Source organism: Geobacter sp. PheSNFMC (genome assembly GCF_059620965.1).
In genome coordinates, this window is the sequence record NZ_JCAMRN010000042.1 from 1 (window position 1) to 53,223 (window position 53,223).

Annotated in this window: 66 protein-coding genes and 1 pseudogene (1 of these 67 only partly in view); 23 read left to right on the forward strand and 44 right to left on the reverse strand. The window is 60.7% G+C overall.

Going from position 1 to position 53,223, the window contains the following annotated elements; translation table 11 throughout:
* From AC6CDK_RS10620 to scpC, 3 genes are all read right to left on the reverse strand, one after another.
* The coding region (locus AC6CDK_RS10620; protein WP_496639827.1) for a solute symporter family protein at positions 1 to 621 on the reverse strand (621 nt) is incomplete at its 3' end.
* Between the two features lie 10 nt (positions 622 to 631).
* Positions 632 to 937 (reverse strand): DUF485 domain-containing protein, encoded by a 306-nt coding sequence (locus tag AC6CDK_RS10625; RefSeq protein ID WP_039646384.1) that lies wholly within the window; start codon positions 935 to 937, stop codon positions 632 to 634.
* A 44-nt stretch (positions 938 to 981) separates the two neighbouring features.
* Positions 982 to 2,541 (reverse strand): succinyl-CoA:acetate CoA-transferase ScpC, encoded by a 1,560-nt coding sequence (gene scpC / locus AC6CDK_RS10630; protein ID WP_039646386.1) that lies wholly within the window; start codon positions 2,539 to 2,541, stop codon positions 982 to 984.
* A 430-nt stretch (positions 2,542 to 2,971) separates the two neighbouring features.
* Here scpC and AC6CDK_RS10635 point away from each other — a divergent pair, with 430 nt between their 5' ends.
* Positions 2,972 to 3,394 (forward strand): MerR family transcriptional regulator, encoded by a 423-nt coding sequence (locus AC6CDK_RS10635; RefSeq protein WP_039646388.1) that lies wholly within the window; start codon positions 2,972 to 2,974, stop codon positions 3,392 to 3,394.
* Positions 3,395 to 3,612: 218 nt separating this feature from the next.
* Here AC6CDK_RS10635 and AC6CDK_RS10640 read toward each other — a convergent pair.
* Both AC6CDK_RS10640 and AC6CDK_RS10645 read right to left on the reverse strand, forming a co-directional pair.
* Positions 3,613 to 3,860, reverse strand: a pseudogene (locus tag AC6CDK_RS10640) (transposase); the annotation flags it as partial.
* Between the two features lie 341 nt (positions 3,861 to 4,201).
* Positions 4,202 to 4,543 carry a DUF2845 domain-containing protein gene (locus AC6CDK_RS10645; RefSeq protein WP_039646390.1) on the reverse strand — a complete coding sequence of 114 codons (342 nt, stop codon included), beginning with the start codon at positions 4,541 to 4,543 and terminating at the stop codon, positions 4,202 to 4,204.
* Between the two features lie 173 nt (positions 4,544 to 4,716).
* Here AC6CDK_RS10645 and AC6CDK_RS10650 point away from each other — a divergent pair, with 173 nt between their 5' ends.
* Positions 4,717 to 5,355 (forward strand): LysE/ArgO family amino acid transporter, encoded by a 639-nt coding sequence (locus tag AC6CDK_RS10650; RefSeq protein WP_039646392.1) that lies wholly within the window; start codon positions 4,717 to 4,719, stop codon positions 5,353 to 5,355.
* Positions 5,356 to 5,481: 126 nt separating this feature from the next.
* On the opposite strand, the gene AC6CDK_RS10655 is transcribed toward AC6CDK_RS10650, so the two are convergent.
* Complete coding sequence (locus AC6CDK_RS10655) at positions 5,482 to 5,775, reverse strand: hypothetical protein (protein ID WP_039646394.1); 294 nt, start codon at positions 5,773 to 5,775, stop codon at positions 5,482 to 5,484.
* Positions 5,776 to 6,088: 313 nt separating this feature from the next.
* On the opposite strand from AC6CDK_RS10655, the gene AC6CDK_RS10660 reads away from it, so the two are divergent.
* Genes AC6CDK_RS10660 through AC6CDK_RS10670 form a run of 3 tightly spaced genes read left to right on the forward strand, consistent with a single transcriptional unit; the run spans position 6,089 to position 10,914 of the window.
* Positions 6,089 to 7,207 carry an efflux RND transporter periplasmic adaptor subunit gene (locus tag AC6CDK_RS10660; RefSeq protein ID WP_039646396.1) on the forward strand — a complete coding sequence of 373 codons (1,119 nt, stop codon included), beginning with the start codon at positions 6,089 to 6,091 and terminating at the stop codon, positions 7,205 to 7,207.
* A gap of 6 nt (positions 7,208 to 7,213) precedes the next feature.
* A complete protein-coding gene (locus AC6CDK_RS10665) occupies positions 7,214 to 10,324 on the forward strand; it encodes an efflux RND transporter permease subunit (RefSeq protein WP_039646398.1) in 3,111 nt (1,036 codons plus the stop codon).
* Positions 10,325 to 10,338: 14 nt separating this feature from the next.
* Complete coding sequence (locus tag AC6CDK_RS10670) at positions 10,339 to 10,914, forward strand: HDIG domain-containing metalloprotein (protein WP_014551975.1); 576 nt, start codon at positions 10,339 to 10,341, stop codon at positions 10,912 to 10,914.
* A gap of 56 nt (positions 10,915 to 10,970) precedes the next feature.
* On the opposite strand, the gene AC6CDK_RS10675 is transcribed toward AC6CDK_RS10670, so the two are convergent.
* Genes AC6CDK_RS10675 through AC6CDK_RS10685 form a run of 3 tightly spaced genes read right to left on the reverse strand, consistent with a single transcriptional unit; the run spans position 10,971 to position 12,653 of the window.
* On the reverse strand, positions 10,971 to 11,243 hold the full coding sequence (locus AC6CDK_RS10675; protein WP_014551976.1) for a GSU3529 family protein: 273 nt from the start codon (positions 11,241 to 11,243) through the stop codon (positions 10,971 to 10,973).
* Between the two features lie 11 nt (positions 11,244 to 11,254).
* On the reverse strand, positions 11,255 to 11,503 hold the full coding sequence (locus AC6CDK_RS10680) for a GSU3529 family protein (RefSeq protein ID WP_039646402.1): 249 nt from the start codon (positions 11,501 to 11,503) through the stop codon (positions 11,255 to 11,257).
* A gap of 13 nt (positions 11,504 to 11,516) precedes the next feature.
* Positions 11,517 to 12,653, reverse strand: coding sequence for a cysteine desulfurase family protein (locus AC6CDK_RS10685; protein WP_192905528.1), 1,137 nt, complete (start codon positions 12,651 to 12,653; stop codon positions 11,517 to 11,519).
* Between the two features lie 305 nt (positions 12,654 to 12,958).
* Between AC6CDK_RS10685 and AC6CDK_RS10690 the strand changes: the two genes are divergently transcribed.
* From AC6CDK_RS10690 to AC6CDK_RS10705, 4 genes are all read left to right on the forward strand, one after another.
* Positions 12,959 to 13,876, forward strand: coding sequence for a LysR family transcriptional regulator (locus AC6CDK_RS10690; protein WP_039646406.1), 918 nt, complete (start codon positions 12,959 to 12,961; stop codon positions 13,874 to 13,876).
* A 357-nt stretch (positions 13,877 to 14,233) separates the two neighbouring features.
* Positions 14,234 to 14,602 carry an OsmC family protein gene (locus tag AC6CDK_RS10695; protein WP_420806166.1) on the forward strand — a complete coding sequence of 123 codons (369 nt, stop codon included), beginning with the start codon at positions 14,234 to 14,236 and terminating at the stop codon, positions 14,600 to 14,602.
* A 295-nt stretch (positions 14,603 to 14,897) separates the two neighbouring features.
* Positions 14,898 to 15,218: a heavy metal-binding domain-containing protein gene (locus tag AC6CDK_RS10700; RefSeq protein ID WP_039646410.1), complete on the forward strand. Its 321-nt coding sequence runs from the start codon at positions 14,898 to 14,900 to the stop codon at positions 15,216 to 15,218.
* A gap of 16 nt (positions 15,219 to 15,234) precedes the next feature.
* Entirely contained in the window at positions 15,235 to 15,987 is a 753-nt protein-coding gene (locus AC6CDK_RS10705) for a class I SAM-dependent methyltransferase (protein ID WP_066357884.1), read from the forward strand.
* Between the two features lie 7 nt (positions 15,988 to 15,994).
* Here the strand turns inward: AC6CDK_RS10705 and AC6CDK_RS10710 are convergent, their stop codons facing one another.
* Positions 15,995 to 16,183 carry a hypothetical protein gene (locus AC6CDK_RS10710; RefSeq protein WP_039646413.1) on the reverse strand — a complete coding sequence of 63 codons (189 nt, stop codon included), beginning with the start codon at positions 16,181 to 16,183 and terminating at the stop codon, positions 15,995 to 15,997.
* A gap of 189 nt (positions 16,184 to 16,372) precedes the next feature.
* Between AC6CDK_RS10710 and mscL the strand changes: the two genes are divergently transcribed.
* Positions 16,373 to 16,804, forward strand: coding sequence for a large conductance mechanosensitive channel protein MscL (gene mscL, locus AC6CDK_RS10715; RefSeq protein WP_039646415.1), 432 nt, complete (start codon positions 16,373 to 16,375; stop codon positions 16,802 to 16,804).
* Positions 16,805 to 16,917: 113 nt separating this feature from the next.
* On the opposite strand, the gene AC6CDK_RS10720 is transcribed toward mscL, so the two are convergent.
* From AC6CDK_RS10720 to AC6CDK_RS10730, 3 genes are all read right to left on the reverse strand, one after another.
* Entirely contained in the window at positions 16,918 to 18,897 is a 1,980-nt protein-coding gene (locus AC6CDK_RS10720) for a heterodisulfide reductase-related iron-sulfur binding cluster (RefSeq protein ID WP_039646417.1), read from the reverse strand.
* Positions 18,898 to 18,970: 73 nt separating this feature from the next.
* Positions 18,971 to 20,314: an electron transfer flavoprotein subunit alpha gene (locus AC6CDK_RS10725; protein WP_192905529.1), complete on the reverse strand. Its 1,344-nt coding sequence runs from the start codon at positions 20,312 to 20,314 to the stop codon at positions 18,971 to 18,973.
* 44 nt (positions 20,315 to 20,358) lie between these two features.
* Positions 20,359 to 21,177 carry an electron transfer flavoprotein subunit beta/FixA family protein gene (locus tag AC6CDK_RS10730; protein WP_039646421.1) on the reverse strand — a complete coding sequence of 273 codons (819 nt, stop codon included), beginning with the start codon at positions 21,175 to 21,177 and terminating at the stop codon, positions 20,359 to 20,361.
* A gap of 408 nt (positions 21,178 to 21,585) precedes the next feature.
* On the opposite strand from AC6CDK_RS10730, the gene AC6CDK_RS10735 reads away from it, so the two are divergent.
* Positions 21,586 to 23,052: a cytochrome c family protein gene (locus tag AC6CDK_RS10735; protein WP_039646423.1), complete on the forward strand. Its 1,467-nt coding sequence runs from the start codon at positions 21,586 to 21,588 to the stop codon at positions 23,050 to 23,052.
* Here AC6CDK_RS10735 and AC6CDK_RS10740 read toward each other — a convergent pair.
* Both AC6CDK_RS10740 and AC6CDK_RS10745 read right to left on the reverse strand, forming a co-directional pair.
* Positions 22,974 to 23,213, reverse strand: coding sequence for a hypothetical protein (locus AC6CDK_RS10740; protein WP_145915416.1), 240 nt, complete (start codon positions 23,211 to 23,213; stop codon positions 22,974 to 22,976). The two genes, AC6CDK_RS10735 and AC6CDK_RS10740, sit on opposite strands and share 79 nt — an antisense overlap.
* A gap of 240 nt (positions 23,214 to 23,453) precedes the next feature.
* On the reverse strand, positions 23,454 to 24,014 hold the full coding sequence (locus AC6CDK_RS10745; RefSeq protein ID WP_039648357.1) for a YcbK family protein: 561 nt from the start codon (positions 24,012 to 24,014) through the stop codon (positions 23,454 to 23,456).
* Between the two features lie 231 nt (positions 24,015 to 24,245).
* Here AC6CDK_RS10745 and AC6CDK_RS10750 point away from each other — a divergent pair, with 231 nt between their 5' ends.
* The 6 genes from AC6CDK_RS10750 to AC6CDK_RS10775 all read left to right on the forward strand — a co-directional run bounded on the left by AC6CDK_RS10750 (position 24,246) and on the right by AC6CDK_RS10775 (position 31,225).
* Positions 24,246 to 24,815, forward strand: a complete 570-nt coding sequence (locus AC6CDK_RS10750) for a cytochrome c3 family protein (protein WP_039646425.1) — start codon at positions 24,246 to 24,248, stop codon at positions 24,813 to 24,815.
* Between the two features lie 234 nt (positions 24,816 to 25,049).
* On the forward strand, positions 25,050 to 25,508 hold the full coding sequence (locus AC6CDK_RS10755) for a Fur family transcriptional regulator (RefSeq protein WP_039646427.1): 459 nt from the start codon (positions 25,050 to 25,052) through the stop codon (positions 25,506 to 25,508).
* Between the two features lie 164 nt (positions 25,509 to 25,672).
* The gene (locus tag AC6CDK_RS10760; RefSeq protein ID WP_066357887.1) at positions 25,673 to 27,130 is read left to right on the forward strand and encodes a catalase; all 1,458 of its coding nucleotides are present in this window, start codon (positions 25,673 to 25,675) and stop codon (positions 27,128 to 27,130) included.
* A 152-nt stretch (positions 27,131 to 27,282) separates the two neighbouring features.
* On the forward strand, positions 27,283 to 28,320 hold the full coding sequence (locus AC6CDK_RS10765; protein ID WP_192905530.1) for a cytochrome-c peroxidase: 1,038 nt from the start codon (positions 27,283 to 27,285) through the stop codon (positions 28,318 to 28,320).
* A gap of 219 nt (positions 28,321 to 28,539) precedes the next feature.
* The gene (gene rbr / locus AC6CDK_RS10770) at positions 28,540 to 29,112 is read left to right on the forward strand and encodes a rubrerythrin (protein WP_066357894.1); all 573 of its coding nucleotides are present in this window, start codon (positions 28,540 to 28,542) and stop codon (positions 29,110 to 29,112) included.
* A gap of 247 nt (positions 29,113 to 29,359) precedes the next feature.
* Positions 29,360 to 31,225, forward strand: coding sequence for a PAS domain-containing sensor histidine kinase (locus AC6CDK_RS10775; protein WP_066357899.1), 1,866 nt, complete (start codon positions 29,360 to 29,362; stop codon positions 31,223 to 31,225).
* A 559-nt stretch (positions 31,226 to 31,784) separates the two neighbouring features.
* Here AC6CDK_RS10775 and AC6CDK_RS10780 read toward each other — a convergent pair.
* On the reverse strand, positions 31,785 to 32,351 hold the full coding sequence (locus AC6CDK_RS10780) for an ANTAR domain-containing response regulator (protein WP_192905531.1): 567 nt from the start codon (positions 32,349 to 32,351) through the stop codon (positions 31,785 to 31,787).
* A 171-nt stretch (positions 32,352 to 32,522) separates the two neighbouring features.
* Between AC6CDK_RS10780 and AC6CDK_RS10785 the strand changes: the two genes are divergently transcribed.
* The 5 genes from AC6CDK_RS10785 to AC6CDK_RS10805 are packed head-to-tail and all read left to right on the forward strand — an operon-like array spanning position 32,523 to position 37,698.
* Positions 32,523 to 33,512 (forward strand): beta-barrel domain-containing protein, encoded by a 990-nt coding sequence (locus tag AC6CDK_RS10785; protein WP_192905532.1) that lies wholly within the window; start codon positions 32,523 to 32,525, stop codon positions 33,510 to 33,512.
* Positions 33,513 to 33,537: 25 nt separating this feature from the next.
* Positions 33,538 to 34,470 carry an ABC transporter ATP-binding protein gene (locus AC6CDK_RS10790; protein WP_192905538.1) on the forward strand — a complete coding sequence of 311 codons (933 nt, stop codon included), beginning with the start codon at positions 33,538 to 33,540 and terminating at the stop codon, positions 34,468 to 34,470.
* Positions 34,467 to 35,435 carry an ABC transporter ATP-binding protein gene (locus AC6CDK_RS10795; RefSeq protein ID WP_192905533.1) on the forward strand — a complete coding sequence of 323 codons (969 nt, stop codon included), beginning with the start codon at positions 34,467 to 34,469 and terminating at the stop codon, positions 35,433 to 35,435. Before AC6CDK_RS10790 ends, AC6CDK_RS10795 begins: the two co-directional genes overlap by 4 nt.
* The gene (locus AC6CDK_RS10800; RefSeq protein WP_039646447.1) at positions 35,432 to 36,565 is read left to right on the forward strand and encodes an ABC transporter permease; all 1,134 of its coding nucleotides are present in this window, start codon (positions 35,432 to 35,434) and stop codon (positions 36,563 to 36,565) included. The genes AC6CDK_RS10795 and AC6CDK_RS10800 overlap by 4 nt, the downstream gene beginning before the upstream one ends.
* Before the next feature lie 2 nt (positions 36,566 to 36,567).
* Positions 36,568 to 37,698, forward strand: coding sequence for an ABC transporter permease (locus AC6CDK_RS10805; protein ID WP_192905534.1), 1,131 nt, complete (start codon positions 36,568 to 36,570; stop codon positions 37,696 to 37,698).
* 76 nt (positions 37,699 to 37,774) lie between these two features.
* Here the strand turns inward: AC6CDK_RS10805 and encB are convergent, their stop codons facing one another.
* The 3 genes from encB to AC6CDK_RS10820 form a co-directional block, all read right to left on the reverse strand.
* A complete protein-coding gene (encB, locus tag AC6CDK_RS10810; RefSeq protein ID WP_039646451.1) occupies positions 37,775 to 38,116 on the reverse strand; it encodes an encapsulin nanocompartment ferritin-likeEncB family encapsulin nanocompartment ferritin-like cargo protein cargo protein in 342 nt (113 codons plus the stop codon).
* Positions 38,117 to 38,231: 115 nt separating this feature from the next.
* Positions 38,232 to 39,092 carry a GGDEF domain-containing protein gene (locus tag AC6CDK_RS10815; RefSeq protein WP_066357916.1) on the reverse strand — a complete coding sequence of 287 codons (861 nt, stop codon included), beginning with the start codon at positions 39,090 to 39,092 and terminating at the stop codon, positions 38,232 to 38,234.
* 128 nt (positions 39,093 to 39,220) lie between these two features.
* Positions 39,221 to 40,639 (reverse strand): deoxyribodipyrimidine photo-lyase, encoded by a 1,419-nt coding sequence (locus AC6CDK_RS10820; protein WP_318842690.1) that lies wholly within the window; start codon positions 40,637 to 40,639, stop codon positions 39,221 to 39,223.
* A gap of 176 nt (positions 40,640 to 40,815) precedes the next feature.
* Between AC6CDK_RS10820 and AC6CDK_RS10825 the strand changes: the two genes are divergently transcribed.
* A complete protein-coding gene (locus tag AC6CDK_RS10825; RefSeq protein ID WP_226048367.1) occupies positions 40,816 to 40,995 on the forward strand; it encodes a hypothetical protein in 180 nt (59 codons plus the stop codon).
* A 78-nt stretch (positions 40,996 to 41,073) separates the two neighbouring features.
* On the opposite strand, the gene rplQ is transcribed toward AC6CDK_RS10825, so the two are convergent.
* The 25 genes in view from rplQ to rpsS are tightly spaced (at most 37 nt apart) and all read right to left on the reverse strand, a layout consistent with a single transcriptional unit that may run on beyond the window.
* Complete coding sequence (gene rplQ / locus AC6CDK_RS10830; protein ID WP_192905536.1) at positions 41,074 to 41,601, reverse strand: 50S ribosomal protein L17; 528 nt, start codon at positions 41,599 to 41,601, stop codon at positions 41,074 to 41,076.
* A gap of 34 nt (positions 41,602 to 41,635) precedes the next feature.
* Entirely contained in the window at positions 41,636 to 42,658 is a 1,023-nt protein-coding gene (locus AC6CDK_RS10835) for a DNA-directed RNA polymerase subunit alpha (RefSeq protein ID WP_039646456.1), read from the reverse strand.
* A 32-nt stretch (positions 42,659 to 42,690) separates the two neighbouring features.
* The gene (rpsD, locus tag AC6CDK_RS10840) at positions 42,691 to 43,317 is read right to left on the reverse strand and encodes a 30S ribosomal protein S4 (protein ID WP_039646458.1); all 627 of its coding nucleotides are present in this window, start codon (positions 43,315 to 43,317) and stop codon (positions 42,691 to 42,693) included.
* Between the two features lie 37 nt (positions 43,318 to 43,354).
* Positions 43,355 to 43,750, reverse strand: coding sequence for a 30S ribosomal protein S11 (gene rpsK, locus AC6CDK_RS10845; protein ID WP_010943461.1), 396 nt, complete (start codon positions 43,748 to 43,750; stop codon positions 43,355 to 43,357).
* Positions 43,751 to 43,771: 21 nt separating this feature from the next.
* A complete protein-coding gene (rpsM, locus tag AC6CDK_RS10850; protein ID WP_039646461.1) occupies positions 43,772 to 44,140 on the reverse strand; it encodes a 30S ribosomal protein S13 in 369 nt (122 codons plus the stop codon).
* Positions 44,141 to 44,163: 23 nt separating this feature from the next.
* The gene (gene rpmJ / locus AC6CDK_RS10855; protein ID WP_010943463.1) at positions 44,164 to 44,277 is read right to left on the reverse strand and encodes a 50S ribosomal protein L36; all 114 of its coding nucleotides are present in this window, start codon (positions 44,275 to 44,277) and stop codon (positions 44,164 to 44,166) included.
* 30 nt (positions 44,278 to 44,307) lie between these two features.
* A complete protein-coding gene (gene map, locus AC6CDK_RS10860) occupies positions 44,308 to 45,054 on the reverse strand; it encodes a type I methionyl aminopeptidase (RefSeq protein ID WP_039646462.1) in 747 nt (248 codons plus the stop codon).
* Positions 45,051 to 45,704 carry an adenylate kinase gene (locus tag AC6CDK_RS10865; protein ID WP_039646464.1) on the reverse strand — a complete coding sequence of 218 codons (654 nt, stop codon included), beginning with the start codon at positions 45,702 to 45,704 and terminating at the stop codon, positions 45,051 to 45,053. The genes map and AC6CDK_RS10865 overlap by 4 nt, the downstream gene beginning before the upstream one ends.
* Positions 45,705 to 45,725: 21 nt before the next feature.
* Complete coding sequence (gene secY, locus AC6CDK_RS10870) at positions 45,726 to 47,033, reverse strand: preprotein translocase subunit SecY (protein WP_039646465.1); 1,308 nt, start codon at positions 47,031 to 47,033, stop codon at positions 45,726 to 45,728.
* Complete coding sequence (gene rplO / locus AC6CDK_RS10875; RefSeq protein WP_066357919.1) at positions 47,030 to 47,476, reverse strand: 50S ribosomal protein L15; 447 nt, start codon at positions 47,474 to 47,476, stop codon at positions 47,030 to 47,032. The genes secY and rplO overlap by 4 nt, the downstream gene beginning before the upstream one ends.
* A 19-nt stretch (positions 47,477 to 47,495) precedes the next feature.
* Complete coding sequence (gene rpmD, locus AC6CDK_RS10880; RefSeq protein WP_039646470.1) at positions 47,496 to 47,675, reverse strand: 50S ribosomal protein L30; 180 nt, start codon at positions 47,673 to 47,675, stop codon at positions 47,496 to 47,498.
* A 21-nt stretch (positions 47,676 to 47,696) separates the two neighbouring features.
* Positions 47,697 to 48,185 (reverse strand): 30S ribosomal protein S5, encoded by a 489-nt coding sequence (gene rpsE / locus AC6CDK_RS10885; RefSeq protein ID WP_039646472.1) that lies wholly within the window; start codon positions 48,183 to 48,185, stop codon positions 47,697 to 47,699.
* A gap of 24 nt (positions 48,186 to 48,209) precedes the next feature.
* Positions 48,210 to 48,578 carry a 50S ribosomal protein L18 gene (rplR, locus tag AC6CDK_RS10890; RefSeq protein ID WP_039646473.1) on the reverse strand — a complete coding sequence of 123 codons (369 nt, stop codon included), beginning with the start codon at positions 48,576 to 48,578 and terminating at the stop codon, positions 48,210 to 48,212.
* An 18-nt stretch (positions 48,579 to 48,596) separates the two neighbouring features.
* The gene (rplF, locus tag AC6CDK_RS10895) at positions 48,597 to 49,136 is read right to left on the reverse strand and encodes a 50S ribosomal protein L6 (RefSeq protein ID WP_039646475.1); all 540 of its coding nucleotides are present in this window, start codon (positions 49,134 to 49,136) and stop codon (positions 48,597 to 48,599) included.
* 28 nt (positions 49,137 to 49,164) lie between these two features.
* On the reverse strand, positions 49,165 to 49,563 hold the full coding sequence (gene rpsH / locus AC6CDK_RS10900; RefSeq protein ID WP_039646477.1) for a 30S ribosomal protein S8: 399 nt from the start codon (positions 49,561 to 49,563) through the stop codon (positions 49,165 to 49,167).
* Positions 49,564 to 49,599: 36 nt separating this feature from the next.
* Entirely contained in the window at positions 49,600 to 49,785 is a 186-nt protein-coding gene (locus tag AC6CDK_RS10905; protein ID WP_010943473.1) for a type Z 30S ribosomal protein S14, read from the reverse strand.
* Between the two features lie 19 nt (positions 49,786 to 49,804).
* Positions 49,805 to 50,344: a 50S ribosomal protein L5 gene (gene rplE / locus AC6CDK_RS10910; RefSeq protein ID WP_039646479.1), complete on the reverse strand. Its 540-nt coding sequence runs from the start codon at positions 50,342 to 50,344 to the stop codon at positions 49,805 to 49,807.
* 14 nt (positions 50,345 to 50,358) lie between these two features.
* A complete protein-coding gene (gene rplX / locus AC6CDK_RS10915; protein WP_039646481.1) occupies positions 50,359 to 50,685 on the reverse strand; it encodes a 50S ribosomal protein L24 in 327 nt (108 codons plus the stop codon).
* 23 nt (positions 50,686 to 50,708) lie between these two features.
* Positions 50,709 to 51,077 carry a 50S ribosomal protein L14 gene (gene rplN, locus AC6CDK_RS10920; RefSeq protein ID WP_039646483.1) on the reverse strand — a complete coding sequence of 123 codons (369 nt, stop codon included), beginning with the start codon at positions 51,075 to 51,077 and terminating at the stop codon, positions 50,709 to 50,711.
* 13 nt (positions 51,078 to 51,090) lie between these two features.
* A complete protein-coding gene (rpsQ, locus tag AC6CDK_RS10925; RefSeq protein ID WP_010943477.1) occupies positions 51,091 to 51,348 on the reverse strand; it encodes a 30S ribosomal protein S17 in 258 nt (85 codons plus the stop codon).
* A gap of 12 nt (positions 51,349 to 51,360) precedes the next feature.
* A complete protein-coding gene (rpmC, locus tag AC6CDK_RS10930) occupies positions 51,361 to 51,549 on the reverse strand; it encodes a 50S ribosomal protein L29 (protein ID WP_039646485.1) in 189 nt (62 codons plus the stop codon).
* A complete protein-coding gene (gene rplP, locus AC6CDK_RS10935; RefSeq protein ID WP_039646487.1) occupies positions 51,539 to 51,961 on the reverse strand; it encodes a 50S ribosomal protein L16 in 423 nt (140 codons plus the stop codon). The genes rpmC and rplP overlap by 11 nt, the downstream gene beginning before the upstream one ends.
* An 18-nt stretch (positions 51,962 to 51,979) precedes the next feature.
* Complete coding sequence (rpsC, locus tag AC6CDK_RS10940; protein ID WP_039646489.1) at positions 51,980 to 52,615, reverse strand: 30S ribosomal protein S3; 636 nt, start codon at positions 52,613 to 52,615, stop codon at positions 51,980 to 51,982.
* A 20-nt stretch (positions 52,616 to 52,635) separates the two neighbouring features.
* Positions 52,636 to 52,968 (reverse strand): 50S ribosomal protein L22, encoded by a 333-nt coding sequence (gene rplV / locus AC6CDK_RS10945; protein WP_039646491.1) that lies wholly within the window; start codon positions 52,966 to 52,968, stop codon positions 52,636 to 52,638.
* Positions 52,969 to 52,990: 22 nt separating this feature from the next.
* Positions 52,991 to 53,223, reverse strand: the 3' portion of a protein-coding gene (gene rpsS / locus AC6CDK_RS10950) for a 30S ribosomal protein S19 (protein ID WP_010943482.1). It continues 49 nt past the right edge of the window; only the last 233 of its 282 coding nucleotides appear in the window; the start codon falls outside the window, past its right edge; the stop codon is at positions 52,991 to 52,993.

A 53,223-nucleotide genomic window follows, 5' to 3' on the forward strand; every position in this document is an offset into this window, starting at 1 on the left:
GACCATCTGGGCGATGAGATAGAACAGGGAAACGGTCACCGTGGAGATGGCGGCCACGCCACGCACCGTCTTCGGGGCGGCGCGGAAGGAGAGGATATCCCCCAGAGTGTACTTGCCGGCATTACGGCAGGGCTCCGCCACCACCAACAGGATGGCGATGAACGAGAACATGGGTCCCACCGCATACATGAAGCCGTCAATCCCGTAGAGGGAGATGAGGCCCGACATGCCCAGGAACGAGGCGGCGGACATGTAATCGCCGGCGATGGCCCAGCCGTTCTGGAGACCGGTGATGCCACCGCCGGCAGCGTAGAAGTCGGCAGCCGACGTGGTGCGCTTGGCCGCCCAGATAACGACACCGAGCGTAATGGCAATTATCGCCATAAACATGGTGATAGTAATTGCCCGGTTGGGCTTGACCTTTGCCGGGGCCTGGGTTGGTGCCGGGGCCTGGGTTGGAGCCGGTGCCGGCGCTTTCTGAGCATCCTTGGCAACCGCAACGGAACTGACCGGGGCAGTGGCGACCGGCGCCAGGACTGATGTCTTGGCCGGCTCGGCCGCAACGGAGGCCGTGGCCAGCGACAGGAAAACAAGCAGCGTTGCAATCATATAGTTATGCATGATTTTCCTCCTATCTGATTTCCCTGACGAGTTCGTCAGTCAGTCGGTCAAATTCGTTATTGGCGGTCTTCGTGTAGATGATTGCCACGACAAAGGCCATGACAAACTGGGAAAGAATGAAGAGGTAACCGAAGTTTATGACACCGACAATCTTGACCTTGAACAGCTCAGGGAAATAGCCCGACAGTATGGGCAGCAGGAAATAGAATACCGTTGACGCGAACCACCAACTGAAGAGGAATATCCTCTTCTTCCGTTTCAGTTCGAGATACTTGGTGTTCTGCGCTATCTTGCTCCAATCGTAAGTTTCTGCCATGCCAGTTCCTCCTCTCGTTGAATTACGTACCCGGATCAGTGCCTCTAGTTCCAGTCGGATATTTTCATGGTCCCGTTTTCGGCCAAGTGCTCCTGCATCTTGAACGCCTTGAAGAGGAGATGCGGTTCGTGTCCGATGCCGCGCTCGAAGCCGAGCCTTTCGGCCCGCTCGTAGTAATCGGTGAGGATCGGCCGGTAATCCGGATGCACGCACTTGGCGATGATCTCGCGCGCACGTTCGCGCGGACAGAGACCGCGAAGGTCGGCCAGCCCCTGCTCGGTGACCAGGATATCGAGATCGTGCTCGGTATGATCGACGTGAGTGGCAAAAGGGACGACGCAACTGATCCCGGTCGGATCGCTCTTGCTCGGGCGCGTCGAAGGAGTGTGCATGATCGAAAGATAGGCGTTGCGGAGGAAATCGCCGGAGCCGCCGATGCCGTTGATCATGCGGCTGCCGTTGATCAGGGTCGAGTTGGCGTGACCGTAGATGTCAAACTCCGCCGGTGTGTTCATGGCAATGACGCCAAGGCGACGGATGGGCTCCGGATTGTTACTGATCTGCATTGGCCGCAGCACGACCCGACTGGTGTACTTCTCCCAGTCGGCATAGAGACGCTGAAAGCCGCCTTCCGAGAGGGAGAGGGAGGTCGAGGAGGCGAAGTTAAGCTTGCCGGAATCGAAGAAGTCAAGCATGGTATCCTGGATCACTTCGGTCCAGACATTGACGCCACTGAACGGCCCCTTGACCATACCGCCGACCACGGCATTGGCAATGTTGCCGACCCCGGACTGCAACGGCAGGAGGTTTTTCGGCAGCCGCCCGGCCTTAACTTCGGCCTGGAAGAAGTCGAGGATGTAGGTGGCGATTTCCTCGGAAACCTCGTCGGGGGGGGAGAGGGCCCGGCCGCGATCGGGCATGGTCGACTCGACAACGGCGACAATCTTGTCCGGATCGCAGGGGACATAGAGAGAGCCGATGCGATCGTCGACCCGGCTGATCAGGTACGGCTTCTTGAAGGGAGGCTTCTCCGTCATAACGATGTCGTGAATCCCCTCGAAGGACGGGATCGCCGTATTGATCTCGACGATCAACCTGTCCGAGTGCTGGATCACCTCCGTCGCTGCTCCGATGGAGCCGGCGAGGATGATCGATCCGTCCTCGGTGATCCCCGAGGCTTCGATCAGGCCCAGGTCGAATCCACCGCCGCGCTGTTTGGTATAGAAACCGTAGGCCAGATCCTGGGCATAGAGGGAGAGATGCTTGTCCCCCATCCGCACCGTGCCGTCATTGACCTGTCTCTGCACCACCTTGCCAGTCTGGTAGGGCCAGCGTTTGTCGGTCATCTGGAGCGCGGCCCAGCGGTCCTCCACCTCGGCGCCGATGGAGGCACCTATGAAGAGATTGAAGCGCATCTTTCCCTGAAGATTGTTCTTTTCCACGTAGTCCGCCAGGGCAAGCGGCACTACCTTTGGATAGCCCACCGGCGTGAATCCCGACCACCCCAAGTCCATGCCGTCCCTGAAGAACTGCACTGTGTCCTCCGGTTGCATTACCTTGGGCAACAAACTCTTCTTCCTGATTCGTTCTGCCAGACCGGCCATATAAACCCCCGTTCTATTCTATTGTTGCCTTCGGGCGAAAACGCTCGACAAAAGACCTTGATTGCACCGCACGCGCGGATTGCCATTACGTAAAGGTTAGTAACTCCACACGAACAATCAGCCACCACAATCGCCAAGCACTCACCCGTTATTTACCAACAAGCCAACACCAATCCAACGTCATGATTACAGCACATTAACCGGCTTGGACATGTTACAGAAATTACCCCGCAGCCACCCCGCGCTCACAATCAAACAGCTTTTTGAATATTCTCTACATTTCATTTACGTACATGTCAAGCATTTTTAAAACTGTTTTTTGCAAATATGTTTTTTACGGCATAGCGTTCAATTTTAACGAGTTATCATCGTTGACAATCCGACAGAGCAGGGATAAGGTCTTTTTCAAACTTGACGTAAAGGAAAGCCTATGGATAGCCCAAAAAACGGCAATGAAGAGGTCGTGACCATCGGCGAGGTTGCCATCACCCTTGGCCTGACGACGAGGACCCTCCGCTACTGGGAGGAAGTGGGGATCATCGAATCGGTCCAGCGGTCTGACGGAGCGGTCCGGGGCTACACGCCCTACACGATCCGTCGGATCAAATTCATCATGAAGCTGAAAGAACTGGGGTTGACCATCAAGGAGATGCAGGATCTTTATACAGTTTACGGCGAAGCGAAGCAGACCGAACGGATGATCCCCCGCCTGGTGGAAATGCTTGACGAGCACATCAATCTGATCGACGCGAAAATAGCCAACCTCTCATCCTTGCGCAAGGACATCGTTGACTACCGAAAACGTATTGCCCAGAAGCTTGCGGATAGCGTTGAAGGAAAAAGAATGGCATGACCAGGAGACGGCAACCACTTGCCCTGTCCTGCCGTTGAGAGACGTTCGGCCCCTGCACGCCGAACACCACCAGGCTCGGAGGAGGATTTCTGGAAAATTCCGGATGTATTACGGCCAGAACCTCATCGTGACGAAGGCACAAAAGGTGAGACTCAGGCTGAAAAAGCACTCAACCGTTTTATCGCCTGAAGCCATTTCGGCCCTTAGGGCCGGCGACACGATACATTGGTCGCTTCGCCACCCCACGGGCTCTTGAGCACTATGCCGTCCGGATAGACACAGGGGAACTCCCCTTTGATGGGGCGGTTTCGCCACTGCTCGACCTTGGCGTAGACCTTCTTAGTTGAGGTTGCTGATTGACCTTGGTTCCCCACAGGATTTCGGTAATGCCTTTGATGCGCCGCGCTGAAACGCCAGCCAGGCACATCTCGATCAGAGCCTCTTCCACCGAGGCTTCACGGCAGCGGCAGCACGATGGTACCCCTGAGGGGACATGTTAATTTGTTGACGAGTCCCTTTTTGTTCACTCGCCACCGAGCAGATCAACTATTCCCCCATAGTTTCCCCAAACATACATATCGAGACCATGTCTCAAGGGATTCTAAAGCCATCAAGACAGGAAAAACCTGATGGGCTGGCGCTCAGAAGACCGCTTCCGGGGAGAGTACGCTGTGGCAGCTCAGCGCCTCATCGATTTCCGCCTTGCCCTGGCTTCCTGGCGGCCCCGCTCGCGCTCAATGACGCAGATTTCATTACCCCAAGCATACCGTTGAACATGTCACGACATTGGGCCTCGCCCTCCACGGCTCAGTATCCGTAATCCAAACTCTCGATCCGCACCACCCGGCCGTTTTCCAGGATCACTTGATACTGGAACTGGTTGGGGCCGAAGTTGAAGATCCAGTCATCAATAGAAACGGTGGTCAGCCTCCGCCCGCCGCTGCTCTGCCACTCACGCGCGACTCTTCTGTCTTCGCGGTTCGTGGCGGTGGCGGGCTGGCCGCACTTGGCCAGCACTTCCCCTGCCGTGGTCCCGATGGAGACGATGCCCTTGGCGCACATCATGGTGCCTGTATCGGTGGTGCTCCCAACGGCGGGCGCTGCCGCGACGAGCAGTGCGGCGATAACGGTGCGAAGCGGTGCGTTCATGGTTCCCTCCCCGGGCGGCCCCGGCCATCCCGTGCCATGAATTCTGTGTAACCGCCCGGAGGGCATAAGTCAAACGGCAGCATGAAGAAAAATGCCCCACCGTCACGGAGGTGCGTCTTGCGTCCGGGTCTGCGGTCGGCTATAACAGGGGGCGAGAGAGGGGACGCCACACCATGCCGAGCCAGCTTGCCATTACGCCGCTTCTGAGCGGCTTCGGCCTCGGGGCCGGACTGATCATCGCCATCGGAAGCCAGAATGCCTTTGTGCTGCGCCAGGGGCTCAAGCGGGAGCACGTCTTTACGGTGTGCACGGTCTGCTTCCTCTGCGACGCGGTGCTGATCGGGCTGGGGGCGGGTGGTTTCGGCACGCTGGTGGGGTCGTCGCCGCGACTGATGGGGCTCGCCCTGTGGGGCGGGGCGGCCTTTCTCTTTGCCTACGGGCTCCGCTCGTTCCACGCGGCCCTGCGGCCGGGAAGGCTTGAGGCGGCCGGCGACGGCGGCAGTTTGGACGGGCCGGTCAAGGTGGTCCTGACCACCCTGGCCCTGAGCCTCCTCAATCCCCACGTCTACCTGGATACGGTGCTGTTGCTGGGGAGCCTGGCGGGGCAGTTCGCGGGACGGTCCCGGGCCCTCTTCGCCCTGGGGGCCATGGGGGCTTCGCTGACCTGGTTCTACGGGATCGGCTACGGGGCCAGGGTGCTGACGCCGCTCTTTCGCAAGCCCGCGGCCTGGCGGGCGCTGGACCTCGTGGTGGGCTGCACCATGTGGGGGATTGCGGCGAACCTGATCTGGTCTGATCTGACGGGCGGATGAACGGAATGTTCGGGATCGGGAACGACAGGAGCTCTATCGCGGCGATTCTGGTGTTCCAGGCCGTGCCGGGGCCGGGGACGCCTCCTGCCGCGGACAGGCGAGGAAGCGGAGGCGCCCCCCGGGACCCTACCGGTTTTCCATGAGGTTCTTCAGGATCAGGTTCGCCTCCTTGAGCTTCTTGTCAAGACGGTTCAGTTCGTCGGCGCCATAGACGGCCGTTCCCTTGCCGATCTCGGCCCGGAGCCGGGCGATCTTCTGCTGGAGGCTGTCGGTTTCACGGGCGCAGTTCCGCACCAGCATCTCGCACTCTTTGATGCACTGTTCGTCCATGGTCTTGTGGACGGCCCCATGCTCGACGGCCAGGGCGGGCATGACAGTGAAAAGGGTGAGGGTGAGTGCCGTGGCGATATGCTTTTTCATGACTGTTCTCCTTGCGGGGTGTGATACGGCATCATTGCCGCTGTCATGACTCCCTTCTTCACAACCCGTACCAAAGAGATACTTGTTGATATTACTGAGATTTCAAGCCACTCACCCGCCCATCACGCCATTGAGTGCACAGTATTCCCCTACAGGTGGAGAATATTCTCGGCCTGCCCCGGCACGCCCCGGCCGACAGGGGATTCAAAAGCCATATTGCATAGCGTGGTAAGGATGCTATAACCATAGGGCGCTGCCCGGCGCAGAAGGGACGGCGCCACCATTTTCCATTCCGGACGGAGTTGCCCATACCATGAAAAAGCGCATCATTCTCACCATCATCGGCCTGGTCACGGTCATTGCCGTGCTGGGCGGCATCAAGGCGCTACAGATCGGCACCATGATCGATCACGGCAAGAAGTTCGTGCCGCCGCCCGAAACGGTTTCAACGGCGCCGGTAACGGCGGAGTCGTGGGAGACGGCCCTCACGTCGGTCGGCACGCTGACCGCGGTGCAGGGGGTCACGGTGGCAGCCGAGCTGCCGGGCAAGGTGGCGCAGATCGCCTTCGAGGCGGGGGCGCCGGTGACCAGGGGAGCCCTGCTCCTGCGCCAGGACACCAGCAACGAGGAGGCCCAGTTGCCGGGCGCCCTGGCCGAGGCGAAACTGGCCCGCGCCAACCTGCGCCGCTCGGACCAGTTGCTGGCGGAGGGGATCATCGCCCAGGCCGACCACGACAGCGCCGTGGCCACGGCAAACCAGGCCCAGGCCCAGGTGGACAACATCCGGGCCACCATTGCCAAGAAATCGATCCGCGCCCCCTTTTCGGGCCGCCTCGGCATCAGGCAGGTGAACCTGGGACAGATCCTGCGGGAGGGAGACCCCATCGTGACGCTCCAGACCATGGACCCCATCTACGTGGACTTCACCCTGCCCCAGCAGCAACTGCCGCAACTGCGCAAGGGGCTGACGGTGCGGGTGACCGGCGATGCCCTGCCCGGCGAGACCATCGAGGGGCGGGTCACCGCCATCAACCCGGAGGTGGATGCCGAATCGCGCAACATCAAGGTCCAGGCCACGGTGGCCAACCGGGGGGAAACGCTGCGCCCCGGCATGTTCGTGAACGTGGCGGTGGGGCTCCCGGTGCGGGAGAAGGTGCTCGCCATCCCGGCCACGGCGGTGCTCTACGCGCCCTACAGCGATTCGGTCTTCGTGGTGGAGGATGCCAAGGACAAGAAGGGGAAGGTGCTGCGCCAGCAGTTCGTGCGCCTCGGCACCAAGCGGGGCGACTTCGTGGCGGTGACCAGCGGACTCAAGGAAGGCGAGCAGGTGGTGAGCACCGGCGTCTTCAAGCTGCGCAACGGCCAGGCCGCGGTGGTGGACAACAAGCTCGCCCCCGAGTTCCAGCAGGCGCCCACGCCTGAGAACAACTGATCCGCCATGAACATCACCGATCTTTTCATCCGCCGCCCCGTGCTGGCCCTGGTGGTCAGCCTGGTCATCGTCATTGCCGGCCTCCAGGCGATCCGCAGCCTGAACGTGCGCCAGTACCCCCGCAGCGAGAACGCGGCGGTGACGGTCACCACCGTGTACGTGGGGGCCAGCGCCGACCTGGTGCGGGGCTTCGTCACCACGCCCCTGGAGCGGGCCATTGCCGCGGCCGACGGCATCGAGTACATGGAGTCCCAGAGCACCCTGGGGCTCTCCACCATCAAGGTGCGCCTGAAGCTGAACTATGACGGCACCAAGGCCCTGGCCGAGATCAGCTCCAAGGTGGACCAGGTGCGCCGGGACCTGCCGCCCGAGGCGGAGGTGCCGGTCATCAACATCGAGTCGGCCGACAGCGAGTTCGCCTCGGCCTATCTGAGCTTCTCCTCCGACATCCTCCAGCAGAACGAGATCACCGACTACCTGGTGCGGATCGTCCAGCCACGCCTCTCGGCGATCCAGGGGGTACAGCGGGCCGACGTGCTGGGGGCCCGCACCTTTGCCATGAGGATCTGGCTGAAGCCCGAGCGGATGGCGGCCCTCAACGTGAGCCCGGCCCAGGTGCGCGAGGCCCTGGCGGCCAACAACTTCCTGGCCGCCCTGGGGCGGACCAAGGGGTCCCTGATCCAGGTGAACCTCACCGCCAACACCAACCTGAACACGGTGGAGGAATTCCGGCAACTGGTGGTGCGGCGCCAGGACGGCGCCCTGGTACGGCTGTCAGACATCGCCGACGTGTCGCTGGGGGCCGAGGACTATGACGCCGAGGTCCGCTTCTCGGGCCAGACCGCCGTGTTCATGGGAATCTGGCCCCTGCCCAACGCCAACTCCCTCGACGTGATCAAGCGGGTCCGGGCGGAAATGGCGGCCATCCAGAGGGACCTCCCCTCTGGGCTCCAGGCCCGGGTGGCCTACGACGCCACCGATTACATCGACAACGCCATCAGGGAGGTGCTCAAGACCCTGGGCGAGACCCTGCTCATCGTCATCGTGGTGATCTTCCTGTTCCTGGGCTCCCTCCGCTCATCCCTGGTGCCGGTGGTGGCGATCCCGGTGTCGCTCATCGGTGCCGTGTTCCTGATGCAGGCCTTCGGCTTCACCGTGAACCTGCTGACGCTCCTGGCCATCGTCCTGTCGGTGGGTCTCGTGGTGGACGACGCCATCGTGGTGGTGGAGAACGTGGAGCGGCACATGCGGGAGGGACAGTCACCCCTGGAAGCGGCGTTTCTCGGCGCCCGGGAGCTGGTGGGGCCCATCATCGCCATGACCATCACCCTGGCCGCCGTCTATCTTCCCATCGGCCTCCAGGGGGGGCTGACCGGCTCCCTGTTCCGGGAGTTCGCCTTTACCCTGGCCGGGGCGGTGACCATTTCCGGGGTGGTGGCCCTGACCCTGTCGCCGGTCATGTCGGCCAAGTTCCTGAAGCCGGGGGCCGGCGAGCACGGCCTGGCCGGGCGGATCAGCCGCGACTTCAACCGGCTCAGGGATGCCTACGGCCGCTGGCTCGACGCCACCCTGGCCGCCCGGCCGGCGGTCTACACGGTCTGGCTGGTGGTGAGCCTCCTGGCCATCCCCATGTTCACCATGTCGGCGCGGGAACTGGCCCCCACCGAGGACCAGGGGGTCATCTTCGGCATCCTGGACGCCTCGGCCAACTCGACCCTGGACCAGACGAGCCGCTACGCCGCCGCGGCCAACAAGGTGTTCCTGGGCATCCCCGAGACCGACTTCACCTTCCAGATCACCTTCCCCAACTCGGGCTTCGGCGGCATGGTCACCAAGCCGTGGGACAAGCGGGAGCGGACCGTGTTCCAGATGATGCCCGAGGTGCAGCAGAAGCTGGCCGCCATCCCCGGCATCCGGATGTTCCCGGTGACCCCGCCGGCCCTGCCCGGGGGCGGGCAGTTCCCGGTGGAGTTCATCCTGGCCTCCACGGCCGATACCGGGCAGATCCTCGAATTCGCCCAGAAGCTCCAGTTGAAGGCCATGCAGAGCGGCATGTTCGCCTTCCCGCCCCTTATCGACGTGAAGATCGACCAGCCCGAGGCCCGGTTTGAGATCGACCGGGACAAGGTGGCCGCCCTGGGGCTCAACCTGGAGCAGGTGGGGGCCGACCTGGGCGCCATGGTGGGGGGGAACTTCGTCAACCGCTTCGACATTGCCGGGCGGAGCTACAAGGTCATCCCCCAGATCGAACGGGTGGGCCGCCTCAACCCCGAGCAGCTCTCGTCGGTCTACATCACCGGCCCCGAGGGAAAACTCATCCCCTTGTCCACCGTTGCCAGCCTGAAGGAGACCGTGGTCCCCCGTTCCCTCAACCGGTTCCAGCAACTGAACGCAGTCAAGCTGAGCGGGGTGGCCGTGCGCCCCCTGGACGAGGCGCTCCGTTTCCTGGAGGGGGAAGCGACAAAAATCCTGCCCCAGGGGTACGTGCTCGACTACACCGGCGAATCGCGCCAGCTCCGCACCGAGGGGAACAAGTTCCTCCCGGCCTTCGCCCTGGCCATCGTCCTGATCTTCCTGGTGCTGGCGGCCCAGTTCAACAGCTTCCGGGACCCCTTCGTCATCCTGGCGGGCTCGGTCCCCCTGGCCATCTTCGGGGCACTCATCTTCACCTTCCTGAAGATGCCCGACCCCAACGTGGCCTTCTGGACCCACGGCTGGACCACCACCCTCAACATCTACTCCCAGGTGGGACTGGTGACCCTGGTGGGGCTGGTGTCCAAGAACGGCATCCTGATCGTGGAGTTCGCCAACCAGCTCCAGCTCCAGGGGCTGTCCAAGCACGACGCCGTACGCCAGGCGGCCATGACCCGTCTCCGGCCGATCCTGATGACCACCGCGGCCACCATTGCCGGCCACTTCCCCCTGACCCTGGTCTCCGGCGCCGGCGCTGCTGCCCGGAATTCCATCGGCCTCGTGCTGGTGGGGGGGATGTTCGTGGGCACCCTCTTCACCCTGTTCGTGGTCCCCTCCATCTACATGCTGGTGGCCCGCGACCACAGCCGCGACCGGGAGCGGGAGGCGGCGGTGGCGGCCGAAGGTGCGGCGACCAATCCCTGACCCAAGGAGACACCATGAGCTACCGACCCACCCGTGACGATGCCTGGAACCTGCTCGCCGAATACGTGCCCAGCGACAACCTGCGGCGGCACGCCCTGGCCGTGGAGGCGGTGATGCGCCACATGGCGCGCAAGCGGGGCGAAGACGAGGAGATGTGGGGAATCATCGGACTGGTGCACGACATCGACTACGAGCGCCACCCGGACGAGCACTGCGCCCATGCGCCGGAGATCCTGCGTTCCCGCGGCTGGCCCGAGGAGTACATCCGGGCGGTCCTTGCCCACGGCTGGGGCCTGTGCACCGACGTGGAGCCCCTCACCGACCTGGAGAAGACCCTCTACACCATTGACGAGCTGACGGGGCTGGTGGCGGCCGCCGCACTGGTCCGGCCGTCACGGAGCATCCTGGACCTGCCGGTGAAGAGCGTGCTCAAGAAGTGGAAGGACAAGGCGTTTGCCGCCGGAGCCAACCGGGGGGTCATCGAGCAGGGGGCCGCCATGCTCGGCATGGAGCTGGCCGACCTGATCGGGGAAACCATCGAAGGGATGAAACCGGCGGCCGAGGAGATCGGCCTCAGGGGCACCCTCTGACAGACTGTTGAAAAACTGGCGCAGGGACCGGATGCAAGCCGGCGGGCAGCGGAAAACTACTGACCTGCCGGGCTGCGACCCGCCTCCTCCAGCCGCCTGATGCTCCCTTCCAGCACGGCGTTGTTCACCCCCATCCCCATGTAGCCGGTCTGGCCGTAGGTGTCGTAGAGCGCCACCTGTCCGGCCAGGTCGGCGATATCGGCCGCCAGGCGCCGGTAGCGCTCCGGCTGATCGGCGATGCGGCAGAGCCGTTCGGCCAGAAAATCGGGCAGGTCGTTCTCCTCCCGGGCCCGGGCAACGGCCCGCCGCAGTTCTTCGAAGATATCCATGCCATCCTCCCTCATTCGTCCAGCCACCGCAGGGTCCGCTTGATGTCCTCGTGGTCGTAGGCCCACTTGCAGCAGCCGGTCTCGGCATAGGGATCGTACTCCCTCACCTGGGCCACCAGAATCTCCACCAGGTATTCCTTGCCGGCGTAGCGCTCCGGGGAGCGGGCCACGGCCAGGGCCGGGTCGGCCAGCCAGTGGGGGAGCTCGCCCTGCTCGAACTGGGCGAGCGTTGCCTGTTCCAGCTCTTCGAAAACGGTCATTGAAATCTCCTCGTCATGATGTGCGTAGTCCGTGCAGGATGGAGACGACCTCGTCCCAGTCCACGGCCGGGGTCAGGTGGCACCAGGAGAGTCGCAGCGACGTCTCGACCCGCTCCGGGGAAAGCCCCATGGCGGTGAGGACGTGGCTCGGCGCCCGGGTGTGGGAGGTGCAGGCCGAGGTGCTCGACACGGCAATGATCCCCTTGAGGGCGGTGATGGCCCGGTCGGCCTCGATGCCGGCCAGGGAAAGGTTGACGGCATGGGGAAGGACGTGGTCCTGGTCTCCGTTGAGGGTCGGCTCCAGGGGGGCCAGGGCGGCCAGGAGGGTCTCCCGGAAGGTGCGGTTGACGGCGGAGCGCGCCCCGTGGGTACGCAGCGCCAGTTTGGCTGCCTCGCCGAATCCGGCAATGAGGGGGACGGGCAGGGTTCCGGGCCGCAGCCCCTGCTCCTGGCCGCCACCCAGCATCAGGGGCCGCAACGGCGGAAAGGCGCGGTCCCGCTTGCGGGCGATGAGAGCGCCCACCCCCTTGGGGGCGTAGATCTTGTGGCCGCTCACGGCGATCAGGTCGATCCGCGGATTGCGCAGACCGTCGATCTCCTTGCCGAAGCCCTGGGCCGCGTCCACGTGCCAGTAGGCGCCGTGGCCGTCCAGTATCTCAGCCAGTTCGACCAGGGGCTGGACCACGCCGGTTTCGTTGTTGACGTGCATGGTGGACACGAGAAGGGTATCCGGCCGGAGCGCCGCACGCAGCCGGTCAGGGTCCAGGCGCCCCGATGCCCCCACGGGGAGGAGCTCCACCTGGAATCCGCGGCGCGCCAGCTCCTCCAGCGGTTCGAGCACTGACTTGTGCTCGACGGCCGTGCCGATCACATGCCGTTGCCCGCGTGCCAGGCCGTGGTCCGCCAGGCCCAGGAGCGCCAGGTTGTCGGCCTCGGTGGCCCCACTGGTGAAGATCACCTCGTCCCGCCGGGCAGCCACCACCTCAGCCACCTGGCCCCGGGCATGCTCAACCGCCAGCCGCGCGAACACGCCGAAATCATGGATGGGGCTCGCCGCGTTGCCGTAATCCCGCTCCATGAAGCGGGTCACCACGGCCATGACGGCCGGTTCCAGGGGGGTCGTGGCATTGCAGTCCAGGTAGACGGTCATATAATCCTCCCGCTCCGAACGGTGAGTGGGGACGCGGAGCCGCTGCGTGTGTCCCTGTGCTGATACTAGTCACCTGAACTCGATAAATACAATAGATTGTTTTTATCGTTTCGATAACGAAATGCTATAATCAACCAACACCGGATGCACAGCGGGCAACCCCGTGATAAAAGGGCTTGATCGCCTGAGGACAGCCGCTGGCTTCCCGCAGGCAACGTCTTTGCCAATACGGTCACCCCTGCAACCCATACCGATCAGTTATGGTTCAACAGCATTGACCGGCGCGCCCGCACGAAAGGCCACCCATGGAAATCAAGCAGTTGCGCTTTTTCATCGAGATCGCCCGGAAACTGAGCTTCACCCGGGCGGCGGAAACGCTCCACATAGCACAGCCCGCCCTGAGCACCGCCATCAGGAAGCTGGAGGACGAGCTGGGGCTTACGCTCTTCAACCGCAGCGACCGGAAGATCGCCCTCACGGCGGAGGGAGAAACCTTCCTGCGCCACGCAACGGCAATCCTTGACGACGTACGGAAGGCGGAGCGGGAGATGGCCGACATCCGTGGACTAACGGCGGGGGAGGTACGAGTGGGGGTGACTCCGATGCTCAGCACCTACTTTTTCCCCAAGATCATCGCCGGGTTCAAAAAGCGCCACCCTGCCCTGCAGCTATCGGTGTACGGTGACAGCGCCGCGCGGATTCAGCGAATGGTTGCGGGCGGAGAGCTCGATATGGGGGTTGTGGCCGGCAGCGCCATCCCGGAGGACCTGGAATACCATCATCTCCTCCACGAGGAGATCGTTGCCTGCGTCCCGGCCGACCACCCCCTGGCCGGCCGGAAGTCGGTACCCTTTGCCGAGCTGCTGCGTGAACCGCTGATCCTCTTCAAGGAGGGATACCATCTGCGGGAGCTGATCGACGAAGCCGCGGCCCACGTCGGGGAAGAACCCCGGGCGGTGTTCGAGACGAACCTCTTTACTCTCATCAGAAACCTGGTCCTTGAGGGAATCGGGATTTCCTTCCTGCTGCGGATGGTGGTGGCCGGCGAGAAGGATCTGGTGGCGCTGCGTTGCGATCCCCCCCTCCACCTGGATCTCTTCATCGCCTGGAAGCGGCAGACAGGGCTCTCGCGGGCAAACCGCGCCTTCGCCGACTACCTCATTGACCAGACCGACGAGTACTACCGGCTGTCGGAGATGTACGGCTCGTTCCCGTTGCCCTAGCGATCATCCTTGACTCCCCTCGAAACCCTGTTACGTTTTGAGCAAAAACCATCCTGACTGCCTGCCGCATATTCCAGCAGTCGCCCCCCATCGAGCCGCACTCCGGGGAGGGTATCCGCCCCTTCCCGGAGGGGCCGGGCCGGTCAAAGGAAAGGAGGATTCACCATGTCCCAGGCAAGGGCAGTAAACGGCGTGAACGTGGACCAGCTCATGGCCACCATCGAGCAGATCAAGGCAAAGCCGGAGATGGCACTGTTCAAATTCCGCGCCGCCAACCAATGGGTGGGGGGGACCCACAACCAGGCAACCATCAGGGATTTCTACGGGGCCGGCGCCGAAGACGACACCCGGAAGCCGATGGTGTTCGACCTGGACGAGCCGCCGGTGCTGCTGGGGGACAACCGGGGCGCCAACCCGGTGGAATACCTCCTGGTTGCCCTGTCGGGCTGCCTCACGACGAGCCTGGTGGCCCATGCGGCGGCCCGGGGCATTGCGCTGCGGGGGGTGAAATCCCGGTACGAGGGAGATATCGACCTGCGGGGCTTCCTGGGATTGTCAGAAGAGGTGCCGGCGGGATACCGGGAAATCCGGGTCTTCTTCTCCATCGACGCGGACCTGACCGACGGGCAGAAGGAGGAACTCATCCGGATGGCTCAGAAATATTCGCCGGTGTACAACACCGTTGCCAAGCCGGTGCCGGTTTCGGTCCTGCTGGACCGGGGCTGACCGCCCCGCCCCCCTATGCGGGTGGTCCCGGTCGGGGTCGGGATGCGCGGTGGCACCCGAAAAAGTGATTTCAACCACTACCCTTCCGCCAGACTCTCGTCCAGTTCCCGACAGACCGCCTCCATCACCCCATAGCGCCTAAAAAATCTTTCAAAACAACACACTACATGCTGCACGCCAACTGTCACGGAGGACCGCGACCCCCGTGGTCATGGGGCCTGACCATTTGATTGTTTGCCAGGACCGGGTATGCTTCTCATGACATTCGCCATTCGGGAAGAAGACAGAGGCCACCATGATCATCACCACCACACCCACCATCGAGGGAAAGCGGATCGTCCGCTACTGCGGCGTCGTTGCCGGCGAGGCAATCCTCGGCGCAAACCTGTTCAAGGATCTGTTTGCCAATATCCGCGACATGGTGGGCGGTCGGTCGGCCACCTATGAGCGGGAATTGCAGCGGGCGCGCGACATTGCCCTGCGGGAGCTGGCAGAGCGGGCCGAGGAACTGGGGGCCACGGCCGTGGTGGGGGTCGATCTGGACTACGAGGTCATGGGACAGGGGAACGGGATGCTGATGGTCTCGGCCAGCGGTACGGCGGTGGTGGTCGAGTAGAGAGGGAGAGGACGCCATGGCGGAGGGGTTCAAGGACTATTTTTCGGACACGTCCGATGCGTACCGCACCTATCGCCCCGACTACCCGGACGGGCTCTTCGAGTGGCTTGCCGGACTGCCGCCCCGCCGGGACGCCGCCCTCGACTGCGGCTGCGGCACCGGCCAGGCATCGGTGGCCCTTGCCCGCTACTTTCCCCGGGTCCATGCGGTGGACCCCAGCGCCGACCAGATAGCCAACGCCATCTCCCACGAGGGGGTGGTGTACCGCGTGGCTCCGGCTGAACAGACGGGACTGCCCGGCGCGAGCGTGGATCTGGTGGTGGCCGCCCAGGCGCTCCACTGGTTCGACTTCGACCGGTTCTATCCGGAGGTGCGCCGGGTCGGACGGCCCGGTTCCGTGTTCGCCGCCTTCAGCTACGGCCTGCTCTCCATCGACGCGGATCTCGACCGGATCATCGGCCGGTTCTACCACGAGGTGATCGGCCCCTACTGGCCCCCCGAACGGACCCACGTGGACAACGGCTACCGCGCCATCCCCTTCCCGTTTCCTGAAATCGCGGCGCCCCCCTTTGCCATGGAAGCCCGCTGGGAACTGGAGCACCTGATCGGCTACCTGGAAACCTGGTCAGCGGTCAGGGAGTACCGGCGGCGGCGCGGTGTGGACCCACTGGCAGCGCTTGCCCGGAAGGTGCGTAACGCCTGGGGTGCCCCGGAGGTAACAAGGACTATTGCCTGGCCCCTGGTACTGCGAGTGGGACGCATCGGGTAGGACAGTGTCAGCCCTGCCGGTGCGGTATGGATGCCAAGGCTTCCTTGAGGTCCGCCAGGGCCTGCTCGATCTCCGCCACGTTCGCCTCGATCTCCTGCAACTCGCCGTTCACGTCCAGTCTGTCGGCAAACTCCTTGATGACCGCCATGTACCCTGCCAGCAGCTCATTGACCCGCGACGTCTCGATATGCGTCATGTGGTGCCTCCTTACGGTTGTTCCGGCCGCGCCGATCCGCCCTGCGGCCGACGGAAACCAGTATAGCCGGCCTTCCCCTTCTGGCAAGTGCCCCGCAAAAGGGGCACGTTCCCCCTTACAATCGGGCCAGAATGTGATAAAAGATTCTACTGTCGGCCGAAAGGTCAGTCCACTACACGGAGGTGCATGATGTTCAAGGAGTTCAAGGAATTTGCCATGAAGGGGAATGTGGTCGATCTGGCCATCGGTGTGATCATCGGCGGCGCGTTCGGCAAGATCGTCACATCGGTGGTCAACGACATCGTAATGCCTCCCATCGGCCTCCTGATGGGCAAAATGGACTTCTCCAACCTCTTCGTCGACCTGTCGGGCAAGGGCTACGAGAGCCTCAAGGCCGCCAAGGACGCAGGCGCGCCGGTCATCAGCTACGGCGCCTTCATCAACACGGTCCTGGACTTCGTCATCGTGGCCTTCGTGATCTTCCTGGTGGTCAAGCAGATCAACCGCCTGAAAAAGGAGCCGGTGCCCGCCCCGCCCGACACCAAGGAGTGCGCCTTCTGCTGCTCCGCCATCCCCCTCAGGGCCACCCGCTGCCCCCACTGCACGTCGGAACAGAAATAGCTTCATCCGGGCGGCGGCACGCTTACCGCTCCCGTGGCGTGACGAGACGAAAAAAGGGCGCTCCCGACGGAGTGCCCTTTTTTCATTGCCAACCTCTGCCGATGAGCGCGGCGCTACTGAACCGGCCGCATCCCCTCGGCCACCACCTCGGCGATGTCCTTCACCCGGGTCTGGCCCGCCTGCTTGTCCTTGAGCCCGTCCTCGAACATGGTCATGCAGTAGGGGCAGGCAACGCAGATGGTGTCGGGATGCTTGGCAAGGGCCTCGGTAACCCGGTTCAGGTTGATCCGGGTGCCGGTCTGCTCCTCCATCCACATGCGGCCGCCGCCGGCGCCGCAGCAGAACGAATCCTCCCGGGCCCGGTCGAACTCGGCCGGGGCCGCTCCGGTGACCGCGGCCACCACTTCCCGCGGGGCCTCGTAGACGTCGTTGTGCCGCCCCAGGTAGCAGGAGTCGTGGAGGATGATCTTCCCCAGATCGCTCACCCGGCGGTCCAGTTTCAGCCGGCCCTCGGCCAGGAGCTGCCGGATCAGTTCCGCGTGGTGGATCACCTCGAGCTCAATGCCGTACTGGCGGTAGTCGTTCTTGAGGGTGGTGAAGCAGTGGGGGCACTGGGTGATGACCTTGGTCACCCCCCGCTCCCGGAAGAGGGCCGCATTTTCACGGGCCATCCGGTCGAAGACGTACTCGTTCCCCAGGCGCCTGAGGCTGTCGCCGCAGCACTTCTCGTCCTTGCCGAGTATGCCCCAGGAAACGCCGGCCGCGTCGAGGATCGTTGCCAGGTTGACCGTCACCTGCTTGCTGCGGGAGTCGAAGGAGCCGGCGCACCCCACGTAGAGGAGGTACTCGGTCTCGCCTCTGGCAAAGGGCTTCACCTCCAGGAGGGACGCCCACTTGGTCCGCTCGCCTGGGGCGATGCCCCAGGGGTTGGAGCGTTGCTCCATGTTCTCGAAGAGGTTCAGGAGCTCTTCCGGGAACCGGGCCTCCATCTCCACCAGGTGGCGCCGCATCCCCACGACCTTTGGCAGGTGCTCGATAAAGACCGGGCAGGCCTCCATACACGCCCCGCAGGAGGTGCAGGCCCAGATGGCCTCCTCGGACACGCTCCCAGGGCCGCCGTCGCCGATGAGCGGCAGGGTCGGCACCCCGCCCCGCTTGAGAAGCGGTCCGTTGGCCAGAAGGTTCACCTTGATGTCGTTCACCACCTGGCGGGGATTCAGGGGCTTGCCGGTGATGTTGGCGGGGCAGACCTGCTGGCAGCGTCCGCACTTGGTGCAGGCAAAGGGATCGAAGAGATCCTTGACGGTGAACCGGTCCACCTGGCCGACGCCGAAGGTGCGCCCCGCCTCGAAGACTTCGGGGAGCTGGGTGTTGGGCTTGATCCCGGTATGGAGGAAACAGTTGGCAATGGCCGTGAAGACGTGCAGGTGCTTGGTGAAGGGGATCAGCACCGTGATGAAGGAAAGGAGCGCGCCGGCGTGGAGCCACCAGTAGAAGTTGAAGGTGGCCCCGATGTGCTTGGGCGTCAGATCGGCCAGGAATTCACCGAAGAAGGAGGCGACCGGCATGAAGGCTGCGGCCCGCTCCTCGCCCCGGGCGATCTCGGCGGCGCTCACTCCGAAAAAGGCGATCATGTGAACGGCGATGAGCAGGAGGATCAGGTATGATTCGAAACTGCGGGCCTCGGGATAGGGGGGAAAGAAGGTCCGCCGCACCAGGGCGATGACGATGGCTGCCAGCGTGAGGGCCGACATGATGTCCGACAGGAACCGGATCGGCACGTAGAGGGCATCGGGCAGCGCCGACAGGCGGGCCGCCGGGAAGACCCCGCTCACCACGAATTCCACGTTCACGAAAACCAGGACCATACAGGCCCAGAAGATGACCAGGTGGTTCAGGCCGAAGAATTTATGGAGCACCCGCTTCTGGACGAAGGCGTACAGCAGCATCTCCCTGAGCCCCTCGCCGATCCCCCGGAACGTGTAGCCGGGACGGCCAAGGGCAATGAGGCTCAGCTTGCGGTAGAGGCTCCAGACAAAGAATGCCAGGGACGCCAGGAGCAGTGGAGCAAAAACGGCAGGATTCGGATGCATGTACGTGAACCTCGTAGCAATGAGCGAGATGGTGTATTGCGGGCTGGTCGGGCAGCGGCTTCCCGGATGTTCCCTAGCGCCCGGCCCCCGGCCCCTGATTCTTCAGCTCCCGGATGCGCTGGGTAATGGCCGGGACAATCTGGAACAGATCACCCACGATGCCGTAGGTGGCCACCTGGAAGATGGGAGCGTCCTTGTCGCGGTTGATGGCAATGACCACGTCGGAGTCCTGCATCCCCACCAGGTGCTGGATCGCCCCCGAGATCCCGCAGGCGATGTAGATCTTGGGCCGCACCGTCTTCCCCGTCTGGCCCACCTGGCGCTCGTGGGGCATCCAGCCGGCGTCCACGGCGCTGCGCGACGCCCCCACGACCCCGCCCAGCTCGTCGGCCAGTTCCTTGAGGATGGAGAAGTTCTCCGGCGCCATCATGCCGCGGCCGCCGGAAACGATGAACTCGGCGCCAGCCAGGTCCACGTGGTCGCCCTTCTTGTCCCGGATGATCTCCAGGACCTTGGTCAGGATGTCGGCCTCGTTGATGGTGCACTGTTCGCGGACGATCTCGCCCGTGGCACCCTCGATTCGCTCCGGCATCTTCATGACGTGGGGCCGCACCGTGGCCATCTGGGGCCGGAACCGGTCGCACATGATGGTGGCCATGATGTTCCCGCCGAAGGCGGGGCGGGTCTGCCTCAGGTTCCTCTTGTCGTCCACGTCCAACCCGGTGCAGTCTGCGGTCAGGCCGGTCTTGACCCGCGTGGCCACCGCGCCCGCCAGGTCGCGGCCCATGCCGGTGGCGCCCATGAGGATGATCTCGGGCTTGTACTTCCCGATCAGGTAGCAGCAGGCTTCCAGGTAGGGTTCAGTCCGGTAGTGAAGAAAGACTTCCTGGTCCAGCAGATAGGCCTTGGCGGCGCCGTAGGCGAACGACTCGCGGCAAAGATGCTCCACGTCGCGGCCGATGACCACGGCGCACAGCTCGGTGCCGAGGCTGCGGGCGAGCTCGCCCCCCACCCCCAGCAGTTCCCAGGAAACCTTGGCCGGCTCACCCTCGGTCTGCTCGATGAAGACCCAGACCCCCCGATAGGCCGCGAGCATCCGGGCCAGGGCAGCCTCTTCCTCGTCCACCTCCTCGGCGGCCCCGCCGGCTCCGGCGGCCTCCTGCTGGCGCGCCAGCTCTTCGAGGATCTTCAGCTCCTCGGGGGTGAAGAACATCTCCAGGGCCTCGGCCGGGCAGACCTTGACGCACTTGACGCAGCCGATGCACTTCTCGCTGAGAATGATCGGCTCGCCGGCGTCGTTCATGTCGATACAGTTGACCGGACAGGCGCTCTGGCACCGGGCGCCGCAGGCGATGCACCTGCCCTCGATCAGCCGCGCCCGGCCCCGGGGTTTCTTCGGTTTTACCGGTTGAGTCATTGAAATACCTCGTGTATGCGTTCACGCGTTCAGGCGTTGATTCGTCACACCGCCAGCAGGTCCTTGGCCAGCAGTTGATTGATCAGCAGGTGGGCCGTGCCCACCGGATCTCCCATGCCATCACCGATGATCTCTCCCTTGGCCCGCTCCGGCGAGAAGATGCGGCTCACCCAGGTGGGCGACCCCTTGAGGCCGACGCTGTTCACGTCGAGGCGCAGGACCTCATTGTTCCAGACTTTGACTGCGGCGCCAACGGAGGCGAGCCGCAGGGGAACGGTGGGATAGCGGGGGCGGTTCAGCTCGCGCACCACGGTGATCATGACCGGCAGCGGCGCCTCCACCACCTCGTAGCGCCCCTCCAGCTTGCGCCGGACCCTGATCGTGCGGGCCGCCGCGTCCAGGTGTTCGATCCGGTCCACCAGCGTGAGCTGGCTGAACCCGAGGCGAACGGCAATGCCCGGCCCCACCTGGGCGGTATCGCCGTCAATGGTCTGCTTGCCGCAGAAGACGATGCCGATCTCGTCGCCGGCCTCCTCGGCGATCCGCTTGATGGCGGCGGCCAGTACGTTGCTGGTGGAGAGGGTGTCGGCGCCGCCGAAGCAGCGGTCGGAGCAGAGGATCGCCTCATCGGCGCCCATGGCCAGCGCCTTCTTGAGGGCGGCTTCGGCATTGGGCGGTCCCATGGAGAGCGCCACAGACGTGAAGCCGTAGCGGTCCTTGATCCGCAGCCCCTCTTCCAGGGCGTGGGTGTCATAGGGGTTGACGATGAACGGGATACCCTCCCGCACGAGGGTGTTGGTTACCGGATCGATCTGGACCTGGGTGGTATCCGGAACTTGTTTGATGCAGGAAATGGCGAGCATGCATATCCTCCGGCCCGTCAAGGGCTCAGCCGTGAAGGCGGGGGCACTGTCCTTACGTTAAACAGACGGAGCACTATAGCAGAAACAGAAAGACCTAATCAAGCATAGTGTGCTTAAAATGTAGGCATATATTTTTATCTACACTAAATATGCCTATTATTTAACCTGCGCCGCACCACATCGTGCCGCGGCAGCCTCCCCCGTGCTCCCTGGCTGGCGAAAGCGAATGGCTTGCGCCCCACGACATCAGCCTGGCACCGGCTAACTCCGCTTTAGCCGGCACCTTAGAGCAAAAACGGAATTTTGTTGCTTGCAGCTTGACGGTTCCTTCCCGAACTGGTACACCTATTAGTGCGCCCTAACCAACGGTGCGAAACCACTCAGGCATTTTGATTCAAGGAGGAAACAATGAAGCAACGTTCCACCCTGCTCGTACTCCTGGCCGTTGTCGCGGCACTGTTGTCGGCGGCCGGAGCGGTCCAGGCCCGCTCGCCGGTCTTCGACGTGGACAAGGAGTTCTACCCCTACTACCCTTCACTCATCAAATGGAACAAGTCGACGGTGCCGTTCAACGCGCCGGAGGTCTGCGGTTCCTGCCATGAGCAGCAGTTCAACGAATGGAACGGATCGGTCCACAGCCTCGCCTTCAGGGATCCTATTTATCAGGGTGAGCTGAACAAGGCCGTGAAGGCCGTGGGCCACGGCATCTCCCGCCAGTGCGAAGGCTGTCATTCCCCCGTCGGCATGGTCACCGGCGAGATCAAGGGGCCCGGCTTCCAGGGACTTTCCTCCATGGCCATGGCGGGCGTCTCCTGCGACGTCTGCCACTCCATCAGCGGCGTGACCCACTGGCAGACCCCGTCCCACGAGCCCGAGAACGGCTCCTTCATCCTGACCCCCGGCGTGGAAACGGCCAACGGACAGGTCCTGGTCAAGCGCGGCCCCTTCAAGCCCTCGTCGGAGTGCGGCGGCGGGTTCCACCAGTGCGAGGAGTCCGACCTCCACCTGCGGGCCGACCTCTGCGCCTCCTGCCACCAGGTCTACCACTACGACGCCCACTTCCCCATCGAGGCAACCTACCTGGAGTGGAAACACGGCCCCTATGCCCAGAAGTCGATCCTCTGCCAGGACTGCCACATGGTCGACCTCGACACCTTCAAGCGCTCCGCCGATCAGCTCGTGATCCCCGACCGCAAGGAGTACCGCCACTATTTCAACGGCGCCAACTTCCTGCTGACCTACCTGGCTGCCGGAGCCGCGAAAAAGGCCGGGGACGAGGACCTGGCCAAAAACCTCATGCGGCAGTACGAAATGGCGGTCCAGCGCCTGAAGATGGCCGCCGACCTTGAGGTTACCCCGGTCTATCGGAACGGCAGGCTCGCCGAGCTGATGGTACGGGTGAAAAACATCCGTGCCGGCCACAACCTGCCCACCTCCCTCACCAACGTGCGGCAGATGTGGCTGGAGGTCACGGCCAGGGACGAACGGGGAACGGTTCTCATGACCAGCGGCACCCTCAACCCCGACGGGAGCCTGCCGGCCGAGGCGCGTTCCTTCACCTCGGACGGCATGGGAAATGACTTCCACTTCGCCATCGACCCCTGGGTGGTGACGGCCTTCTCCAAGCACGAGACCATTCCGCCCAGGGGGTGGAAGGATGTCCACTACGGCATCCAGGTGCCCGAGGGGGTCGGCCGGATCACCGTGGAGGCGAAGCTCCGCTTCCGCCAGGCGGACCAGAAGGTGGCCGAGGCCCTGCTCGGAGCGGTGCCCAGTGATATCAACCTGGAGCAGATCTACGGCCTCAAGAGCGTGCCGCCCCTGCCGGTGGTGGATATGGTGGTGAAGCAGGAGACCGTGAAGACGGTCCCCTGACCGCGGCGCGCCAGTTCGTACTGGCAGAAGTCGTAGAGGACGCTCACCTGAGAATTGATGGCATTGACCCTGTCTTCCGGTTCCGACTCCCTGCAGAATCCCGAAGCACCTTTTTCGTGGATTTCGCAGCCGGTTGCGTCGCAATAGTCGGGTCTGGCCATGGCGACCTCTGATGTTTCTTACAAAAGGAAACGCCGCCATTCTCCGGAATGGCGGCGTCGTTGCCGCGGCTGCTTCCATCCTGCTCGCTGGTTGTTCAAATGCGCCCTTGCACCCCACGCGCCAATCGCCAACCTGCCGATTTATGGGATGAGTGCAGCAAGGACTGCTGCCGGACAACCAGCATCGCAGGACAAATTCGCTCGTTTTTTTATGCAGCACCTGGTGCGGCGGCGAAAGGGCTACCAGGTGCGGAAGCGCCCCGAATCCAGGTGGACAAAGCCTGAGCGCGGATAGTAGCCGACCCCTCCGCACCGGACGCCCACGGCCAAGTCACGCAGGACCGCCAGGTTGACCCCGGGCACGGCGATGTCGATGGCCTTTCCCTCCATGTGAAGGCTCTGCTTTGCCACCGCGCCATTGCGCTCGCTGAGGATCCGGTTGTATTCGGGGGACCGGTAGCCGGAGATGATGCGGAACTCCCTGCCGCCCCCCAGCTCCTTGTCGACCATGTTCAGGTACTCGATCACCGCCAGGTCCATTTCGGTGTGCTGGTTGGTGAAGTGGCAGCGAAGCAGCCAGTTGATGGCGTTGAGGGCATCCAGGTCCACCTCGCCGTCCGGGGTCCGATAGGTTACCGACAGGTGCTCGCCCGTATGAATGTTGCGCAGGGAGAGCCTGCCGACAGGGTAGCTCTCTTCCAGAAATTCCGTGGCCAGGGCAGACCCTATGCCCCTGAGGCAGAGCACCCCCAGCAGTGATGCCCTGAGGAATCCCCGCCTGCTGAAATAATGATCCGACACGCCATCCTCCACCGGAAACCAGTTGCTCATGTGGTAACAAAAAGGTGAGTGAAATGTCAATCTTGCGTCCCCCGGGCCGCTCTTTTCCAGTGAGTAGCACCACCCGGCCCGCATTATCCAATAACGCCAACTAGGTACTGATGCGTAATTTTTGCATTGCCCTACCTATTTCATTTTTATAGAATCACTCCACATAAAATAATCTCAATAAAGTCTTTCACAGGAGGGCATATGCGCAGACATTCCAACAAAACGAATCCGGTTGCGGCGGGGATTCTGTTCATCGCCTTGGCATGCTGGGCGGGGAACGCCATGGGGTGGGGCACTTCGGGTGACAGTTGGAGTACCTGGGGCGGTTCGCGGCCATCACTGAATCTAAACCTTGCGTTCACTGATTGCGCGAAATGCCATACCTCCACCAACAACGTCAACCGACACCACGACCTGATCACGAAAAAGGGTAAGCAGTGCCTCGCCTGCCACACCATGACGGCGGACAACTCGGGGCAATATACCGTTCAGGTCCAGCGGGACTGTCAAGCCTGTCACACATCCTCCGTCCACGACAACGTCCAACACAATGTCAGCACCTGTAGTCGTTGCCACGGCAGCGACGTCATCAACATCCACTCGGGGTGGCGTTCATACGCCAGCACATTGTCGGCCTGCTACCTCTGTCACACCAGCACCAATGCCAAGGTCAAGGCGACCATTGCAAAAGGTGTGAGCGGACAGACCGTTTACTGCACCGACTGCCACGGCAGCAACCCCCACAGTTGGGGAGGCACCTGGGGGCGCTGACCGGAACGGATAAAGAACGAGGAATCATGCGAAGGGCCGGGGCAACACATGTTCCGGCTCTTCGTGCGTGCAGCCCGGCACGAAGAACCATGTTCATGTCATGCGAGCGGGACCACGCATAAACCCGGGAAATGCCGTTTTTGGGGAAAATCCCTCCAGGGCTTGACTCACCCCTACTTGTTAGGTATTTTTCTTATATGGAATAATTAGTCAACAAGCAAACGGTCACGTGTCATGCCGAAAAAAATCACATTCACAGCGGAACAAGAGCATGCCTTTGAAAAGGCGTGCAGGGATGCCGGGTTGCGGCTCACCCATCAGCGCCTGGAGATCTACCGTGAACTGGCCACCTCAACCGACCACCCGTCGGCGGAGACGCTCCACCAACGGTTGCGCAGGGGCAACCCCTCCCTCTCGCTCGATACGGTCTACCGGACCCTGGCGGTCTTTGCACACCATGGCATCATCAACAGAGTCGAAACGGTCGAAAGCCAGTCGCGATTCGAGACGAAACGCATGCGGCATCATCACCTGATCTGCAGCAGGTGCAAGGAAATCATCGATTTCCAGTGGCACCACATCGACGAGGCGCCCCTGCCCGAAGAAACCAGGTCCTGGGGGCGGATCGACAACAAAAACGTTGTGATATACGGCGTTTGCAACAAGTGCCTCGTATCTGAAAAAACGTCGTAAAAAATTCCACGCTCCTGCTAGCAATTATTCCTGTCTGACATGGCCATAATTCTAGCCTGACATGCCTGCCCGACCGGGAGCGGGAAACGCCTGAACATTTGCTGCTGCCCGACGGCAGGTGCGGCCGGGACGGCCGCATACCTCATACGCAAAGGAGAGGAACGATGGCAAAGAAACGTCTCACAACCAATGCCGGCGCCCCCGTTGTGGACAACCAGAACATCATGACCGCCGGGCCCCGGGGTCCGGTGCTTCTCCAGGATGTGTGGTTCCTGGAGAAGCTGGCCCACTTCGACCGGGAAGTGATCCCCGAGCGCCGCATGCATGCCAAGGGTTCCGGCGCCTACGGCACGTTCACCGTTACCCGCGACATCACCGGCTACACAAAGGCGAACGTTTTCTCGGCGGTGGGCAAGAAAACTGAGCTCTTCGTCCGTTTTTCCACCGTGGCCGGTGAACGGGGCGCCGCCGACGCCGAGCGGGACATCCGGGGCTTTGCCATCAAGTTCTACACCGAGGAGGGAAACTGGGACCTGGTGGGGAACAACACCCCGGTTTTCTTCCTGCGCGACCCGCTCAAGTTTCCCGACCTGAACCACGCCGTCAAGCGCGACCCCCGCACCAACCTGCGCAGCGCCCGCAACAACTGGGATTTCTGGACCTCGCTGCCCGAGGCCCTGCACCAGGTCACCATCGTCATGAGCGACCGGGGCATCCCCGCCACTTACCGCCACATGCACGGTTTCGGCAGCCACACCTTCAGCTTCATCAATGCCCGGAATGAACGCTACTGGGTCAAGTTCCACCTGAAGACCCAGCAGGGAATCCGGAATCTGAGCGACGAGGAGGCAGAGGCCCTCATCGGCAAGGATCGCGAGAGCCACCAGCGGGATCTCTACGAGAGCATCGAACAGGGAGACTTCCCCCGCTGGACCATGTTCGTGCAGATCATGCCCGAAAAGGAAGCGTCCTCCTGCCCCTACCACCCCTTCGACCTGACCAAGGTCTGGCCCCACAAGGATTACCCGCTGCAGGAAGTAGGAGTGCTGGAGCTGAACCGGAACCCGGAAAACTACTTCGCCGAGGTGGAGCAATCGGCCTTCAATCCGGCCAACGTGGTGCCCGGCATCGGCTTTTCTCCCGACAAGATGCTCCAGGGGCGACTCTTCTCCTACGGCGACGCCCAGCGCTACCGCCTCGGCGTCAACCACCACCTGATCCCGGTCAACAGGGCCCGCTGCCCCTTCCACAGCTATCACCGGGACGGCGCCATGCGGGTTGACGGTAACCATGGCAGCACCCTCGGCTACGAACCCAACAGCTACGGCGAGTGGCAGGAGCAGCCCGATTTCGGGGAGCCCCCCCTCTCGCTGGAAGGGGCCGCAGACCACTGGAACCATCGCGCTGACGAGGATTACTACTCCCAGCCCGGCGCCCTCTTCCGCCTCATGACCGACGAGAAGAAGCGGCTCCTGTTTGCCAACACGGCCCGCGCCATCGGTGACGCGCCGCGGGAGATCCTTCTTCGCCACATCGGGAATTGCCTCAAGGCCGACCAGGCCTATGGCAAGGGGGTGGCCGACGCCCTGGGCATCCCGTTGAGCGAAGTAACTGCCGGCTGATGCCCCGGGCTGGTGTGGCTGAAGTATTTACCGAGTATTTACCCTGTTCGCTGCCACGATGACCGCACCATGAACGTCCCGGCCGAACGGCATCGGGTTCCGCGCATCATTGCCGGCACGACCACCTACAAGAACCAGGAGGGATACCATTCATGAAACAATTGTCCGTATCGCTTGCCGTCCTCTGTGCAGTCGCAACCAGCCAGGCATTCGCCGCCGATGAACTGCAGCAGCGCGCCCGGGGCCTCTTCAAGCCGGTCCCGGCCAAGGCGCCCGCCCTGAAGGGCAACCCGGCGTCGCCGGTCAAGGTGGAACTCGGCAAGATGCTCTATTTCGACCCGCGGCTGTCCGCATCCCACCTCATCAGTTGCAACACCTGTCACAACGTGGGCCTGGGCGGCGGCGACCTCCAGGCAACGTCCACCGGTCACGGGTGGCAAAAAGGGCCGCGCAATGCGCCGACGGTTTTCAACTCGGTCTTCAATACCGCCCAGTTCTGGGACGGCAGGGCCAAGGACTTGGCAGAGCAGGCAAAAGGCCCGGTGCAGGCCTCGGTCGAGATGAACAACACGCCTGAGCAGGTGGTGAAGACGCTGAACAGCATCCCCGACTATGTCGGCCTGTTCAAAAAGGCATTCCCGGGAGAAAAGGACCCGGTGACCTTTGACAACATGGCAAAGGCCATTGAGGTGTTCGAGGCAACCCTGACCACGCCGGACTCCCCCTTCGACCAGTATCTCAAAGGGAAGAAAAAGGCCCTTGACGGAAAACAGGCCGCCGGCCTCAAGCTCTTCATCGACAGGGGATGCGTCGCCTGCCACGGAGGCGTCAACCTGGGCGGAACCGGCTATTTCCCGTTCGGCGTCGTGGAAAAGCCGGCCGAAAACATTCTGCCCCTCGCCGACAAGGGCAGGTTCGCGGTCACCAACACCGCCAGGGACGAGTACGTGTTCCGGGCCCCGTCCCTGCGCAATGTGGCCATCACCTACCCCTACTTCCACTCCGGGGTCGTCTGGAGCCTGAAAGAGGCGGTGGCGGTCATGGGCTCGGCCCAGTTCGGCATCAAACTGAACGACGATGAAACCGAGGCCATCGCCGCCTTCCTCGGCAGCCTCACCGGCAAGCAGCCGAAAGTCGTTTATCCGATCATGCCGGCCAGCACCGACGCAACGCCGCGCCCCAGGCTGTGAGCGGTTCCCGTCGGCCGTCACCGGAGACGGAGCAAGACCCGTGGAGGGACCCGCGCGAGAAGCACGCACAGGGGCGGCCGCTGGCTGCCCGGCCTATCCGCCCAGCCTCTTGCCGTGCATGCCCGCACGAATGAAGGCGGCCAGCGGCCCACGCTGGCGCTGCCGGATCGATTCTGGTATAGAACATATCTCAACCACCGCTGGAAAGGAGAGCTGTACATGACACTGAAAGGTACCAAAACAGAGCAGAACCTGTTGAAATCATTTGCCGGCGAAAGCCAGGCCCGCAACCGCTACACCTACTTTGCCGCCGCAGCCCGCAAGGAAGGATACGTGCAGATCGCCGACATATTCGAGGAAACCGCCAACCAGGAGAAAGAGCACGCCAAGCGGTTCTTCTCGTTCCTGGAGGGGGGAGACCTGGAGATTACCGCCTGTTTCCCCGCCGGCAAGATAGGCACCACCGCCGAAAACCTGCTGGCCGCGGCCATGGGCGAGCATGAAGAGCATTCCGACCTCTACCCGGCGTTCGCCCAGGTGGCCCAGGAAGAGGGATTTCCGGCGATCGCGGCGGTCTGGCGGGCCATTTCCGTGGCGGAGAAGCAGCACGAGAAGCGCTATCGCGACCTGCTCGCCAATGTCGAGAACAACCGGGTCTTCACCCGCGACGGCGAAGTAGTCTGGCGCTGCCGCAACTGCGGCTATCTCCACACCGCCGCCGGGGCGCCCGATCTGTGCCCCGCCTGCGCCCACCCCAAGGCACACTTCGAACTGCTCGGGGAAAACTGGTAGCAGCGCCACCGTTTCAGCACCGGGGCGCGTCCCGCAGTGGGACGCGCCTTTTTATTCAAGGCACCGCACATGCTTGGCTTTCCATTCCGGACAACCATCCTGTGCCCCGCCCTTGATGTGAAACCGCCATCCAAGGCAGGGAGGCTGCCCTGCGGCAACAAAAAACTAATTTACACTGGATATACTAAACAAATAAAATAGACTTCCCATCAACACCGCCCCACCAACATTGCACCCCGGTGACCAAATGAACACAGCCCCCCCGTCACGTGATTTAATCGATCTGGATATCCTTACGACAATTGTGGAATGCATGCCGGCGGCCGCTGTTTTGATCGAGGACGAACGGGTGTTCTGTAATCGCGGGACAGAAGTCCTCACCGGCTATCGGCGAGACGAGCTCCCATCCCTTGAGGTGTGGTTCCGCACCCTGTTCGGCTCAGAGCACGAAAGGGCCCGGGTCCTGTTCGACGCTGACCGGGCAGCCGGATTCCCGGCAGTGCGGCGGGAAATCATAACCAGGAAGGACGGGAGCCGACGACTGGTCGAGGTCGCCGGCTCGGCCTGCGGCCAGGTGATCTGTTATCTGCACGACATCACCGACCTCATGGACGTCCGGCTGCAGTTACAGGAGTACGCGGAGCGCTACCGGATCATGAAGAGCACGTCCATGGACGGCTTCTGGGTCGTGGACCTTCACGGCAGTATCGTGGAAGTCAACGACGCATGCTGCCGCATCCTGGGGTACAGCCGGGAAGAATTGCTGGCCATGTCCATCCACGACATCGATGCCACCGAGAGCGTGGAGGAAACGCAGGAGCATATCCGGAACATCATCGAACAAGGCTCCGAGCGCTTCGAAGTCCGCCACCGCCGCAAAGACGGCGCGGTCATCGACGTTGAGGTCAGCACGACGTTTCAACCCGCTTCGCGCTGTTTCCACGCCTTTATCCGGGACATCAGCGAACGCAGGCAGACCGAAGAGGCTCTCCGGAAAAGCGAGGAGCGATTCCGACTTGCCATGGAGGCAACCTCCGACGGCATCTGGGACTGGAACATCGCGTCGGATAGCGGCTACTTCAGCCCATCCTACTACCGGATCCTCGGGTATGAGCCTGAGGACTTCCCCCCCTCCGCCCAAGCGTGGATCGAGCTCCTGCACCCGGAAGACCGGGAACGGGCCATCAGGATCAACATGGATTGTTTCGAGGGGAGAACCCAGTACTTCCAGGCCGAATTCCGCATGAAGGCCAAGGACGGCAGTTGGCGCTGGATTCTCGGCCGGGGATCGGCCGTGAACAGGGACGGCCGGGGAAAAGCCCTGCGCCTCATCGGCACCCACCAGGACATCACCGACCGCAAGCAGACAGAGGAAACCATCGGCAAGCTCAACCGGGAACTCGACAGACGCGTCATGGAGCGGACCGCCCAGTTGGAAGAGGCCATCCGGGAGCAGGAGGCCTTCAGCTATTCGGTTTCCCATGACCTGCGGGCGCCCCTGCGGCATATCAACAGCTACAGCACCCTGGTTATCGAGGACTACGACGATCAGATTCCGGTGGAGGCCCGTTACTACCTCGAGCGCATCTGCACGGCCAGCGGCAAGATGGGACAACTGATCGACGACCTGCTGGAGCTTTCGAGGGTCGGTCGGGTCGATTTGCGCAAAGACACCGTCAACCTGAGCAAAAAGGCGGCGGCGGTCGCATCGATGCTCCAGGAGGCCGAGCCCTACCGCGCCGTTGACTGGGTCATTGCGGGCGATCTCACGGCACAGGCCGACCGCACCCTGATCCGGCAGGTCCTGCTCAACCTGATGGGCAACGCCCTGAAGTACACCGCCAGAACTCCCCGGGCACGAATCGAGGTCGGCAGCACCGCCGCCGATGGGGAGACGATCTTCTTTGTCAGGGACAACGGCGCCGGCTTCGACATGGCCTACGGGAACAAGCTGTTCCGCCCCTTCCAGCGGTTGCACGGCGGCGAGTTCCCCGGCACCGGCATCGGCCTGGCAACGGTCCAGCGGATCATCAAGCGGCATGGCGGCCGGGTCTGGGCCGAGGGCGAAGTCAACGGCGGGGCGACCTTCTACTTCACCCTGCCCGAGGACTGAGGGTCCTCCCCACTGCCTAATTGATCAACAATCTTATCGAAAACGTCGTCATCACCACATTCGGCGATCTGTTCCTTCCGGAGAGGCAACATATCGTGCCGCCTGGTGAACGAGCAACTGACGGATCGACCGGAGTGGCTTCAATAGCAGCATAGGAACCAGCACCCCACAGCGCCTTGGCGCGCAATCGTAAGCGTTGCAGCCCGGCCAGGAAATCGTAGCGATATTCCACGTCACATGCCCTTTGGCTGTCGATACGCTGGCAGCTCCGCTTCAATGATCGAGTGCAAGACTCCCGGCTTCTTTTCTATTCTCAAAGACATGGCGCCAAACCTTTTCTTCACACACGCCACCACTATGCTGCAACCCGATAACAACGACAATTGCCACCATTACACTACATCGTCAAACCGCAAGACAAAATAGTTACGCAACGCCATTGCGGCACTCAGCCTATACTTCCCACAACCTCACAACCGCTGGGGCGCTGACGGCACTCCCACTTTTCAAGAAAAGGGGCGCCCATCGGGTGCCCCCTCACCAGCATCCGTTCCCGCCGTTACGCTTCGGCCAGCAGAATCGCCTCGGCAATCCGGCGCATGCTCTTGCGCTTGTCCATGGCCAGCTTCTGCATCTTGCGGAACGCTTCGGGCTCCGTGAGCCCCTGCTTCTGCATCAGGATCCCCTTGGCTTTTTCAACGATCTTCCGGTTTTCAAGGGCTTCCTTCAGATCCTCGATCTGCTCCTTGAGGAGTTCCACCGCTTCGGCATGGGCACAGGCCAGCTCGATGGCCGGCCAGAGATCCTGCTCCCGGAACGGCTTGGCCAGGAAGCCGCCGATGCCGCATTCCCTGGCCCGCGCGACCGTGTCTGCGTCATAGCAGGCCGTCAGCAGGATAATGGGCACCGTCAGGCTCTGCCGGATCTGGCGGGCCGCCGCGATGCCGTCTTTCTTCGGCATCGACACGTCGAGAATAATGACGTCGGGAAGTTTCGCCAATGCCATCCGAACGGCCTGCTCGCCATCCCCGCACTCCAGGATCTCATCGAAGCCAAGCTCAGTGAGCTTATTTTTTAAGCTCATCCTGATAATCGGCTCATCGTCGCACATAAGGATACTTCGCACTAAAATCACCACCTTATCTCGTTTTATCCATCCACATGCGCCCCTGCTCTCCATCTATCCAGCATAAAGTGTTCCAATTGCATTATCGCACCGCCCTGTCATTACGTCTTTACATCACCGTTCATCGTGCCAGAATAGGGAAGAGCTTCTGAAGATTCCGGAGGGTTGTGCATGAAGAGGACTCTACTCATTGCCGCGGCGGTTCTCCTGGCGGCGGCCGTGATTGCCGCCCTGCTCCTGCGCCGCAACGGCACTGTGGATGACATCGTCAGGGTTTCGGGCAACATCGAGGTCACCGATGTGGAACTGGGCTTCAAGATACCGGGCACGGTGCGCGAACGCCTGGTGGATGAAGGCGTGATGGTCGGGACGGGCCAGGTGGTGGCGCGGCTGGACGACGATGAACTGCGCCTTGAAGTGGCCCGGGAGGAACGGCAGGCAGAGGCGCTGGCGGCCCAGTTGCGCGAACTGGAAACCGGCTTCCGGCGGGAGGAAATCGCCCAGGCTGACGCAGCCGTCAAGCGGGCCCAGGCCGATGCCGACCGACTGGAGGCCGACTTTGCCCGTCAGGAGGCGCTCTTCGGGCGCGAGGTGATCTCCCGGCGCGATTTCGATGCGGCAAAGGCTGCCCGCGACGCGTCCCAGGCACAGTTGCACGAGGTCCGGGCCCGGCAGGAGCTCATGCACCGGGGACCCCGCCGCGAACAGATCGATGCCGCCCGCGCCCGCCTCAACCAGGCGCGCGAGTCCCTTGACCTGGCACGCACCCGCCTCTCCCACGCCACCCTGGCCGCCCCCCTGAGCGGGCTGGTTCTCTCGAAGCACGTGGAGCCGGGGGAACAGGTGGCGGCAGGCACCCCCATCGTCACGATCGGCGACCTGGCGAACACCTGGCTGCGGGCCTACATCCCGGAGACCGACCTGGGTCGGATCAAGGTGGGGCAGAAGGCGCGGATCAGAAACGATACCTGGCCCGATCGGCGCTACGAGGGGACCATCACCTTCATCTCGCCCGAGGCCGAGTTCACCCCCAAGAACGTTCAAACCGACAAGGAACGGGTCAAGCTCGTCTACCGCATCAAGATCGCCATCCCGAACCCGAACCGGGAGCTCAAGCCGGGGATGCCGGCCGATGCGGAGATCATCACCGGGAGCCCATGACCGGAAAGCGCCGGATACCTGCCCCATGCATGCCATCGACACCGAAAACCTGACCAAACGCTTTGGCGAGCTCACCGCCGTGGATGGCCTCACCCTCACCATCGCCCCGGGCGAACTCTTCGGGCTCGTGGGCTCCGACGGGGCCGGGAAAACCACCACCATGCGGATGCTCTGCGGCATCATGGACCCAACCGAAGGCCGGGCCCGGGTGCTTGGCCGGGACACGGTGCGCGAGGCCGAGGCGATCAAAGCCGAAATCGGCTACATGAGCCAGCGGTTCGGCCTCTACCCCGACCTCACGGTGCTGGAGAACATCCACTTCTATGCCGACATCTACGGCATCCCCCGCCGGGGACGCGACGAAACAATCGACCGGCTGCTCGCCTTCAGCAACCTGACCCCATTCCGGCGCCGCCAGGCGGGCAACCTCTCCGGCGGAATGAAGCAGAAGTTGGGGCTCGCCTGCGCCCTGATCCACACCCCCCGGATCCTCTTCCTTGACGAGCCCACCAACGGCGTCGATCCGGTTTCCCGCCGGGATTTCTGGCGCATCCTCTACCAGCTCCTGCGGGAAGGGGTGACCATTTTCGTGACCACGGCCTACCTGGACGAGGCGGAGCGCTGCAACCGGGTCGGCCTGATCCACAAGGGGCGGCTTTTGGCCTGTGACGCCCCTGACCGGCTCAAGGGCCTGATGCGGGGAACGATCCTCGAAGTGCGCACCGATGCCGCCCGGCAGGCAGCGCGCATCCTTCGCAGCGGACTCGACGGGACCACGTCCGTGGGGCTCTTCGGCGACCGGCTCCACGTGGTGACCGAGGCGCCGGATCGGACCCGTTCCGCCGTCGAGGCGCTCATGGCCCGGGAAGGGCTTCCCCTCAGGGGCCTGCGCCCCATCGAACCAAGCCTGGAGGACGTCTTCGTTTCGGTCCTCTCTGCCCGGGACGGTGCGCCATGACCGCGCCCGAATTCGCCGTCACCCTGCGGGACCTGGAGCGCCGCTTCGGCGACTTTATCGCCGTGAACCGGATATCGCTCGATGTGCGGCGGGGAGAAATCTTCGGTTTCCTGGGCCCCAACGGGGCCGGCAAGTCGACCACCATCCGGATGCTCTGCGGCATCCTGCCGCCGAGCTCGGGCAGTGGCACCGTGGCCGGGTTCGACATCGTCCATCAGGCCGAGGAGATCAAAAAAAACATCGGTTACATGAGCCAGAAGTTTTCCCTTTACGAGGACCTGACCGTGGAGGAGAACATCGACTTTTACGCCGGCATCTACAGAATTCCGGACGAGCGGCGGCAGGAGCGGAAGGAGTGGGTGATCGGCATGGCAGGGCTCGCCGAGCACCGCCGCAGCCGCACCGCCATTCTCTCCGGCGGCTGGAAGCAGCGCCTGTCGCTGGGTTGCGCCATCCTCCACGAGCCCCCCATCGTCTTTCTCGACGAACCCACCTCCGGCGTCGACCCCATCAGCCGCCGCGCGTTCTGGGACCTGATCTACCGCCTGGCCGGCGCGGGGGTCACGGTCTTCGTCACTACCCACTACATGGATGAGGCCGAGTACTGCGACCGCCTCGCCCTCATCTACCGGGGAGAGCTCATCGCCCTCGGCACGCCGGAAGAGTTGAAGACCGAGCGGATGGTTGAGGAAATCGTGGAGGTAGCCTGCGACCGCCCCCAGGAACTGATGGAAGAGATCGAGGCGATTCCCGGGGTAAAGCACGCCGCCCTCTTCGGCCGGGGGCTCCATGTGGTAACGGAAGACGCCGTGGCAACGGCCCCGGCCATCGCAGGGGTTCTCGCGGCCCGGGGAATCACCGCTGACCGCATCGAAAAGATCATTCCTTCGCTGGAAGATGTTTTCGTATCCCTCATTGAAGCACGCGATCGGGAACAAGGCGCCCTGCGGGAGTTCAGCCGATGAAGCTGCAGCGGATTACAGCGGTTGCCCGGAAGGAGTTCATTCACGTCTTCCGGGACATCCGGAGCCTCATCATGGGAATCGCCATCCCGATGATGCTGCTCTTTCTCTTCGGCTACGCCCTGACCCTCGACGTGGACAACGTGCCCCTCGTGGTCTGGGATCAGAGCGCCACGCCCGCCAGCCGCGACCTGGTGAGCCGGTTCAGCGGTTCGCGCTATTTCTCGCTCAAGGGATACGCCGGTGACTACCGGGAGATCGAACGGGCCATCGACCGACGCGACGCCCTCATGGCGCTCGTCATCCCCCGCGGCTTTGCCGGGGATCTCCAGGCGGGCCGCCAGGTCCGGGTCCAGGCCATCGTCGACGGAAGCGACTCCAACACCGCCACCACCGCCCTGGGCTATGCCGAATTCATCGTCGGCACGTACAGCCGGCCCCTCATCATCGCCCAGATCCGGCGCTCGGCCGATCAGCCGCCCCGCCCGCCGCTGGCCCCGGAACCGCGGGTCTGGTTCAATGCCGACCTGGTGTCCCGCAACGCCATCGTTCCCGGCCTCATCGCCGTCATCATGATGGTCATCGCCGCGCTCCTCACCTCCCTCACCGTGGCGCGGGAGTGGGAAACCGGCACCATGGAGCAACTCATCTCCACCCCCCTCACCGGGGCGGAGCTCATCATCGGCAAACTGGTCCCCTACTTCTGCATCGGCCTCTTCGACCTCGTGGTGGCGCTCCTGGCGGGGCGCTTCATCTTCCAGGTACCCATGCGGGGAGACCGGCCGCTGCTTCTGGCAACGTCCATCCTCTTCCTCCTGGTGGCCCTGGCCCTTGGCGTCTTCATCAGCATCGTCGGCAAAAGTCAGTTCGCGGCCAGCCAATTCGCCATGGTGGCAACGCTGCTCCCCGCCTTTCTCCTGTCGGGCTTCGTCTTTCCCATCGCCAACATGCCCATCCCCCTTCAGGCAATCACCCACGCCATCCCGGCCCGCTATTTCGTCACCATCCTGCGGGGAATCTACCTGAAGGGGATCGGGATCAGGGTGCTGGCCGGCGACATCCTCTTCCTGGCCGTGTTCGGGACGCTCATTTTCGCCCTGGCCGTACGGAAGTTCCGCAAAAAAATGAGCTAGCCATGTTCGATCGCTTGAAAACCATGCTCATAAAAGAGGCAATACAGATCCTGCGGGACCCGAAGATGCGGTTCATCATCCTCGTTATCCCGGCGATCCAGATCACCCTCTTCGGCTACGCGGTCAACACCGATGTCAAGCACATCGCCACGGCGGTTTACGATCTGGACAACAGTGCCCTGAGCCGCGACCTCGTTGCCCGCCTGGAACGCTCCGGCTACTTCGACATCGTGCAGCGGGTGCAACGGGGAGATGAACTGCGCGATCTGCTGGACCGGGGAAAAGTTCGGGCCGCGGTGCTGATAAATCGGGGATTCCAAGAAAACATCCGCGCCGGACGGACCGCAACGCTCCCGATTATTGTCGACGGCACTGACCCGAGCACCGCCAGGATCGTCGTGAGCTATTCGGTAACCATTGCCGAACGGTTCAGCGATCAGATCCTGACCGACTATTCCCTGCGAAGGGGTGGCAGGACCATGGGAGCCAAGGGCATCGAACTGGAAAGCCGGGCCTGGTTCAACGCCAACCTGGAGAGCCGCAACTACTACGTGCCGGGGGTCATCGCCTCCATGGTCCTGATCACCACAATGGTGCTCTCCAGCATGGCCGTGGTGCGCGAAAAGGAGATCGGCACCATGGAGCAGATCATCGTCACGCCGATCCAGCGGTGGGAATTCATTGTGGGCAAGCTGGTTCCGTTCGCCATCGTGGGCTACATCAACGTCACCATCGTGACCTGCATTGCGCTCTTCTGGTTCAAAATTCCTCTCAGGGGCAGCATTCTGCTGCTCATCGGCTCAACCGCCCTGTTCCTGATGAGCACCCTCGGATTCGGGCTGCTCATATCAACCATCAGCCGGACACAGCAGCAGGCCATGATGAGTTCGTTCATGTTCACGTTCCCGGCCATGCTCCTGTCGGGCTTTGCGTTTCCCATCGAAAACATGCCCGCGAGCATCCAGTATGCCACCTACCTGAACCCGCTCCGCTACTACCTGATCATCGTCCGGGGCATCTTCCTCAAGGGGATCGGGCTCGGCATCCTGTGGCCGCAGCTTGCGGCGCTGGCGCTGCTGGGCTCGGTCGTGCTCCTTTTTGCGGTTGGCCGATTTAGAAAATCGGTGGGGTAACTCTTCCTCTGCCAAACGAAAAAACGCCCCGGAGTGCTCCGGGGCGTTCTGCTGAATACGAAGACAATGCCCGTTGTCAGGACTTTTTCGACTTCCCGCCCTTGGTCTTGGCCCGCTTTTTCACCTCTTCCGCGAGTTCCTCGACCTCCTCGAATCCTTCCGCGTAGAACTTCTCTTCATCGGGAGCCAGGTGATAGAGCAGCTTCAGAAACTCGCCGGCATGGACCCGCTCCTCATCGGCGATATCCCTGAGAACGGCAATGGCGAGTTCGTCGTCCGTGGACTCGGCCAGTTGCATGTAGAGCTGGATCGCCTCGTACTCGGCTGCGATCATGAAGCGGATTGCCCGCACGAGCTCCGCGCGGGTCAGTTTGCGGCCATTGGCCAGTCCGGCAAAAGGATTTCCGAAGTCAGGCATGTGTACCCCCCTTTCCATGGTTTCATCGCGTTTCCGCGGAACACGACCGGATGTCGCCTGGCGGCGGGCTGACCGCTGCCATCACTCAGGAGGCGCACCGCCTCCCGGCCGCCAGTCATCCGGCCGCCGCGCCGGCCCCCCGGCAGGTTTCATACTTGACGGCTCCGCCACCAACGCGGCTTGCGGAATCGGCGAGCTTCACACCGCGCCTCATCATCTCGTCCGTGGACTCCGGCGCAGTTTCATACGTTACCGCACCGACGCCGAACCGCAACTGCCACCGCCGGCCACGCTGCACCGCCGCAAGGAGGCCCAGCATCTTCTGGACCACAGCCTTTGACGGATCATGGGCTGTCTCGGGCAGCAGCGCCGCCAGGGTAAACTCGTCGATCCGGGCAAACAGGTCGGTTTCCCGAAGCTGCGGCCTGATGGCTTCAGCGGCCGCAGGCATGATATCCCGCAAAGAACCCGGTCCGACCGTCTGTTCGCCATCGGGCGGGCCGAACCTGAGGACAATGAGAGTGAAGGGGCGGCCGTACCGTTTCGTCCTACCGAGCTCGTTCCGGGCAAGCTCTTCGAAGCAGGTGCGCGTGGCAAGGCCGGTCAGCGGATCGGTCCGCGCCGTTGCCGCCATGAACCGGCGGGATCTTTTTATTGCGTCGACCAGAAAGACGATCGAGAACAGCAGTCCGAACTCCCACAGAAGCGTCCACAGCGTGGGGCCGAGATTCGTCTCTTCGCCCGAGAACACGCCGTTGGCCAGCCCCCAGACGATTCCGCCGGTGCAGGCGGCCGCAACGCCGGCCCTTCGCGTACCGAACCAGGTCACGAGGGCTGCGGGGATGGCATAGAACGGCTCAAACCCCAGCCCGTCTGCCAAATGATCGATCAGGCCGAAAAGGATAAGGAGCACGTAGCCAAGCGCCATCAGCACTTGACGCGACTGCCGCTCTACGAACTCCGTCAACTCCGTCATAGGATCACCCGTCTCCGCGGCCGCACACCCCGGAGTTCCCTTGGGTATCACTGGTTATTCCAACTGTCCCGGCTGGATATTCTTACCAGAAATCAGGACGTTCATCAATAACTTGCTTGTGCGTGCCGTTATTCACTCGGGACCAATTCCGCACATGTGACGGGACTAACAATCACGCGGCGTCCGTAGGCATCCGTATCGAACTTTCTCCGGCAACCGTCGCGGCTCATGGAGCGAATCATGCCGAAGACGGGTCTCTCTGCCCAGGGACGATCATGGACACCGCCGATGCTCCAGGCAATGCCGGCGTATCCGTTGGGATCCCTGCCGTCGAGTTCATAGCGGTCGTTGAGTTGAATGGCAATCCTGAAGGCATCTTCGGGCGAAGAGGCCCACTCGAGCAGTTTCTTTGCCCAGTACATTCTCAGGTAGCCGTGCATCCTGCCCCAGCGTACCATTTCGAGTTGCGCTGCATTCCAGAGAGAATCGTGGGTCTTTCCCTGCTCCAGCACGTCAAGGTCATAGCACTGGGGGCGAGGATCGTGCCGATGTCGGTTGAGGGTCCGTTGTGCCCACTCGGGAAAACCGTCGAAGCGGTCGTAGGCATCGTTGAAATAGCAAAAATTGTCGGCAAGCTCCCGACGCACGATCAATTCTTCAAGAAAGGCATCACGCGATTCTGTCGGCGCGGCGGCAGCAAACGTTGCCTGCGCGACCCTCTGGGCGGAAAGCTGGCCGAAATGGAGCCAGGGGGACAATCCCGACTGCCCCATTACTGCCGGGTTATTGCGCCGGGTGGCATAGCCCGCCAGCCCGTTTTCAAGAAATCCGGCCAGGGCAGTCTGCGCCGCCCCTTCTCCCGGCGCAAGCCATCTAACCTCAGGCACCGATTCGTCAAGAACCATCCCGTCCACGGCCTCCCGCCACTGGGCGTCCGAAGGGAGCGCTCCCTGCCACGGGAACGGGTGACGTTGCAGAGGCGGAAACGGCTCCATGAAATCGGGAAGCAGTCGGCGTATTTTGGGGCGGATGGTGTAGGCCCCCCATTCCTGACGCTGCGATGCGATCCAGCAGGGGACTATATTATGGGCATCCACCTCGTCGAACGGGATCGCTATCTCCCCGGCCACCTGCCGTTTCCACTCGCGCTTGACACGGAGCGGATCGAAGTCGGTAACCAGATGCGACACCCTGTGCCGCCTCGTGAAGCCCGCGACCTCAACCCCGGGGTCGCCGGTCACGAGAAAAAAGGGAATAGCAAGCCGGTTCAGCGCAGCCCGTGTCTGCTCCAACCCTGTGAGCATGAACCGATACTGGCGTGCGGTTGCGCCGAGAAAGCCGGGAACGAGACAGAAAAGTACCCCAAGTGGCGCATTGCGGGCCAGCGCAAGCTCCTGAGCATGGATCAACGCCCAGTTGTCGGCAGCGCGCTGATCCCTGCTCATCCAATATATCACCGGGCCGGCCGTGGCCTCACCCCCCTGAAGCAGGGAACGAATCCGTCCGCAGTTCATGGCCCCCCCTTGGCTCTTCAAATTCAGGAACATTATTGTATCGCTCCCTTGGGATGATGCAAACGCCGTTCCGTGGAACATATCATTCCACGGCTCAAGTCCTGGCGCCTGGCGCCGATGAGATATCAGGGCGGACATGCAAGGACACGCCCGGCGACTATCGGTGGAGTTCATCTCTCGGTGGCCGGACGCGGGAGAGGAGGGCACACGTGGAGATCAGCAGCGTAACATCCGGCATTTCCGTTGCGCGAACAGCAGAATCATCCGTACTTGTGGCGGATACGGTACTGGAGTCTCAAAAACTGGAGGGGCGTGCCGCCGTCACGCTCATCAGGGGAGCGGGAGCCGTGGCCGGCAGTGCAGGTGAACGTATTGACGTGTATGTGTAGGGTGTTGCACTGGTTCAGATAAAAAAAGAGGCACGGTAAACCGTGCCTCTCTGATGCATGCTCAACTGCCGTGCTGGTTTAGTCGGCCTTGGCTTCGCACTCCTCTGCCGGGTCCTTGACTTCGGAGATTTCGACTTCCGGCTCTTGGGGCTGCGCAGCGGCGATTTCGCTCGTTTCCTCAACTGCAGGCTTGGCGGGAACAGCTTGAGCCGGCGCGGCAGGCTTGCTCTTCTTCACCTTCTTTTCGAACTGTTCTTCAACGAGTTCGATTACGGAAAGAGGTGCGCAGTCACCGGGTCTGATCCCCAGCTTGATGATACGGGTATAACCTCCCTCGCGCTCCGTGTAACGGGGTGCGATTGTGGAGAAAAGCTTGGTGACAACCTTCTTGTCACGAATATATGAGGCTGCCTGACGCACCGCGTGGAGATCGCCCCTTTTGCCGAGAGTGATCATCTTCTCGGCTATGGAGCGCAGCTCCTTCGCCTTGGCATCAGTCGTAGTGATCCGCTCATGGGCAAAGAGCGAGGTCACCATGTTCCTGAACATGGCGATACGGTGACTCGTCGTTCTTCCCAGCCTTCTTCCCGCCTTATTGTGACGCATGACCTATGTTCCTTTCTTCCGGCAACCGTACGAATTATTCTTCATCCTTGCGCTCGCCGCGCAGCCTGCGCATGACTTCCGGATCGGGGAACCCTTCCAGTTTCATACCAAGCGTAAGGCCCATCTCAGCGAGTATATCCTTGATCTCGTTCAGGGACTTGCGGCCGAAGTTCTGTGTCTTGAGCATCTCGGCCTCGGTCCGGGACACAAGCTCACCAATGAGCTTGATGCCGGCGTTCTTGAGGCAGTTGGCAGAGCGCACGGAAAGTTCGAGTTCATCGACCGAGCGATAGAGATTCTCGTTGATGGGGCTTTCCCCTTCGCCAACTTCAGCCTCGCCGCTCGGTTCGGCTTCCTCGTCGAAGTTAATGAAGATGCTCAACTGCTCCTTGAGGATCTTGGCGGCAAAGGCAACCGCATCTTCCGGGATCACGCTGCCGTTGGTCCACACCTCAAGCGTAAGCTTGTCATAATCGGTCATCTGGCCGACGCGGGCATTGGAAACCGTAAAGTTAACCTTGCGGATCGGCGAGAACAGGGCGTCGATAGGAATTGTGCCAACTGGGGCCTTCTCATCGCGGTTCCGGTCTGCGGGCACATAGCCCTTGCCCACCTTCACCACCATTTCCATTTCGAAATTCGCATCCTTGGAGCATGTGGCGATGTGGTGCTCGGGATTCAGGATCTCAACCTGGGGATCGGTGATGATGTCGCCTGCCGTGATGATACCGTCGCCCTTATGAATGATCCGTACGGTCTTGGGCTCGGTGCCGTACATTTTGAGGCTTACGCCCTTCAGGTTGAGAATGATATTGGTAACATCCTCGGTCACACCGGGGATGGAGGAAAACTCGTGAAGTACCCCCTTGATCCTTACAGAGGTGATAGCTGCGCCCTGGAGCGAGGAAAGCAATACCCTGCGGAGCGAATTGCCGAGGGTCGTGCCGAATCCGCGCTCGAACGGTTCTGCATAAAATTTTCCGTATTTATTGGTAAGCGTCTCGCTTTCAACCTGAAGTTTTTTCGGACTGATCAGGTCGCGCCAGTTTCTATACATGTATATCCTCCCTGTGACGGGTTATGCGAACATTACTTCGAATAGAGCTCGACGATCAGTTGCTCCTGGATCGGCATCGTAATGTCTTCACGCACGGGAAGAATCTTCACGACACCCTTGTAAGCTTCCTTCTCAAGCTCAAGCCACTGGGGAATGCCCCTGCGCACAACCGCATCAAGAGACTCGTTGATACACGCGATCTTCCGGCTCTTTTCCTTGAGTTCGATAACATCGCCGGCACGGAGCTGGATCGAAGGGATGTTCGCCTTCTTGCCGTTCAGCGTGAAGTGATTGTGTCGAACGAGAATTCTGGCCTCGGTCCGGGATGCGGCGAAACCAAGCCGGTACACCACATTGTCCAGGCGGCGCTCGAGGAGCGAGAGCAGATTCTCACCGGTAACTCCCTTGAGGCGATCCGCCTCCTGGAAGTAGCTCCGGAACTGCTTCTCGAGGATGCCGTATATCCTCCTCACCTTCTGCTTCTCGCGCAGCTGAACACCGTAGTTGGAAACCTTCGGCCTTCCCTGCCCATGCTGTCCCGGCGGGTAGTTACGCCGCTTGATGGCACACTTATCGGTATAGCACCGCTCACCCTTCAGAAACAACTCCATGTTCTCCCTTCTGCACAGCCGGCAGGAAGGACCTGTATATCTAGCCAACTCTGACCTCCTTATTCGTGTCTATAAATGAGAAATGTTAGACTCTTCTGCGCTTGGGAGGACGGCAGCCGTTATGGGGAATCGGCGTCACGTCCCGTATGAAATTGACGTGGAAGCCGGCAGCCTGGAGTGCGCGAAGAGCCGACTCGCGACCGGAACCCGGTCCCTTTACGAAAACTTCCACGCTCCGCATGCCATGCTCCTGGGCCTTGCGTGCACACTCCTCAGCCGCGATCTGAGCGGCAAAGGGGGTGCTCTTGCGCGACCCCTTGAAGCCTTTGGAGCCGGCCGAGGACCATGCCACGACATTCCCCACGGGATCAGTGATGGTTATGATCGTATTGTTAAACGTGGCCTGGATATGGGCAACGCCGTTGGGGATATTCTTCTTTTCCTTTTTTTTCCTAACGACTTTTTTAGAAGGGCTAGCCATTATTCCTCCAGAATCCTTGTTCTATTTCTTCTTGCCTGCGACAGTTCTGGCAGGCCCTTTGCGCGTACGGGCATTGGTCTTGGTCCGTTGGCCGCGCACCGGAAGCCCTTTCCGATGGCGCAACCCGCGATAGCATCCAAGATCCATAAGACGCTTTATATCCATGGACACATCACGGCGGAGATCACCCTCCACCTTGAGGTTCTTGTCGATATAGTCCCTGATCTTGGCGACTTCTGACTCGGCAAGATTATCGGTCCGCGTGTCGGCGCCAACGCCGGTCTCGGCCAAAATCCGCTGAGCGGTCGTGCGCCCGATTCCGAAAATGTACGTGAGCGCTATCTCAATGCGCTTATTCCTCGGTAGGTCAATGCCTGCAATGCGTGCCAATGCCAGCTCCTCCTCTTAGTCTCTTAACCCTGTCTTTGGGAATGCTTCGGGGTTTCACAAATAACGCGCACAACACCTTTGCGCTTGACGATTTTGCACTTGTCGCAAATTTTTTTTACGGATGCCCTGACTTTCATAGACATTTCCTTTCACGTGCTTCGCTGGTTCTATAACTTGCTCAGTATATCAGGACCATTTTCCGTAATAGCCACTGTGTGCTCAAAATGAGCCGACATACCTTTGTCACAGGTGACTGCGGTCCATCCGTCACTGAGAATTGTAACGTGATGCCCCTTCTCGTTGATCATCGGCTCAATGGCCAGCACCATCCCGGCCTTGAGCTTCACGCCGCGCCCCGGCTCTCCGAAGTTGGGGACCTGGGGGCCTTCGTGAAGATTTTTACCTATGCCGTGCCCAACAAATTCACGCACGACTGAATAGCCTCGTGCTTCAACATAGCTTTGCACTGCGTGTGAAATATCTGAAAGCCGGTTGCCGACCACCGACGCCTCAACCGCGCGCTGGAGCGACTCTTCGGTTACGGCAAGAAGGTCGAGCACCGCTGGCCTTACGCTTCCCACCGGAACGGTAATGGCTGCATCGCCATAAAACCCGTCCACGACAACACCAAAATCGAGGCTGATAATGTCACCCTCGACCAATTCCCGGCTATTCGGCATACCGTGAACGACCTGTTCGTTAACCGAACAACAGAGCGAATAAGGAAACCCGTTATACCCCTTGAACGCCGGCCGTGCCTTACGCCTCCTTGCTTCAGCCTCGGCAAGCTCGTTGAGCTCCAGCGTGGTTATGCCCGGCCTGATGCGTGCCTTGAGGATTCCAAGAACTTCGGCGACTATTCTGCCGGACACACGCATTTTTTCAATTTCACGGGGCGACTTGAGTATGATCACCCGTTACTACTCTCAACCAGCAGCGCAATCTGGCGCTGCACATCTTCGATCGGCTCCAGGGCGTTTACTTTGCGCAGGAGCATTTCGCCCTCGTAATACGACTTCAGGGGCGCTGTCTGCTCATCATATACTTCAAGCCTGCGCCGCATGGTGTCTTCGCGGTCGTCCTCACGCTGGTAGAGTTCACCGCCGCACGCATCGCACACACCTTCGGCGCGGGGGGGGTCAAACGCGACGTGAAACGCCCGGCCACACGCACGACAGACCCTGCGTCCGACGATACGCTCCAGCAACACTCCCTTGTCGACCTCAAACGAGACAACATGCTCTATCTGCTTGCCCAACGCACCGAGCACCTGCTTCAGCGCATCGGCCTGAGCCACGGTGCGGGGGAATCCATCAAGGATAAAGCCGGACGCGCAATCAGGAGAGACCAGCCGTTCCTCCACAATACCGACAACTACGCTGTCAGGGACAAGCGCCCCCTGCTCCATGTACTCTTTCGCCTTGACCCCCATCGGGGTTTTCGACGCAACAGCAGCACGAAGTATCTCGCCGGTCGATATCTGCGGCACCCCATATGCACGAGTTAACAGGTTCGCCTGCGTGCCCTTACCGGCACCAGGCGGGCCGAGAAACACCAGATTCATGCAATACACTCCACGCCAGTATTACCGCCTGCCCCGCACCCGCACACCCTTCATGAAGCCCTCATAGCTTCGGGTGATGAGATGGGATTCGATCTGCGCCGCCGTGTCCATGCCGACGCCTACGGCAATGAGAAGAGCGGTACCCCCAAAGTAGAACGGCAGATTGAACTTGCCGACAAGAACAGACGGGAGAACGCATACGGCCGAGATATACAGCGCCCCGGCAAAGGTGAGCTTTGTCAACACCCGATCAAGGTAGTCGGATGTTTCCTTGCCCGGACGAATCCCGGGAATGTATCCGCCGTGCTTTTTAACATTCTCCGCGACATCGACGGGATTAAACGAAACAGCCGTATAGAAATAACAGAAGAAGATAATAAAGGCAACATAAAAGATTTCGTAGGCCCAATTGCCTGGGGTCAGGCTTTTGGCAACTGTCTGGACCCAGGGAACATTGATGAAGTTCGCCACCGTGGCCGGGAACATGATGATGGAGGATGCGAAAATCGGCGGAATAACTCCGGCCATGTTGACCTTGAGCGGCAGGTGCGAGGTCTGGCCCCCATATGTTTTAAGCCCGACGACCCGCTTCGCGTAATGAATCGGCAACCGTCGCTGCCCTCGCTCCACATACACGATGGCGGCTATTACCAAGAACATCAGCGCCACAACGAGCAGAATCACGAACAGTGAAATTTGCCCCGTCTTGATCAAGCGGCCCGTATTGAGTATGGCCGTCGGTATCCGCGCAACTATTCCGGCAAAGATTATCAGAGAGATTCCGTTGCCGACCCCCTTCTCGGACATCTGCTCACCGAGCCACATGATGAAGGCCGTGCCGGCGGTAAGCGTGATCACTGTCATCAACCTGAACCCCCAGCCGGGATTGGGGACAACCAGCTCACCCGCCGGGCCGCGCATGCTCTCCAGACCGATGCTGATGCCGAGGGCCTGCACCACGCTGAGCACTATCGTGCCGTAACGCGTGTACTGTATGATCTTCTTCCTGCCGGACTCCCCTTCCTTGGACAACTTTTCAATGGAAGGCACAACCACCGTCAACAATTGAAAAATGATGGACGATGAAATATAGGGCATGATGCCCAGAGCAAAGACAGTCAGCTTCTCCAGCGCACCCCCCGAAAACATGTCGAAAAGCCCGAGGAGTGTACCACGGGCTTGAGCGAAGAAGTGCGCAAGTGCGTTGCTGTCGATGCCAGGGGTCGGAATATGGCAGCCTACCCGGTAGACCGCCAGCATCCCCAGTGAAAAAAGCACTCGCTTCTTCAGTTCAGGTATCCGGAAGATGTTCTGAAATGCATCGATCAAAGTGAAATCTCCTCGACAGTACCACCTGCCGCTGCGATCTTTTCTTTAGCCTTTGCGCTGAACTTGTGTGCCTTGACGGTAAGCGCTTTGGTCAGATCGCCGTCAGCAAGGACCTTGAGGCCATCCTTGACTCCACCGATCAGTCCCGCATTCAAAAGGGCTTCAACGTCGATGCAGCTTCCGGCCTCAAATACTTCCAGTTGGCCGATATTGACGAGTGCATATTCCTTACGGGTCAGAGGAGTAAAGCCACGCTTGGGCAGTCGCCGTTGCATGGGCATCTGGCCGCCCTCGAAGCCTGGCCTGACGCTACCGCCACTGCGGGCCTTCTGCCCCTTGTGCCCCTTGGTGGCGGTCTTGCCGTGACCGGAGCCATGTCCGCGACCGATCCGCTTTCTATCTTTTGCTGCCCCTACTGCAGGCCTGAGTTCGTTGAGTTCCATTCATACACCTCTGGAGAGATTACTCTTCTACCTTCACCATGTGGGACACCTTCTGCACCATCCCAGCGATTTCAGGAGTGTTCTTGAGTACGACCGTTTTGTTGACCTTGGTAAGCCCAAGACCGTTGAGCACGGCACGCTGCTTGCTGGGTGCTCCGATGTGACTCCGGACAAGTGTTATTTTAAGTTCAGCCGACATTCGTTCCCCCGTTAACTCACACTATTCCGCTACACCCCTGCGTGCCATGATCTCTTCAGGGCTCCGCAGTTGCGTCAGACCGTCAAAAGCAGCCTTGACCACGTTGTGAGGGTTGTTGGATCCAAGACACTTGGACAGCACGTTATGCAGACCCGCCGCTTCGAAGACGGCCCTGGCGGCACCGCCCGCGATCACACCGGTACCTGCCGAAGCAGGCTTGATAAGCACACGGCCGGCGCCAAAGTGGCCAAGTACCTCATAGGGTATGGTATGACCTTCTACAATCGGAACCTTGACCAAGTTCTTCTTTGCCTGCTCCACCCCTTTGCGAATGGCTTCGGGCACCTCGTTCGCCTTGCCAAGTCCGTAGCCGACATGGCCATTGCCGTCGCCGACAACCACCAAGGCGGAGAAACTAAACCGCCTACCGCCTTTCACCACCTTGGCAACACGGCTGATATGGACAACCTTGTCCGTAAGATTCAAATCATTGGGGTTGATCTTGTACAAGTTGATGCCTCCTTGTGATCCCTATTAGAAGGTCAGGCCGTTTTCACGGGCTGAATCGGCCAATGCCTTGATTCGTCCGTGATATAAGAAACCGTTTCTGTCAAACACTACGGTCGCAATGTTCTTTTCGAGTGCACGTTTCGCAATCAGGGCGCCAACCCGCTTTGCAGCTTCGACGTTACCGCAATGATTCAGGCTGTCAGAAGCCTCTTTCTGCACCGTAGAGGCTGAAACGAGCGTGGTTCCGGTTGTGTCGTCAATGATCTGAGCGTAGATGTGCTGCGCGCTCTTGAATACATTAAGACGCGGACGCTCGGTCGTACCGCGGATTTTCTTTCTCACCCTCGTCTTACGCTTGAGGTGGGCCACTTTTTTCTGAGCAAGAGGACTCAATTCTCTTCTCCTTAACGGCTATTTTTTACCTGTTTTGCCGGCTTTTCTCAAAATCTTCTCGTCAGCGTACTTGATCCCTTTCCCTTTGTAGGGTTCAGGACCGCGGAACGAGCGGATCTTTGCCGCCGTCTGACCGACGAGTTCCTTGTCTATGCCCTTCACGAGGAGCTTGGTCATCTTATCAACTTCGACGGTAATCCCTGCCGGAAGAGCATAATTAATCGGGTGAGAGTATCCAAGGCTGAGGTTAAGCACATCTCCCTTAGCCTCGGCACGGTAGCCAACCCCGTTGATTTCGAGGGCACACTCAAAACCCTTTGTCACCCCGACAACCATGTTGTTCACGAGAGTACGGGTGAGGCCGTGTGCAGCACGCGCTCTCAGGCCGTCATCCGCACGCTTCACCTCAATGCTTGAAGGGGTGATCTCAAGAGATACATCATCCATCACCTGCCGTGACAGCTTCCCCTTGGGCCCTTCGATCGTCAGGACGGAATCACTGAACGCGACCTTGACTCCGCTCGGTATTTCAATAGGACGTTTGCCAATCCTGGACATGACGTTATGACTCCTTGATCCCTTATAATTACCACACCGTGCAGAGAACTTCTCCGCCAACCCCGGCCTCGCGGGCTGACTTGTCGGTGATTAGTCCCTTGGAGGTCGACAATATCGCTACACCCATACCGTTCCTGACGCTCGGAATCTTATCGCTTCCGACATAGACACGACTCCCGGGCTTGCTGACCCTCTTGATTTCGTTGATCACCGGGTCCTTTTCGTCAATATACTTCAGATAGACGCGCAGGACGCCCTGGCGGTTGTCAGCTATGACTTTGTAGTTCTTGATGAAGCCTTCAGCCTTAAGAACATTGGCAAGGTTCACCTTGAGGTTCGACGAGGGGATGTCGACCTTTTGCAGTCGCGCCATGTTGGCGTTGCGTATCCTCGTCAGCATATCGGCAATGGGGTCTGTCATCGACATGGAACGTACTCCTCTTTATTATTACCGTTTAACTGGTTACCAGCTCGACTTGATCACGCCGGGTATCTGTCCGGCCGAGGCAAGCTTACGCAGGCAGATCCGGCACATATCGAACTTGCGATAATAGGCCCGTGGTCTCCCGCACAGAGGGCAGCGATTATACTCGCGAACCTTGAATTTGCTTCCCCTTTGAGCCTTTATGATCATTGATGTCTTTGCCACTGGTAATCCTCCACAGATGTTAGTGCCTGAACGGCATGCCGAGATGCTTGAGAAGAGCTCTACTCTCTTCATCAGTCTTTGCCGACGTTACAATAGTTATGTTCAGACCCTTGATCTTGTCGATTTTGTCGTAGTTGATCTCAGGAAAGATAAGCTGCTCTTTAACACCAAGCGAATAGTTGCCCCTTCCGTCGAACCCCTTGGCAGAAACGCCCTTGAAGTCACGAACGCGAGGCAGCGCTACGTTGATGAGTCGATCGAGGAATTCATACATTTTCCCGCGGCGCAGGGTAACCATGCAACCGATCGGCATCCCCTGGCGGAGCTTGAACCCGGCGATCGACTTCTTTGCCTTGGTAATGACGGACTTCTGTCCGGTTATGGCGGCAAGTTCCTCGACAGCCGAGTCGAGAATCTTGACGTTCTGGATCGCCTCACCAAGCCCCATGTTGACCACAATCTTCTCGATCTTGGGCACCTGCATGACATTCGTATAACCGAAGTCCTTGGTCAACTGCTCGACGATCTCTTTATGATAAAGCTCTTTAAGCCTTGCCATCTTCCCCTCCAGTCCTATTTATCAAAGGCTTCGCCGCACTTGACGCAGACGCGAACCTTCTTGCCGTCTTCGAGGATGGTCTTCTTTGCCCTCACCGGCTTTTCGCACTTGCCACAGTAGAGCATTACGTTGGACACATGGAGGGGGGCCTCTTTTTCGACTATGCCGCCAGGCTCGTTACCACGTGCACGCGTGTGGCGCTTGACGATATTGAGTCCTTCCACAAGCACGCCATCTCTTTTCGGAAGGATGCGGAGCACCGTGCCGGTCTTACTCTTGTCCTTGCCTGTTACGACAGAGACGGTATCGCCCTTTTTGATGTGAAACTTTTTATCGAGCATTGAACTTTCTCCACGGGGATGATTTACAGAACCTCAGGGGCCAGAGAAATGATCTTCATGAACTTCTGGGCCCTGAGTTCCCTGGCGACCGGCCCGAAAATACGGGTGCCAACGGGCTCACGCTGGTTGTTGATCACAACGCCCGAGTTGTCGTCAAAACGGATGTAGGAACCATCCGGGCGCCCGATTTCCTTTGCGGTGCGTACAATTACGACCTTGACCACATCGCCCTTTTTGACTTTTGCGTTAGGAACAGCTTCCCTGACCGAACAAACAACGACGTCCCCAACTCCGGCATACTTGCGCTTCGATCCACCGAGCACCTTTATGCAGAAAAGTTTTTTGGCCCCCGAGTTGTCCGCCACATCGAGTACAGTTTGCATCTGAATCATGTGAACACTCCTGCTATTCGACCCTGTCGATAATCTGACGAACTTTCCAGCGCTTGTCTTTGCTCAGGGGGCGCGTTTCCACGATCAGCACCCTGTCTCCTGTTTTGCAACTGTTATCGGTATCGTGAGCCTTATATTTAACGCTACGCTTAATGTACTTATTGTAAACGGGATGTTTCACAAGATGCGAGACCCTTACAACAACCGTCTTGTCCATCTTGTCACTGACAACAACCCCAACCTGGGTCTTTCTGTTCCCGCGCTGACTCATAGCTTCCTCTCTTTAGCCTCTTTTCTCACTAAGGATGGTCTTGATCCGGGCGATATCTTTCTTGACGGAGGATATCTTCGCCGTATTCTCCAACCGCCCGGTATGAAGCTGAAAACGAAGGTTGAACAACTCTTGCGAGAGTTCTGCAGCTTTAGTCGTCAACTCTTCCAATGATTTATTTTTCAATTCACTAGCTTTCATGGCCATCCTTCCTGGAGATGAATTTCGTTCCAACAGGAAGCTTATGGGCAGCAAGGCGGAATGCCTCGCGTGCGATCTCTTCGGTAACCCCTTCCATCTCATACAGGACTTTGCCGGGCTTCACAACGCATACCCAGGAGTCAGGGGAACCCTTGCCCTTGCCCATACGAGTTTCAGCAGGCTTAGACGTGAGGGGCTTGTCCGGGAAGAGCCGAATCCAGATTTTGCCTCCCCGCTTAATATAACGGGTCATGGCGATACGGGCGGCCTCGATCTGGCGTGAATCAACCCAGCCACATTCCGTAGCCTGGAGACCGAATTCCCCGAACGCGAGGGTAGCGCCGCGTTGCGCATCTCCCTTCATGCGCCCTTTCATCTGCTTTCTATGCTTAACTCTTTTGGGCATCAACATTGCTAAAAGCTCCTGTTTCTATTTTTGACCGGGGAGAACTTCGCCCTTAAAGATGAGGACCTTGACACCGATAATACCGTAGGTGGTCTTCGCTTCCGCAAAACCGTAGTCGATATCCGCTCTCAGCGTATGAAGCGGAACCCTGCCTTCCCGATACCACTCGGTCCGCGACATTTCAGCCCCGCCAAGACGTCCCGAGCAGGTTATCCTGATGCCCTTGGCGCCGAACTTGAGGGACGAAGTAACACTCTTCTTCATCGCACGACGGAATGCCACTCGACGCTCAAGTTGCAGGGCAACGTTCTCCGCCACGAGCTGCGCATCAAGCTCAGGCTTCCTTACTTCCTGAATGTTGAGGTAGATCTCTTTGTCAGTGAGCTTGGCGAGCTCTTTCTTCAGGGTTTCCACCTCGGCACCCTTCTTGCCTATGATAAGGCCGGGCCGGGCGGTATAGATGTTGATCTTGGCCTTGTTCGCGGCCCGCTCGATCTCTATCTTGGAGACACCTGAATTGTAGAGACGTTTTTTAAGGAAATTACGAAGCTTGAGATCTTCGTGCAGAAGCTTCGCGTAATCGGCCTCCGCGTACCACCGGGAATCCCACGTCCGTATAACACCAAGCCTGAATCCAACAGGATTTACTTTCTGACCCAAGACACCACCTCCAGTCGTTATTACTTGTCTGCCAGAACCACCGTGATGTGGCTGGTCGGTTTTCTGATTTTGCTTGCCCTGCCCATTGCCCGCGGTACGAAACGCTTGAGCACCGGCCCGCCATCCACAGAAATGCTCTTCACGTAGAGGCGGTCAACATCTGAAGCGCCTTTCTGCTCGGCATTGGCAACAGCTGACCGAAGAAGCTTGGATACGAGTTTCGCAGACGCCTGCGGCGAAAAACGCAGAATAGTGAGTGCGTCCTGTATTCCCTTGCCCCTGACCATATCTACGACAAGACGGGTCTTGCGCGGTGAAAGGCGGGCAAATGTCAATTTTGCGCTGGCTTCCATCTGTGAATGCTCCTTTTAAGAATTACTTCTTCTTGAGCTTGCTCTTCTTATCGGCCGCATGACCGTGAAAGGTCCGCGTCGGGGCGAATTCGCCAAGCTTGTGTCCCACCATGTTTTCAGTGACGAAAACGGGGATGAATTTCTTCCCGTTGTGCACGGCAAAGGTCAATCCGATGAAATCAGGAGTAATGGTAGAGCGCCTGGACCATGTTTTGATAACCTTTTTGGAGCCGGCACTTTCTGCGGCAACCTTCT

Excerpts from the sequence above, each read along its gene's own strand:
- AC6CDK_RS10625 (WP_039646384.1), bottom strand. The coding sequence starts at position 937 with ATGGCAGAAACTTACGATTGGAGCAAGATAGCGCAGAACACCAAGTAT.
- scpC (WP_039646386.1), bottom strand. The coding sequence starts at position 2,541 with ATGGCCGGTCTGGCAGAACGAATCAGGAAGAAGAGTTTGTTGCCCAAG.
- AC6CDK_RS10635 (WP_039646388.1), top strand. The coding sequence starts at position 2,972 with ATGGATAGCCCAAAAAACGGCAATGAAGAGGTCGTGACCATCGGCGAG.
- AC6CDK_RS10645 (WP_039646390.1), bottom strand. The coding sequence starts at position 4,543 with ATGAACGCACCGCTTCGCACCGTTATCGCCGCACTGCTCGTCGCGGCA.
- AC6CDK_RS10650 (WP_039646392.1), top strand. The coding sequence starts at position 4,717 with ATGCCGAGCCAGCTTGCCATTACGCCGCTTCTGAGCGGCTTCGGCCTC.
- AC6CDK_RS10655 (WP_039646394.1), bottom strand. The coding sequence starts at position 5,775 with ATGAAAAAGCATATCGCCACGGCACTCACCCTCACCCTTTTCACTGTC.
- AC6CDK_RS10660 (WP_039646396.1), top strand. The coding sequence starts at position 6,089 with ATGAAAAAGCGCATCATTCTCACCATCATCGGCCTGGTCACGGTCATT.
- AC6CDK_RS10665 (WP_039646398.1), top strand. The coding sequence starts at position 7,214 with ATGAACATCACCGATCTTTTCATCCGCCGCCCCGTGCTGGCCCTGGTG.
- AC6CDK_RS10670 (WP_014551975.1), top strand. The coding sequence starts at position 10,339 with ATGAGCTACCGACCCACCCGTGACGATGCCTGGAACCTGCTCGCCGAA.
- AC6CDK_RS10675 (WP_014551976.1), bottom strand. The coding sequence starts at position 11,243 with ATGGATATCTTCGAAGAACTGCGGCGGGCCGTTGCCCGGGCCCGGGAG.
- AC6CDK_RS10680 (WP_039646402.1), bottom strand. The coding sequence starts at position 11,503 with ATGACCGTTTTCGAAGAGCTGGAACAGGCAACGCTCGCCCAGTTCGAG.
- AC6CDK_RS10685 (WP_192905528.1), bottom strand. The coding sequence starts at position 12,653 with ATGACCGTCTACCTGGACTGCAATGCCACGACCCCCCTGGAACCGGCC.
- AC6CDK_RS10690 (WP_039646406.1), top strand. The coding sequence starts at position 12,959 with ATGGAAATCAAGCAGTTGCGCTTTTTCATCGAGATCGCCCGGAAACTG.
- AC6CDK_RS10695 (WP_420806166.1), top strand. The coding sequence starts at position 14,234 with ATGGTGTTCGACCTGGACGAGCCGCCGGTGCTGCTGGGGGACAACCGG.
- AC6CDK_RS10700 (WP_039646410.1), top strand. The coding sequence starts at position 14,898 with ATGATCATCACCACCACACCCACCATCGAGGGAAAGCGGATCGTCCGC.
- AC6CDK_RS10705 (WP_066357884.1), top strand. The coding sequence starts at position 15,235 with ATGGCGGAGGGGTTCAAGGACTATTTTTCGGACACGTCCGATGCGTAC.
- AC6CDK_RS10710 (WP_039646413.1), bottom strand. The coding sequence starts at position 16,183 with ATGACGCATATCGAGACGTCGCGGGTCAATGAGCTGCTGGCAGGGTAC.
- mscL (WP_039646415.1), top strand. The coding sequence starts at position 16,373 with ATGTTCAAGGAGTTCAAGGAATTTGCCATGAAGGGGAATGTGGTCGAT.
- AC6CDK_RS10720 (WP_039646417.1), bottom strand. The coding sequence starts at position 18,897 with ATGCATCCGAATCCTGCCGTTTTTGCTCCACTGCTCCTGGCGTCCCTG.
- AC6CDK_RS10725 (WP_192905529.1), bottom strand. The coding sequence starts at position 20,314 with ATGACTCAACCGGTAAAACCGAAGAAACCCCGGGGCCGGGCGCGGCTG.
- AC6CDK_RS10730 (WP_039646421.1), bottom strand. The coding sequence starts at position 21,177 with ATGCTCGCCATTTCCTGCATCAAACAAGTTCCGGATACCACCCAGGTC.
- AC6CDK_RS10735 (WP_039646423.1), top strand. The coding sequence starts at position 21,586 with ATGAAGCAACGTTCCACCCTGCTCGTACTCCTGGCCGTTGTCGCGGCA.
- AC6CDK_RS10740 (WP_145915416.1), bottom strand. The coding sequence starts at position 23,213 with ATGGCCAGACCCGACTATTGCGACGCAACCGGCTGCGAAATCCACGAA.
- AC6CDK_RS10750 (WP_039646425.1), top strand. The coding sequence starts at position 24,246 with ATGCGCAGACATTCCAACAAAACGAATCCGGTTGCGGCGGGGATTCTG.
- AC6CDK_RS10755 (WP_039646427.1), top strand. The coding sequence starts at position 25,050 with ATGCCGAAAAAAATCACATTCACAGCGGAACAAGAGCATGCCTTTGAA.
- AC6CDK_RS10760 (WP_066357887.1), top strand. The coding sequence starts at position 25,673 with ATGGCAAAGAAACGTCTCACAACCAATGCCGGCGCCCCCGTTGTGGAC.
- AC6CDK_RS10765 (WP_192905530.1), top strand. The coding sequence starts at position 27,283 with ATGAAACAATTGTCCGTATCGCTTGCCGTCCTCTGTGCAGTCGCAACC.
- rbr (WP_066357894.1), top strand. The coding sequence starts at position 28,540 with ATGACACTGAAAGGTACCAAAACAGAGCAGAACCTGTTGAAATCATTT.
- AC6CDK_RS10775 (WP_066357899.1), top strand. The coding sequence starts at position 29,360 with ATGAACACAGCCCCCCCGTCACGTGATTTAATCGATCTGGATATCCTT.
- AC6CDK_RS10785 (WP_192905532.1), top strand. The coding sequence starts at position 32,523 with ATGAAGAGGACTCTACTCATTGCCGCGGCGGTTCTCCTGGCGGCGGCC.
- AC6CDK_RS10790 (WP_192905538.1), top strand. The coding sequence starts at position 33,538 with ATGCATGCCATCGACACCGAAAACCTGACCAAACGCTTTGGCGAGCTC.
- AC6CDK_RS10795 (WP_192905533.1), top strand. The coding sequence starts at position 34,467 with ATGACCGCGCCCGAATTCGCCGTCACCCTGCGGGACCTGGAGCGCCGC.
- AC6CDK_RS10800 (WP_039646447.1), top strand. The coding sequence starts at position 35,432 with ATGAAGCTGCAGCGGATTACAGCGGTTGCCCGGAAGGAGTTCATTCAC.
- AC6CDK_RS10805 (WP_192905534.1), top strand. The coding sequence starts at position 36,568 with ATGTTCGATCGCTTGAAAACCATGCTCATAAAAGAGGCAATACAGATC.
- encB (WP_039646451.1), bottom strand. The coding sequence starts at position 38,116 with ATGCCTGACTTCGGAAATCCTTTTGCCGGACTGGCCAATGGCCGCAAA.
- AC6CDK_RS10815 (WP_066357916.1), bottom strand. The coding sequence starts at position 39,092 with ATGACGGAGTTGACGGAGTTCGTAGAGCGGCAGTCGCGTCAAGTGCTG.
- AC6CDK_RS10820 (WP_318842690.1), bottom strand. The coding sequence starts at position 40,639 with ATGTTCCTGAATTTGAAGAGCCAAGGGGGGGCCATGAACTGCGGACGG.
- rplQ (WP_192905536.1), bottom strand. The coding sequence starts at position 41,601 with ATGCGTCACAATAAGGCGGGAAGAAGGCTGGGAAGAACGACGAGTCAC.
- AC6CDK_RS10835 (WP_039646456.1), bottom strand. The coding sequence starts at position 42,658 with ATGTATAGAAACTGGCGCGACCTGATCAGTCCGAAAAAACTTCAGGTT.
- rpsK (WP_010943461.1), bottom strand. The coding sequence starts at position 43,750 with ATGGCTAGCCCTTCTAAAAAAGTCGTTAGGAAAAAAAAGGAAAAGAAG.
- rpmJ (WP_010943463.1), bottom strand. The coding sequence starts at position 44,277 with ATGAAAGTCAGGGCATCCGTAAAAAAAATTTGCGACAAGTGCAAAATC.
- AC6CDK_RS10865 (WP_039646464.1), bottom strand. The coding sequence starts at position 45,704 with ATGAATCTGGTGTTTCTCGGCCCGCCTGGTGCCGGTAAGGGCACGCAG.
- rplO (WP_066357919.1), bottom strand. The coding sequence starts at position 47,476 with ATGGAACTCAACGAACTCAGGCCTGCAGTAGGGGCAGCAAAAGATAGA.
- rpmD (WP_039646470.1), bottom strand. The coding sequence starts at position 47,675 with ATGTCGGCTGAACTTAAAATAACACTTGTCCGGAGTCACATCGGAGCA.
- rplF (WP_039646475.1), bottom strand. The coding sequence starts at position 49,136 with ATGTCCAGGATTGGCAAACGTCCTATTGAAATACCGAGCGGAGTCAAG.
- rpsH (WP_039646477.1), bottom strand. The coding sequence starts at position 49,563 with ATGTCGATGACAGACCCCATTGCCGATATGCTGACGAGGATACGCAAC.
- rplE (WP_039646479.1), bottom strand. The coding sequence starts at position 50,344 with ATGGCAAGGCTTAAAGAGCTTTATCATAAAGAGATCGTCGAGCAGTTG.
- rplX (WP_039646481.1), bottom strand. The coding sequence starts at position 50,685 with ATGCTCGATAAAAAGTTTCACATCAAAAAGGGCGATACCGTCTCTGTC.
- rplN (WP_039646483.1), bottom strand. The coding sequence starts at position 51,077 with ATGATTCAGATGCAAACTGTACTCGATGTGGCGGACAACTCGGGGGCC.
- rpsQ (WP_010943477.1), bottom strand. The coding sequence starts at position 51,348 with ATGAGTCAGCGCGGGAACAGAAAGACCCAGGTTGGGGTTGTTGTCAGT.
- rpmC (WP_039646485.1), bottom strand. The coding sequence starts at position 51,549 with ATGAAAGCTAGTGAATTGAAAAATAAATCATTGGAAGAGTTGACGACT.
- rplP (WP_039646487.1), bottom strand. The coding sequence starts at position 51,961 with ATGTTGATGCCCAAAAGAGTTAAGCATAGAAAGCAGATGAAAGGGCGC.
- rplV (WP_039646491.1), bottom strand. The coding sequence starts at position 52,968 with ATGGAAGCCAGCGCAAAATTGACATTTGCCCGCCTTTCACCGCGCAAG.